General features: G+C 63.6%; 64 protein-coding genes (2 of these 64 running past the window's edge). 29 read left to right on the forward strand and 35 right to left on the reverse strand.

The features are described from left to right. Positions 1 to 406: the final stretch of a HupE/UreJ family protein gene (locus QPW08_RS13585; RefSeq protein WP_284126450.1), read on the forward strand. 566 nt of this gene lie to the left of the window's left edge; the window shows 406 of its 972 coding nt (coding positions 567–972); its start codon lies beyond the left edge, outside the window; it ends in the stop codon at positions 404 to 406. Here the strand turns inward: QPW08_RS13585 and QPW08_RS13590 are convergent. The 4 genes from QPW08_RS13590 to QPW08_RS13605 are packed head-to-tail and all read right to left on the reverse strand — an operon-like array spanning position 403 to position 4,716. Next, positions 403 to 1,812, reverse strand: a complete 1,410-nt coding sequence (locus QPW08_RS13590) for an efflux transporter outer membrane subunit (protein WP_284126451.1) — start codon at positions 1,810 to 1,812, stop codon at positions 403 to 405. The genes QPW08_RS13585 and QPW08_RS13590 overlap by 4 nt on opposite strands. Next, positions 1,809 to 2,804 (reverse strand): efflux RND transporter periplasmic adaptor subunit, encoded by a 996-nt coding sequence (locus tag QPW08_RS13595; RefSeq protein ID WP_284126452.1) that lies wholly within the window; start codon positions 2,802 to 2,804, stop codon positions 1,809 to 1,811. Before QPW08_RS13595 ends, QPW08_RS13590 begins: the two co-directional genes overlap by 4 nt. Positions 2,805 to 2,833: 29 nt before the next feature. After that, positions 2,834 to 3,577 (reverse strand): ABC transporter ATP-binding protein, encoded by a 744-nt coding sequence (locus tag QPW08_RS13600; RefSeq protein WP_284126453.1) that lies wholly within the window; start codon positions 3,575 to 3,577, stop codon positions 2,834 to 2,836. Continuing rightward, the gene (locus QPW08_RS13605) at positions 3,577 to 4,716 is read right to left on the reverse strand and encodes an ABC transporter permease (protein WP_284126454.1); all 1,140 of its coding nucleotides are present in this window, start codon (positions 4,714 to 4,716) and stop codon (positions 3,577 to 3,579) included. The genes QPW08_RS13600 and QPW08_RS13605 overlap by 1 nt, the downstream gene beginning before the upstream one ends. Positions 4,717 to 4,813: 97 nt before the next feature. Here QPW08_RS13605 and QPW08_RS13610 point away from each other — a divergent pair, with 97 nt between their 5' ends. After that, a complete protein-coding gene (locus QPW08_RS13610) occupies positions 4,814 to 5,467 on the forward strand; it encodes a TetR/AcrR family transcriptional regulator (RefSeq protein WP_284126455.1) in 654 nt (217 codons plus the stop codon). Between the two features lie 3 nt (positions 5,468 to 5,470). Here the strand turns inward: QPW08_RS13610 and QPW08_RS13615 are convergent, their stop codons facing one another. From QPW08_RS13615 to QPW08_RS13625, 3 genes are read right to left on the reverse strand one after another with little or no spacing between them, the layout of a single operon-like run. Then, a complete protein-coding gene (locus tag QPW08_RS13615) occupies positions 5,471 to 5,866 on the reverse strand; it encodes a DUF1761 domain-containing protein (RefSeq protein WP_284126456.1) in 396 nt (131 codons plus the stop codon). 20 nt (positions 5,867 to 5,886) lie between these two features. Next, the gene (locus QPW08_RS13620) at positions 5,887 to 6,453 is read right to left on the reverse strand and encodes an SRPBCC family protein (protein WP_284126457.1); all 567 of its coding nucleotides are present in this window, start codon (positions 6,451 to 6,453) and stop codon (positions 5,887 to 5,889) included. Then, positions 6,450 to 7,049: a TetR/AcrR family transcriptional regulator gene (locus QPW08_RS13625; protein WP_284126458.1), complete on the reverse strand. Its 600-nt coding sequence runs from the start codon at positions 7,047 to 7,049 to the stop codon at positions 6,450 to 6,452. The genes QPW08_RS13620 and QPW08_RS13625 overlap by 4 nt, the downstream gene beginning before the upstream one ends. Positions 7,050 to 7,237: 188 nt before the next feature. Here QPW08_RS13625 and ftsH point away from each other — a divergent pair, with 188 nt between their 5' ends. Next, positions 7,238 to 9,196 (forward strand): ATP-dependent zinc metalloprotease FtsH, encoded by a 1,959-nt coding sequence (gene ftsH / locus QPW08_RS13630; RefSeq protein ID WP_284126459.1) that lies wholly within the window; start codon positions 7,238 to 7,240, stop codon positions 9,194 to 9,196. A 162-nt stretch (positions 9,197 to 9,358) separates the two neighbouring features. Then, on the forward strand, positions 9,359 to 10,096 hold the full coding sequence (locus QPW08_RS13635) for a 2OG-Fe(II) oxygenase (protein ID WP_284126460.1): 738 nt from the start codon (positions 9,359 to 9,361) through the stop codon (positions 10,094 to 10,096). Here QPW08_RS13635 and QPW08_RS13640 read toward each other — a convergent pair. Next, positions 10,093 to 11,166, reverse strand: a complete 1,074-nt coding sequence (locus QPW08_RS13640; protein ID WP_284126461.1) for a DUF3667 domain-containing protein — start codon at positions 11,164 to 11,166, stop codon at positions 10,093 to 10,095. The genes QPW08_RS13635 and QPW08_RS13640 overlap by 4 nt on opposite strands. A 99-nt stretch (positions 11,167 to 11,265) precedes the next feature. On the opposite strand from QPW08_RS13640, the gene QPW08_RS13645 reads away from it, so the two are divergent. Continuing rightward, positions 11,266 to 12,075 (forward strand): sterol desaturase family protein, encoded by an 810-nt coding sequence (locus tag QPW08_RS13645; RefSeq protein WP_284126462.1) that lies wholly within the window; start codon positions 11,266 to 11,268, stop codon positions 12,073 to 12,075. A gap of 3 nt (positions 12,076 to 12,078) precedes the next feature. Here the strand turns inward: QPW08_RS13645 and QPW08_RS13650 are convergent, their stop codons facing one another. Both QPW08_RS13650 and rpoZ read right to left on the reverse strand, forming a co-directional pair. Then, positions 12,079 to 12,819: a ParA family protein gene (locus QPW08_RS13650; protein ID WP_284126463.1), complete on the reverse strand. Its 741-nt coding sequence runs from the start codon at positions 12,817 to 12,819 to the stop codon at positions 12,079 to 12,081. Positions 12,820 to 12,978: 159 nt separating this feature from the next. Next, complete coding sequence (gene rpoZ, locus QPW08_RS13655) at positions 12,979 to 13,323, reverse strand: DNA-directed RNA polymerase subunit omega (RefSeq protein ID WP_284126464.1); 345 nt, start codon at positions 13,321 to 13,323, stop codon at positions 12,979 to 12,981. A 111-nt stretch (positions 13,324 to 13,434) separates the two neighbouring features. Between rpoZ and QPW08_RS13660 the strand changes: the two genes are divergently transcribed. Continuing rightward, positions 13,435 to 14,628 (forward strand): phospholipase D-like domain-containing protein, encoded by a 1,194-nt coding sequence (locus tag QPW08_RS13660; RefSeq protein ID WP_284126465.1) that lies wholly within the window; start codon positions 13,435 to 13,437, stop codon positions 14,626 to 14,628. 8 nt (positions 14,629 to 14,636) lie between these two features. Here QPW08_RS13660 and QPW08_RS13665 read toward each other — a convergent pair whose 3' ends face one another. Then, a complete protein-coding gene (locus QPW08_RS13665; protein ID WP_284126466.1) occupies positions 14,637 to 16,160 on the reverse strand; it encodes a replicative DNA helicase in 1,524 nt (507 codons plus the stop codon). A 127-nt stretch (positions 16,161 to 16,287) separates the two neighbouring features. On the opposite strand from QPW08_RS13665, the gene QPW08_RS13670 reads away from it, so the two are divergent. Genes QPW08_RS13670 through QPW08_RS13680 form a run of 3 tightly spaced genes read left to right on the forward strand, consistent with a single transcriptional unit; the run spans position 16,288 to position 17,892 of the window. Then, on the forward strand, positions 16,288 to 16,770 hold the full coding sequence (locus QPW08_RS13670) for a UPF0262 family protein (protein ID WP_284126467.1): 483 nt from the start codon (positions 16,288 to 16,290) through the stop codon (positions 16,768 to 16,770). 7 nt (positions 16,771 to 16,777) lie between these two features. Then, positions 16,778 to 17,482: a glycoside hydrolase family 25 protein gene (locus QPW08_RS13675; protein WP_284126468.1), complete on the forward strand. Its 705-nt coding sequence runs from the start codon at positions 16,778 to 16,780 to the stop codon at positions 17,480 to 17,482. Then, positions 17,479 to 17,892, forward strand: coding sequence for a cytidine deaminase (locus QPW08_RS13680; RefSeq protein WP_284126469.1), 414 nt, complete (start codon positions 17,479 to 17,481; stop codon positions 17,890 to 17,892). Before QPW08_RS13675 ends, QPW08_RS13680 begins: the two co-directional genes overlap by 4 nt. On the opposite strand, the gene QPW08_RS13685 is transcribed toward QPW08_RS13680, so the two are convergent. From QPW08_RS13685 to QPW08_RS13695, 3 genes are read right to left on the reverse strand one after another with little or no spacing between them, the layout of a single operon-like run. Beyond that, a complete protein-coding gene (locus QPW08_RS13685; protein ID WP_284126470.1) occupies positions 17,889 to 18,731 on the reverse strand; it encodes an energy transducer TonB in 843 nt (280 codons plus the stop codon). The genes QPW08_RS13680 and QPW08_RS13685 overlap by 4 nt on opposite strands. Continuing rightward, positions 18,728 to 19,858, reverse strand: coding sequence for a M14 family metallopeptidase (locus tag QPW08_RS13690; RefSeq protein ID WP_284126471.1), 1,131 nt, complete (start codon positions 19,856 to 19,858; stop codon positions 18,728 to 18,730). Before QPW08_RS13690 ends, QPW08_RS13685 begins: the two co-directional genes overlap by 4 nt. Continuing rightward, the gene (locus tag QPW08_RS13695; protein ID WP_284126472.1) at positions 19,859 to 20,479 is read right to left on the reverse strand and encodes a DUF4136 domain-containing protein; all 621 of its coding nucleotides are present in this window, start codon (positions 20,477 to 20,479) and stop codon (positions 19,859 to 19,861) included. It lies immediately after the preceding gene. A gap of 133 nt (positions 20,480 to 20,612) precedes the next feature. On the opposite strand from QPW08_RS13695, the gene galE reads away from it, so the two are divergent. The 3 genes from galE (at position 20,613) to QPW08_RS13710 (ending at position 22,601) form a co-directional block, all read left to right on the forward strand. Beyond that, entirely contained in the window at positions 20,613 to 21,626 is a 1,014-nt protein-coding gene (gene galE, locus QPW08_RS13700; RefSeq protein WP_284126473.1) for a UDP-glucose 4-epimerase GalE, read from the forward strand. Between the two features lie 99 nt (positions 21,627 to 21,725). Then, on the forward strand, positions 21,726 to 21,851 hold the full coding sequence (gene ykgO, locus QPW08_RS13705; RefSeq protein WP_050599643.1) for a type B 50S ribosomal protein L36: 126 nt from the start codon (positions 21,726 to 21,728) through the stop codon (positions 21,849 to 21,851). Positions 21,852 to 21,953: 102 nt separating this feature from the next. Continuing rightward, positions 21,954 to 22,601: an HAD family hydrolase gene (locus QPW08_RS13710; RefSeq protein WP_284126474.1), complete on the forward strand. Its 648-nt coding sequence runs from the start codon at positions 21,954 to 21,956 to the stop codon at positions 22,599 to 22,601. A 96-nt stretch (positions 22,602 to 22,697) separates the two neighbouring features. Here the strand turns inward: QPW08_RS13710 and QPW08_RS13715 are convergent, their stop codons facing one another. After that, positions 22,698 to 23,042, reverse strand: a complete 345-nt coding sequence (locus QPW08_RS13715) for a CC_3452 family protein (protein ID WP_284126475.1) — start codon at positions 23,040 to 23,042, stop codon at positions 22,698 to 22,700. Between the two features lie 170 nt (positions 23,043 to 23,212). On the opposite strand from QPW08_RS13715, the gene QPW08_RS13720 reads away from it, so the two are divergent. Then, a complete protein-coding gene (locus QPW08_RS13720) occupies positions 23,213 to 23,767 on the forward strand; it encodes a winged helix-turn-helix transcriptional regulator (protein WP_284126476.1) in 555 nt (184 codons plus the stop codon). 11 nt (positions 23,768 to 23,778) lie between these two features. On the opposite strand, the gene QPW08_RS13725 is transcribed toward QPW08_RS13720, so the two are convergent. After that, entirely contained in the window at positions 23,779 to 24,624 is an 846-nt protein-coding gene (locus QPW08_RS13725) for a hypothetical protein (protein ID WP_284126477.1), read from the reverse strand. Positions 24,625 to 24,637: 13 nt separating this feature from the next. Then, positions 24,638 to 26,146 (reverse strand): YifB family Mg chelatase-like AAA ATPase, encoded by a 1,509-nt coding sequence (locus QPW08_RS13730; protein ID WP_284126478.1) that lies wholly within the window; start codon positions 26,144 to 26,146, stop codon positions 24,638 to 24,640. Between the two features lie 124 nt (positions 26,147 to 26,270). Between QPW08_RS13730 and QPW08_RS13735 the strand changes: the two genes are divergently transcribed. From QPW08_RS13735 to yihA, 6 genes are all read left to right on the forward strand, one after another. Next, a complete protein-coding gene (locus tag QPW08_RS13735) occupies positions 26,271 to 27,047 on the forward strand; it encodes an alpha/beta hydrolase (RefSeq protein ID WP_284126479.1) in 777 nt (258 codons plus the stop codon). Between the two features lie 89 nt (positions 27,048 to 27,136). Next, entirely contained in the window at positions 27,137 to 27,271 is a 135-nt protein-coding gene (gene rpmH, locus QPW08_RS13740) for a 50S ribosomal protein L34 (RefSeq protein WP_284126480.1), read from the forward strand. A 304-nt stretch (positions 27,272 to 27,575) separates the two neighbouring features. After that, the gene (rnpA, locus tag QPW08_RS13745) at positions 27,576 to 27,962 is read left to right on the forward strand and encodes a ribonuclease P protein component (RefSeq protein WP_284126481.1); all 387 of its coding nucleotides are present in this window, start codon (positions 27,576 to 27,578) and stop codon (positions 27,960 to 27,962) included. Continuing rightward, positions 27,959 to 28,168 carry a membrane protein insertion efficiency factor YidD gene (gene yidD / locus QPW08_RS13750; RefSeq protein ID WP_284126482.1) on the forward strand — a complete coding sequence of 70 codons (210 nt, stop codon included), beginning with the start codon at positions 27,959 to 27,961 and terminating at the stop codon, positions 28,166 to 28,168. The genes rnpA and yidD overlap by 4 nt, the downstream gene beginning before the upstream one ends. A 45-nt stretch (positions 28,169 to 28,213) precedes the next feature. Further along, positions 28,214 to 29,974 carry a membrane protein insertase YidC gene (gene yidC / locus QPW08_RS13755; RefSeq protein ID WP_284126483.1) on the forward strand — a complete coding sequence of 587 codons (1,761 nt, stop codon included), beginning with the start codon at positions 28,214 to 28,216 and terminating at the stop codon, positions 29,972 to 29,974. A 7-nt stretch (positions 29,975 to 29,981) separates the two neighbouring features. Then, positions 29,982 to 30,626 (forward strand): ribosome biogenesis GTP-binding protein YihA/YsxC, encoded by a 645-nt coding sequence (gene yihA, locus QPW08_RS13760; RefSeq protein WP_284126484.1) that lies wholly within the window; start codon positions 29,982 to 29,984, stop codon positions 30,624 to 30,626. A 6-nt stretch (positions 30,627 to 30,632) separates the two neighbouring features. On the opposite strand, the gene QPW08_RS13765 is transcribed toward yihA, so the two are convergent. Beyond that, positions 30,633 to 31,196: a hypothetical protein gene (locus QPW08_RS13765; RefSeq protein WP_284126485.1), complete on the reverse strand. Its 564-nt coding sequence runs from the start codon at positions 31,194 to 31,196 to the stop codon at positions 30,633 to 30,635. A 163-nt stretch (positions 31,197 to 31,359) separates the two neighbouring features. Next, positions 31,360 to 32,121, reverse strand: a complete 762-nt coding sequence (locus QPW08_RS13770) for a hypothetical protein (RefSeq protein ID WP_284126486.1) — start codon at positions 32,119 to 32,121, stop codon at positions 31,360 to 31,362. Positions 32,122 to 32,265: 144 nt separating this feature from the next. On the opposite strand from QPW08_RS13770, the gene QPW08_RS13775 reads away from it, so the two are divergent. Together QPW08_RS13775 and QPW08_RS13780 are read left to right on the forward strand one after the other, a co-directional pair. Then, positions 32,266 to 32,937 carry a glutathione S-transferase family protein gene (locus QPW08_RS13775; protein ID WP_284126487.1) on the forward strand — a complete coding sequence of 224 codons (672 nt, stop codon included), beginning with the start codon at positions 32,266 to 32,268 and terminating at the stop codon, positions 32,935 to 32,937. Further along, entirely contained in the window at positions 32,898 to 33,800 is a 903-nt protein-coding gene (locus QPW08_RS13780) for a S1/P1 nuclease (protein WP_284126488.1), read from the forward strand. Before QPW08_RS13775 ends, QPW08_RS13780 begins: the two co-directional genes overlap by 40 nt. A gap of 90 nt (positions 33,801 to 33,890) precedes the next feature. On the opposite strand, the gene QPW08_RS13785 is transcribed toward QPW08_RS13780, so the two are convergent. Then, entirely contained in the window at positions 33,891 to 34,358 is a 468-nt protein-coding gene (locus QPW08_RS13785; protein WP_284126489.1) for a cupin domain-containing protein, read from the reverse strand. 28 nt (positions 34,359 to 34,386) lie between these two features. Here QPW08_RS13785 and dapE point away from each other — a divergent pair, with 28 nt between their 5' ends. Together dapE and QPW08_RS13795 are read left to right on the forward strand one after the other, a co-directional pair. Then, positions 34,387 to 35,523, forward strand: coding sequence for a succinyl-diaminopimelate desuccinylase (gene dapE / locus QPW08_RS13790; protein WP_284126490.1), 1,137 nt, complete (start codon positions 34,387 to 34,389; stop codon positions 35,521 to 35,523). 117 nt (positions 35,524 to 35,640) lie between these two features. Continuing rightward, positions 35,641 to 36,888, forward strand: a complete 1,248-nt coding sequence (locus QPW08_RS13795; RefSeq protein ID WP_284126491.1) for a dicarboxylate/amino acid:cation symporter — start codon at positions 35,641 to 35,643, stop codon at positions 36,886 to 36,888. Positions 36,889 to 36,897: 9 nt separating this feature from the next. Here the strand turns inward: QPW08_RS13795 and QPW08_RS13800 are convergent, their stop codons facing one another. Genes QPW08_RS13800 through dapB form a run of 4 tightly spaced genes read right to left on the reverse strand, consistent with a single transcriptional unit; the run spans position 36,898 to position 39,251 of the window. Next, positions 36,898 to 37,293, reverse strand: a complete 396-nt coding sequence (locus QPW08_RS13800) for a hypothetical protein (RefSeq protein WP_284126492.1) — start codon at positions 37,291 to 37,293, stop codon at positions 36,898 to 36,900. A 48-nt stretch (positions 37,294 to 37,341) separates the two neighbouring features. Then, entirely contained in the window at positions 37,342 to 37,992 is a 651-nt protein-coding gene (gene nth / locus QPW08_RS13805; protein WP_284126493.1) for an endonuclease III, read from the reverse strand. Next, complete coding sequence (locus QPW08_RS13810; protein ID WP_284126494.1) at positions 37,989 to 38,519, reverse strand: hypothetical protein; 531 nt, start codon at positions 38,517 to 38,519, stop codon at positions 37,989 to 37,991. Before QPW08_RS13810 ends, nth begins: the two co-directional genes overlap by 4 nt. Before the next feature lie 3 nt (positions 38,520 to 38,522). Continuing rightward, on the reverse strand, positions 38,523 to 39,251 hold the full coding sequence (gene dapB, locus QPW08_RS13815; protein ID WP_284126495.1) for a 4-hydroxy-tetrahydrodipicolinate reductase: 729 nt from the start codon (positions 39,249 to 39,251) through the stop codon (positions 38,523 to 38,525). 120 nt (positions 39,252 to 39,371) lie between these two features. Here dapB and QPW08_RS13820 point away from each other — a divergent pair, with 120 nt between their 5' ends. Together QPW08_RS13820 and QPW08_RS13825 are read left to right on the forward strand one after the other, a co-directional pair. Beyond that, positions 39,372 to 40,070, forward strand: a complete 699-nt coding sequence (locus tag QPW08_RS13820; RefSeq protein ID WP_284126496.1) for an NAD-dependent deacylase — start codon at positions 39,372 to 39,374, stop codon at positions 40,068 to 40,070. Continuing rightward, positions 40,067 to 40,405: a GFA family protein gene (locus QPW08_RS13825; RefSeq protein WP_284126497.1), complete on the forward strand. Its 339-nt coding sequence runs from the start codon at positions 40,067 to 40,069 to the stop codon at positions 40,403 to 40,405. Before QPW08_RS13820 ends, QPW08_RS13825 begins: the two co-directional genes overlap by 4 nt. Here the strand turns inward: QPW08_RS13825 and QPW08_RS13830 are convergent. The 5 genes from QPW08_RS13830 to QPW08_RS13850 all read right to left on the reverse strand — a co-directional run bounded on the left by QPW08_RS13830 (position 40,402) and on the right by QPW08_RS13850 (position 44,810). Continuing rightward, entirely contained in the window at positions 40,402 to 41,169 is a 768-nt protein-coding gene (locus QPW08_RS13830) for a HesA/MoeB/ThiF family protein (RefSeq protein WP_284126498.1), read from the reverse strand. The genes QPW08_RS13825 and QPW08_RS13830 overlap by 4 nt on opposite strands. A gap of 304 nt (positions 41,170 to 41,473) precedes the next feature. Further along, the gene (gene dnaA, locus QPW08_RS13835; protein ID WP_284126499.1) at positions 41,474 to 42,883 is read right to left on the reverse strand and encodes a chromosomal replication initiator protein DnaA; all 1,410 of its coding nucleotides are present in this window, start codon (positions 42,881 to 42,883) and stop codon (positions 41,474 to 41,476) included. A gap of 482 nt (positions 42,884 to 43,365) precedes the next feature. Next, positions 43,366 to 43,626: a 30S ribosomal protein S20 gene (gene rpsT / locus QPW08_RS13840; protein WP_284126500.1), complete on the reverse strand. Its 261-nt coding sequence runs from the start codon at positions 43,624 to 43,626 to the stop codon at positions 43,366 to 43,368. 127 nt (positions 43,627 to 43,753) lie between these two features. Continuing rightward, positions 43,754 to 44,569: a bifunctional DNA-formamidopyrimidine glycosylase/DNA-(apurinic or apyrimidinic site) lyase gene (gene mutM / locus QPW08_RS13845; protein WP_284126501.1), complete on the reverse strand. Its 816-nt coding sequence runs from the start codon at positions 44,567 to 44,569 to the stop codon at positions 43,754 to 43,756. Between the two features lies 1 nt (position 44,570). Beyond that, positions 44,571 to 44,810, reverse strand: coding sequence for an HTH-like domain-containing protein (locus tag QPW08_RS13850; protein WP_284126502.1), 240 nt, complete (start codon positions 44,808 to 44,810; stop codon positions 44,571 to 44,573). 123 nt (positions 44,811 to 44,933) lie between these two features. Between QPW08_RS13850 and QPW08_RS13855 the strand changes: the two genes are divergently transcribed. Further along, positions 44,934 to 45,665: a class I SAM-dependent methyltransferase gene (locus tag QPW08_RS13855; protein ID WP_284126503.1), complete on the forward strand. Its 732-nt coding sequence runs from the start codon at positions 44,934 to 44,936 to the stop codon at positions 45,663 to 45,665. A gap of 10 nt (positions 45,666 to 45,675) precedes the next feature. Beyond that, positions 45,676 to 47,232 carry a 2-polyprenylphenol 6-hydroxylase gene (gene ubiB, locus QPW08_RS13860; RefSeq protein WP_284126504.1) on the forward strand — a complete coding sequence of 519 codons (1,557 nt, stop codon included), beginning with the start codon at positions 45,676 to 45,678 and terminating at the stop codon, positions 47,230 to 47,232. Here ubiB and QPW08_RS13865 read toward each other — a convergent pair. After that, the gene (locus QPW08_RS13865; RefSeq protein ID WP_284126505.1) at positions 47,229 to 47,627 is read right to left on the reverse strand and encodes a DUF4345 family protein; all 399 of its coding nucleotides are present in this window, start codon (positions 47,625 to 47,627) and stop codon (positions 47,229 to 47,231) included. The genes ubiB and QPW08_RS13865 overlap by 4 nt on opposite strands. Positions 47,628 to 47,787: 160 nt before the next feature. On the opposite strand from QPW08_RS13865, the gene QPW08_RS13870 reads away from it, so the two are divergent. After that, positions 47,788 to 49,518: a bifunctional phosphopantothenoylcysteine decarboxylase/phosphopantothenate synthase gene (locus QPW08_RS13870; protein WP_284126506.1), complete on the forward strand. Its 1,731-nt coding sequence runs from the start codon at positions 47,788 to 47,790 to the stop codon at positions 49,516 to 49,518. Further along, positions 49,511 to 50,011, forward strand: coding sequence for a dUTP diphosphatase (gene dut, locus QPW08_RS13875; RefSeq protein ID WP_284126507.1), 501 nt, complete (start codon positions 49,511 to 49,513; stop codon positions 50,009 to 50,011). The genes QPW08_RS13870 and dut overlap by 8 nt, the downstream gene beginning before the upstream one ends. A 6-nt stretch (positions 50,012 to 50,017) precedes the next feature. Here dut and QPW08_RS13880 read toward each other — a convergent pair whose 3' ends face one another. The 5 genes from QPW08_RS13880 to trpS all read right to left on the reverse strand — a co-directional run. Further along, positions 50,018 to 50,317, reverse strand: coding sequence for a hypothetical protein (locus tag QPW08_RS13880; RefSeq protein ID WP_284126508.1), 300 nt, complete (start codon positions 50,315 to 50,317; stop codon positions 50,018 to 50,020). Further along, a complete protein-coding gene (locus QPW08_RS13885; RefSeq protein WP_284126509.1) occupies positions 50,307 to 51,221 on the reverse strand; it encodes an energy transducer TonB in 915 nt (304 codons plus the stop codon). The genes QPW08_RS13880 and QPW08_RS13885 overlap by 11 nt, the downstream gene beginning before the upstream one ends. Positions 51,222 to 51,270: 49 nt before the next feature. Continuing rightward, entirely contained in the window at positions 51,271 to 51,780 is a 510-nt protein-coding gene (locus QPW08_RS13890; protein WP_284126510.1) for a hypothetical protein, read from the reverse strand. Positions 51,781 to 51,888: 108 nt separating this feature from the next. Beyond that, on the reverse strand, positions 51,889 to 52,554 hold the full coding sequence (locus QPW08_RS13895; RefSeq protein WP_284126511.1) for a DUF4136 domain-containing protein: 666 nt from the start codon (positions 52,552 to 52,554) through the stop codon (positions 51,889 to 51,891). A gap of 128 nt (positions 52,555 to 52,682) precedes the next feature. Beyond that, on the reverse strand, positions 52,683 to 53,118 hold the final stretch of the coding sequence (gene trpS, locus QPW08_RS13900) for a tryptophan--tRNA ligase (RefSeq protein ID WP_284126512.1). 620 nt of this gene lie beyond the right edge of the window; only the last 436 of its 1,056 coding nucleotides appear in the window; the start codon falls outside the window, past its right edge; it ends in the stop codon at positions 52,683 to 52,685.

Here is a 53,118-nt window from a genome sequence, read left to right on the forward strand (position 1 = left end):
GGCGGGTGTGTCGCTGGGGTTTCTCGGCTTGCCGGGAAGACCGGTGGAGGCGGTCATTGCGCTCAGTATCGTGCTGCTGGCGGTCGAAATCGCGCATGGCGAAAGAGAGACCTGGACCCGGCGCTGGCCCTGGCTGGTCGCGTTCCTGTTCGGGCTCGTCCACGGCTTCGGCTTTGCCGGGGCCCTGCGCGAAATCGGCCTGCCCGAAGGCGAAGTCCCGGCGGCGCTGATCTCGTTCAACCTCGGGGTCGAAGCTGGGCAACTGGCAGTGGTGCTGGGCGTGCTGCTGGCCGTCGAGGCGATCCGCCGGGCACGAACCGAGGCGGTTACGCCGGCTATCCGCGTAGCCAGCTATGCCATCGGTATCACCGGCTCGTTCTGGCTGATCGAGCGGCTGGTCGGCTAGTCTTCCGCAGCGTTGCCGCCCAGCGCCTGCCACAGGATCACCCGCGCCCGTTCGGCCTGCCCGCGCGCAATGGCGACCCGTTCGCCGCTGGCATCGGCGGCGCGGCGCGCCTCGAGCACGGTGAGGAAGTCCGACAGGCCGGCGCGATAGCGGGTATCGGCGAGTCTTGCCGAGCGGTTGGCGCTGGCGAACTCGCGTTCTGCTGCCGCAAGCTGGCTGTCGCTTGCCGCTACCAGCCCATAGCCCGCCTCGGCATCGCCCAGCGCGGTGAACACGGCGCTCCGATAATTGGCAAAGGCGAGCCGCTTGCCAGCGGCCGAAGCATCGATCTCGGCCTGGATGCGCCCGAAATCGAGCAGCGGGGCGAGCAGGCCTCCCCCGACTGAACCAACCACCGAGTCCCCGTCGAACAGGCTACCAAGGTCGAACGCCAACAGCCCCAGTGCGCCTGACAATGTCAGCTGCGGGAAGCGTCTGGCAGCGCTGGCCGCGAGGTCGGCATCGGCGGCGGCGAGATTGGCGGCGGCGGCGAGCACGTCGGGCCGGTTGGCGAGCAGCTGGCTGGGGAGCGAGGCCGGTGCGGCAGGCTGGGCGGGCAAGGGTGCGGGCTGGTCGAGCAGCTGGAGCACATCCTGCCCGCTCTGGCCGGTGAGGGTTACAAGCCGGCCAAGCAGCCGCGCCCGTTCGCTGGCCAGGGCAGCTATGCGGCTACGGCTGGCCTCGGCAGCGCTTTCTGCGCGGACCCGGTCGAACCCCGGCGCGATCCCGGCCCGCTCGCGCGATCCGGCCAGGCGCGCGAGTTCCTCTGCGGCATTGAGGTCGGCCTCCAGTGCCGTCTGCCGTGCTTCGAGTGTTCGCCAGTCGATCACGGAGCCGGCGATTTCGGCGAGCAGGGCATTGCGAACGGCGGTCGCTTCGACGGTCGCAGCATCGAGCCGTGCCAGCGCCGCGCGTTCCTGTGCGCGCAGCCTGCCGAACAGGTCGAGGTCCCAGCTCGCGCGCAAGTTTGCGCCGTACGAAACTCGCTCGGTGTCGAACGCAATCCCGGCAGGGAGGTTCGATCCGAACTGGTTGGGATTGGTGCGAGTGCCGGTTACCGACGCATCGGCACCGATCGCTGGCAGGCGGTTGGCCCCGGCGCTGTCGGCTCGTGCCCGCGCCTGCTCGATCCGCGCAGTGGCCTGTGCCAGTGTCGGTGCTTCGAACAGAGCCATGGCGGCGAGGTCCTGGAACGCCGGGTCGGAGATCGGCATCAGCGAAGCGACGGAGGCCTTTGTTCCGGCTTCGGGCGCAAAGGCGAATTCACTGGGTAGCGGCGGCGGGGCCGTTTCGATCACCGGCGGCGGCCCGGCGACACAGGCGCTCAGCACCACTGTTGCGACGAGAGGAAGGGTGCGGCGCATCATTCGCTGTCCCGGGCGGCTTGCTTGGCCGGGATGAAGGCATCAACCTGCAACCCGACCCGGAACAGCCCGTCATCGCGCTGGGGCAGCTCGTAGATGACTTGCAGGACGCGCACATCGACCCGCTCCTGCGCGCTGTTGGTGAGCGAACGCTTGGGCACCACCTGCGGTTCGGCGCGGACGAACTTTGCTTCGACCTGCTTGCCGGCCTCGCCGCGCGGCGAGACGAAGGCGTTGGCACCCATTTGCATCCGCGCGATCTCGGATTCGTCGATATCGATGCGGACATGAAGCGGGCGGGTCTGCCCCATCTCGATGAAGGGAGTCGAACCGCCGCCCCCCATGGTCGAGAGGTACTCGCCCGGGCGGATGTTCACGCTGAGGATCTCGCCCGCCATCGGCGCGCGGACGGTGGCGCGGCCGATCTCGGTTTGCGCGCTGTTGGCGGCGGCCTGCGCTGCCTCCAGTCGGGCGCGGGCCAGTTGCAAACGTGTCCCGGCGGCCTTGGCTTCGCCTTCGGCGCGGATCACTTCGGCTCGGCTCACGGCTGCGGGATCGTCGACATTGCGATAGAGCGCCAGCTGCTGGCTGGCGGTCGCCTGTGCCGCCTGCGCTTCGGCGATGGCGGCGCGGGCTTCGGCGATCTGCGCGCCGGCCTGTTGCAGCTGGGCGCGAATGGCGCGGGTGTCGACCGTGAACAGCGGCTGGCCCTGCTCGACATAGTCGCCCGGCTGGACGTTGAGCGTGGTCACCAGCCCTGACAGCGCAGTGCCGATCTGGATCACTTCGCTCGAGGGCTCGACCACGCCTGCACCCGCCACGCGCGGGGCATTGGCGAGCTTGCCGGTGGCGCGCGGCGGCTCCTGCGTGGGCTCGCTCAGGCTCCGGTCGGGTTGCGAGCGCCAGATCGCGACGGCGGCGACGACCAGTGCGACCAGCGCCAGCACAGGCAGGACCTGGCGCGAGAAGCTGAAGTTGCGGAGAGAGAGGGCCATGGCAGGAACTTTCTTTGAGTGTCAGGCGTCTAGTGACCGTCCGGCATCTCAGTGCCGTCATGGGTGATGCGCCCGTCTTCCAGCACGATGATGCGGTCGGCGAGGTCGAAGATGCGGTTGTCGTGGGTGACGATGATGCAGGCGCGGTCGGGCGACACCGCCACGTCGCGCAGCAAGTCCATCACCCGGCGGCCGGAATTGGCATCGAGCGCGGCGGTGGGCTCGTCGCAGACGACGAGGCGCGGCTCGTGCACCAGCGCGCGGGCAATGGCGACGCGTTGCTGCTGCCCGCCGGACAGCTGGTTGGGTAGCTTGTCGGCCTGGTCGGCAATGTTGAGCTTGTCCATCATCGCCTTGGCCCGCTCACGCGCTTCGTGCACCGGCATGCCGCGCGCGATCAGCGGCACGGCGGCATTGGCGGCGGCATCGATCGAAGGGATGAGGTTGTACTGCTGGAAAATGAAACCGATGTTGTCGAGCCGGAAGTTGACCAGCTCGGTATCGCTCAGGGCATAGATATCGGTGCCGAACACCCGCACATCGCCTTCGGTCGGCCACAGGATCCCGCACATGATCGAGATCAGCGTGGTCTTGCCCGAGCCGCTTTCGCCGACGATATAGGTCATCTCGCCCGAGCGGATATCGGTGTCGATCCCGTGCAGCACGCGGATGGTCTGTTGCCCGCTCTCGAAATCGCGCGAGACGCCGCGCGCGCAGATCGCCCAGCTGGGATCGCAGCCACCGATGGCGGAGGTGTCCATCATCGTCGTCATCAGCGGAACACCGCCGCCGGTTCGGTCGACAGCACGCTGCGCAAGGCGAAGAAGCCGGTGATGGCAAGGATCAGCATCACGGCCACGAGTGAGAACAACGGGATCCAGCCGGGCACGTAGAACCCTTTAAAGAACGGGTTGCTCCACTCGAAATAGGCGATGAACGCGGCGGTCCCGGCGACCCCCAGCGCATAACCGATCACCCCGACCATGCCCGCTTGGGCTCCGACCATGCGCACGATGGTGCCATTGGTGACCCCGATCGCCTTGAGCGCGCCGAACTGCCGGATGTTATCGCGGATGAACAGGCTGAAGGTCAGTCCGACGATCGCCACCCCGACAATGAAGCCGAGCGCCACGGTAATCCCGAAGTTGAACGGGATGCCGGTGTTCTCGATCACGAAATCGACGCCGTCCTGGGCAAAGTCATCGCGGGTTTCGGCCTTTAGCCCGGTCTGCCGAGTGATACGGGCCGCGAGCTCTCGCGGCGTCACGCCGTCAGCGGCACCGACCAGCACGAAGCTGAGCCGATTGCGGGTGCCGGGAACATAGCGCAGCGCCTGCGAATAACGGGTGTAGAGCACCACCGTGCTGGTGAAGCCGGGAATGGCGTCGGCAACGCCGCGAATGACAGCGCGCTGGTCGTTGAGTTCGAGCACTTCGCCGATCGGCGAGGCCTGGTCGGGGAACATGCGGGTGGTGCCGACATCGTCGATCAGCACGCTGTCGGGCCGGTGCAGCACATCGACCGAACCTTCCTTCAGGCGCGCGGGCAGGCCGATCAGCGTGGCATCGTCGACCCCGATAATGCCGACCTGCTCGAGATCGCCGTCAGCGGTGCGAACGGCAGCGGTTGCGCGCAGGTAGGGCGTCGCCCATTCGACACCGGGCACGCCGCGCACCCGATCGAGCGCAGTCGACGGCATGGCGTAGGAAACATCGGCGGTGCGACTGACCGGGTCCATCACCCACACTTCCGCCTCGCTGACATTATAGACGTTGGAGGCCCCGCGTTCGATCAGGTTCATGAAGATCGTCAGCTGCTGGGTGATCAGCAGGGTCGAAAAGGCAATCCCGAACAGCAGCCCGAAGAACTTCTGCTTGTCTCCGGTCAGCATGCGGATGGCGATCCAGAGCATGGGGCGGGGGAACCTTTGCGAGCCTGCGGGGGTTGCCTTGTCGGATGGCAGCCGCCATTATTGAACGGTAGCGTTTAAATGAACGGAGCCGTTCAGTTTGTCAACACAGACCGAAGATCGTGCCGAGGCCGAAGACCGTCCCGAAGCCCGCATCGGGCGTCCGGCCGACCAGGCCAAGCGCGATGCAATCGTGCGGGCGGCGGCGGATAGCTTTTTTGCTGTGGGTTATGCCGCGACCTCGATCGAGCAAGTGGCGGCGAGCGCGGGCGTGTCCAAGGTCACCATCTACAACCACTTCAAGGACAAGGGTGGCTTGTTCGCGTCAGCTGTCGAACATGAATGCGGAAAACTGCGTGGTACGTTCAGCCTCGACGGGCTTGCCGCCGGCTCATTGCGCGAGCGGCTGACTGCCATCGGCGAAGCCATGGTGGCTTTCCTCTCGCGCCCGGAAATGGTCCAGTTCGAACGCCGTATCGCGGCCGAGACCGAGAATGAGCCCGCCATCGGCGAGGCCTTCCTTGCCGCCGGGCCGCACCGGATGAAAGCGGCCTTCACCATGCTGCTGACAGCGATGGATACCGCTGGCGAGATCGCTGTCCCCGATCCCGAGCTGGCCGCCGAGCAGTTTGCTTCGATGTGCAAGGGGATAGGCGACCTCGAGCGGCGCTTCGGCCGCGCGAAGGACGACGAACGCGATCGACAGCGGATCGATGGCGCGGTCGACGTCTTCCTGAAAGCCTACGCGCCCTGACGCCTAGCCGAGCAGGCCGATCGCCACCCCGTAAAGCGTGAACTGAAAGGTCGCGTACCCGCCGTCGATCAGCCACAGGCCCAACGGGCGCTGCGCGAACAAATAGTTGATGCCGAAAGTCGCCGCGACCCAGCATAGTCCCGCAGCAAATCCCGCCGCTGCGGCGAACTCCAGCCCCGGCTTTGGGCCGAGGAACATCGCGAAGACGAAAGCCGCGATCAGCGACAGCACGAAGGCCCCGCCGAACACCTTGGCCATATTGGCGGACTTGGCCTGTTCCTCGGTGATGCCGTTATAGGCCATCCACTTTTGGCCGAAGAGTGGGCCGTACCAGATCCCGCCCAGCACGAAGGCCGAAATGGCGGCCACGATCACGGCTATCCAGCTTATTTCCATCATTCCCTCCCGTTGAAGATGACTTACTGCCCTGCGGCCTTTATGTTCTGTTCCAACATCTGCATCGAATAGGTGTTGCCGCCCTTGAAGAACTCCAACAGCTGGCTCGAATCCGGGTCGGACTTGTAGCCGATGCCGATGACGCGCAGCCGAGTCTGGCTATCCCCGACAGGCTCGAGCTCGTAGACGCTCCACATCCCGTCGAGCAGCCCTTCCTTGAACGCGCCCTCGGGCACTTTTGCGACCTGCAGCGCGATCATCTGTTCGGGGACATAGGCAAGAATGCGGTGGCGGATGTTCTGCGCATCGCCCGGCTTGGCCCCGGCGTTGTAGGAGGTCTCGATCGACCCACCCAGGCGGAAATCGAGCCAGGCTTCCTTCGGCCCCCACAGCTTCCAACCCTCGGGCGTCGCCAGCGCTGCCCACACCGCCGGCACCGGCGCATCGATCACGCCTTCGTGGACCAGCGTGCGGGTGCCATCGTTCTGCTCGATCACTTCGACAGAGACACCATCGGTTTCCGCTCCGGCCGGAGTAGTCACGGCGGCGAGCGCCAGCGCGAATGAAAGCGTGAGAGTGCGCAGGATCATGACGGCTCCTTGGCTTTTTCCATCAGCAGGTCGAGGTGCGAGCGCAGCACCGCGATGTTGCGGTCGAACACACCGATATCCTGCGCTGTGCGGGCCTGCATGATCGCGCCTTCCATGGTGGTGAGAATGAACTCGGCCAGCGCGTGGCGGTCGGTATCCGCCGGGAGCATCGCTCCAGCATCGTCGAGGCACCCCTCGACCGCGTCGATCCAGCCCTTGAAGTTGCGGTCGAGCAGGCCCCGGATCTTGGGATCGGGCTCGGAGATCTCCAGCGCCAGGTTGCCGATCGGGCAGCCATGTTCGAAATCGCTCACCATCAGCCCGGTGCGATAACCATTGAGCAGCGCGAAGATGCGTTCGATCGGGTCTTCCACCCCGTCCCAGGCCGGGGCCAGCAGCATGTCGCCGATGCCGTCGCGATAGAGCTCCAGCACCGCCACCAGCAGGTCCTGCTTGCCGGGGAAGAAGTGATAGAGGCTGCCCGAATTGGCCTGGCTGCGACTGAGGATGTCGCTGATCGACGTCGAGTTGAAGCCCTTCACATAGAACAGCTCCAGCGCGGTCATCACGATCCGCTGGCGGGTGGCGGAATTCATCCGAATCACTCCTTGATTGAACGATCAATCAAGCATGAGTTGAACGTTCAATCAAGTGGCGCGCAGCGAAAAGTTTCGAGTGCGGCGATTTCAGTGATGCAAAAATGCGCATCTCCCAGCCCTTGGGCTAACTTGCCATTCACCCGCGCGCGCCTACATTGTCTGTCAAGGAAAGGACGCCACGCGCCATGAATGACGACAACAATCCGCAGGGACCCGAACAGGGCGGCCCCAACCCGTGGATCAAGAGCCTGATGATGTGGGGTGGGATTTTCCTCGCCCTGCTCCTGCTCGTGTCGATGTTCGGCGGGTCCAGCCAGCCGGCCGGTGACGAGATCAGCTATTCCGAATTCCGCAACAAGGTCGCTGAAAAGTCGATCAAGTCGGTGGAAGTCGGGCCTGAAATCATCACCGGCGTCACCAATGATGGCGAACGCTTCAGCACGGTCCGCGTTGAAGGTGACAGCGGGCTGACCAAGCTGCTCGATGAAAATGGCGTCGAATATTCTGGCGAACCGGCCGAACAGCCCAATGTGCTGCTTTACATCCTGCTGCAATCGCTGCCGTTCATCCTGATCCTAGGCATTGCCTTTTTCGCGCTGCGCCAGGTGCAGAAGGGCGGCGGGGCCGGCGGGGCGATGGGCTTCGGCAAGTCCAAGGCCAAGATGCTGACCGAAAAGCAGGGCAAGGTGACATTCGAAGATGTCGCCGGGATCGATGAAGCGCGCGAGGAGCTGGAAGAGATCGTCGAGTTCCTCAAGGACCCGCAGCGCTTCTCCAAGCTCGGCGGACAAATTCCCAAGGGCGCGCTGCTGGTTGGCTCGCCCGGTACCGGCAAGACCCTGTTAGCTCGCGCCATAGCGGGTGAGGCAGGCGTGCCGTTCTTCACCATCTCAGGCTCGGACTTCGTCGAGATGTTCGTCGGCGTGGGTGCATCGCGCGTCCGTGACATGTTCGAACAGGCCAAGAAGAACGCCCCCTGCATCGTCTTCATCGACGAAATCGACGCGGTCGGCCGCAGCCGTGGCCATGGCCTCGGCAATTCCAACGACGAACGCGAGCAGACATTGAACCAGCTGCTGGTCGAGATGGACGGCTTCGAAGCCAACGAAGGCATCATCATCATCGCCGCCACCAACCGCCCCGACGTGCTCGATCCGGCGCTGCTGCGCCCGGGCCGCTTCGACCGCCAGGTGGTGGTCCCTGTCCCCGATATCGACGGGCGCGAGAAGATCCTTGCGGTGCACATGAAGAAGGTCCCGCTGGCGCCCGACGTCAACCCGCGCACCATCGCGCGTGGCACGCCGGGCTTCTCCGGTGCCGATCTTGCCAACCTCGTCAACGAAGCCGCGCTGCTGGCTGCGCGCCGCAACAAGCGGCTGGTGGCGATGCAGGAATTCGAGGACGCCAAGGACAAGGTCATGATGGGTGCCGAACGCCGCAGCATGGTCATGACCGAGGACGAGAAGAAGATGACCGCCTATCACGAGGCCGGCCACGCGCTGGTCTCGCTGAACGAGCCGGCATCGGACCCGATCCACAAGGCCACGATCATCCCGCGCGGCCGTGCGCTGGGCATGGTGATGCGCCTGCCCGAGCGCGACAATTACTCGTACCATCGCGACAAGATGCACGCGAACCTTGCCGTCGCCATGGGCGGCCGCGTGGCGGAAGAGATTATCTTCGGCCACGACAAGGTCTCGAGTGGGGCCTCGGGCGACATCCAGTATGCCACCGACCTCGCTCGCAACATGGTCACCAAATGGGGCATGAGCGACAAGCTCGGCCCGCTGCAGTACGAACAGCAGCAGGAAGGCTATCTCGGCATGGGCCAGTCGGCCCGCACCATGGGTGGGGCGGAAACCAACAAGCTGATCGATGCGGAGATCAAGTCGCTGGTCGAAGGCGGGCTCAAGCGGGCTACCGAAGTGCTGACCGAACAGGAGGACAAGCTCCACCTGCTGGCGCAGGCGCTGCTCGAATACGAGACGCTGACCGGTGACGAGATCGACCAGCTGCTGAAGGACGGCAAGCTCGATCGGCCCGACCATCCGCGCGGCCCCACCATCGCTGCACCTGCCGCCGGGGCGACAGTACCCAAGGCCGGCAAGAAGTTCGGCGGCGGGACGGCACCGCAGGGAGCCTGATCCGACATTGCAAGACGGGCGCTGCCCAGCCTCGACGGGGCTTCGGGCAGCGCTCGGCTGATCCTGTCATCCGTTGGTCGATCTCCCGGGTGGTGATGACTTGCCGACATCTCTTCCGGGCAATAGCAGCGACCCATTCCCCCATTTCGGATCCCCCTTCCGATGTTACCACGCTTTGCCCTCAACCCCGGCCACGATATCGCGTCGCTCAAGGGTGAATTCGCACGCTTCGGTATGCTTTCGATCGCCGATATCCTGAGTGTCGAGACCGCCGATTGGCTGTATGCCCTGTTGCGAGGGCGCGAGGACTGGAAGCAATCGATCGCCTCGGGCAATTCGCTGGTTGAGCTCGATCGCCCGACCCGCGCAGCCCTGAACGCGCAGCAAAGGGCCGAACTCGATAATGCTGTCTACGGCTCGGCGCGGCAGCAATTCCAGTTCCGCTACGAAACTCTCCGCGTGCCTGATGACGATGCCGGGCGCGCGAACAGCAGCGATCCGCTCGCAGCCTTTGCCCGCTGGTGGTCGCACGGCGAACCGCGCGATTTCCTGCGCGAGGTCATGAGCCTGCCCGGGATCGACTTTGCCGACTTGCAAGCCACTGCCTATTCCCCGGGGGACTTCCTCACCGGCCATACCGACGATGTCGACGGCAAGGGGCGGCTGGCAGCCTATGTCCTGGGCCTGACGCCGAAATGGGCGGTCGAATGGGGCGGGATGCTGGCTTTCCACGATGAAGTGGCCAATCGCGTGCTGGCGCTGCCACCGGCGTTCAACCGGCTCAACCTGTTCAAGGTCCCGCGCCTGCACAGCGTCACTGAAGTGACCCGCATCGCCCCCTATCGCCGCTATGCGCTGACGGGGTGGTTGCGGACAGGCACGCCCGGCATGGCGGCCTAGAATGCCCCCAGCAGCAACAGCAGCTGGAGGAACAGCAGGATCACGATCCAGATGAACAGCGACAGCGCGAACAGGCGCCACAGCGCGGAGAAGCGCGACAGGTCGTAAGTGTAGCGCAAGTGCTTGTACATGTGCACCGGTGGGATCACCGCAAGCCCCGCGAAGGCCCAATAGCCCAGGATCCCGCTCATCCCGAGGATCGACAGTGTTATGAACAGCAATGACATGAAAGCCAGCGAATAGGTCACGAAGATGGCGTGGTCATAGGCCTTGAACCGCCGCCGCCACAGGAACAGCAGCCACACGAAGGGAACCGACAGCGGGATCAGCAGCCAGCTGAACTTGTAGCTGTTGTTTTGCAGCTTGTAGAGCATCAGCTCGGGGTGCTCGCGCCACTTCTTGACCAGCCCGTCGTCGATCGATTCGATGCCGGTGAGTTTGAAAGTCATGCCGCCATTGTCGCTCTCGTTGAAGGCTTCGACCTGGCCCAGCCTTTCGAGATCCTGCTCGAGAGTCTCCAGTCGGGCGACGGCGCTCGCATATTGCGGGCTGTCGGGAGACATCTCGGCGACTCTCTGGCGTTGCTCGACAGTGCGCTTTTCGAGCTCTTCCTGCCCCTTTTCGAGGCTGGCTTGCAGGCTGGCAGCGTTGCCCAGGTCAGTCGGGGTGGTGATCCCCAGCGCCTGGAACACAGCAAACATCAGGAAGATGGAGAACAGGAACATCGCCATCGGGCTGACGAAGCGGGCGCGCTTGCCTTCGATATAGTCGCGGGTGAGCTTGCCCGGCTTGAACATCAGCAGCGGCAGCGTGCGCCACAGCTTGCCGTCGAGATGCAACACGCCATGGATGAGGTCATGCAGGATCGCGGAGATAGTCCGGTGGATATGCGCTTTCTGGCCGCATTCATGGCAGAAATTGCCGGTCAGCTCAGCGCCGCAATTGAGGCAGTTGCCGGACGCTTCATCCATTTCGGCGGGCACTCGGTTTCCGCCCCACTTGCGCCCGACCACCCGCGCGAACAGCCCACCTTCGCTGGCCGTGCCCAATGCTTCGCCGATCTCGCTCATTGGTCCTCCCTGCCTTGCACGCCAGTATAGGTTGCAGGGCGGAGCACGCAACGCGTCACACCTTGTAATCCTGCGATTCTGGGCCAAGGTAGAGGGGCAATGGACATTTTCGGCATCGATGCAGCGTTGCTCAGCTTCGTAATCATCGCAGCAGCATTCCTGCTGTTTGCAGGGCTGGAGCTTCTCGTGCCGTTTCGCCGGCTCTCGCAACCCAAACTGCAGCGCTGGCTGACCAACCTTGGCCTGTTCGCCATCGATACGCTGGCGGTGCGGCTGCTGGTGCCGGGGGCGATGATCGGCATGGCCGTGCTCGCCGGCGAGCGCGGCTGGGGACTGTTCAACCTAGTCGCGCTGCCTGCGTGGCTGGCGATCCTGCTCACGGTGCTGCTGCTCGACCTCGCGCTCTTCCTGCAGCACTGGGCAACCCATTTCGTGCCGGTGCTGTGGCGGATGCACCGGGTGCACCATGTCGACCGCGATTTCGACGTCACGACGGCGGCTCGGTTCCATCCGTTCGAGATCGTGCTGTCGATGCTCTATAAGGTTGCGGTGGTTGCAGCCTTGGGCGCACCGGTATGGGGCGTGTTCCTGTTCGAAGTGCTGTTCACTTGCGCCACACTGTTCAACCATTCGAACACGCACCTGCCCCGCTGGCTGGAGCGGCCGGTGCGCGCGGCGATCGTGACGCCCGACATGCACCGCATCCATCACTCGGTTCGCATGCCTGAGACCAACAGCAATTACGGCACGCTGCTGTCGCTGTGGGATCGGCTGTTCGGGACCTATGTCCCGCAGGCGCAGGACCAGCAGGATACCATGACCATCGGTCTCAATCAGTGGCAGGACGACAACCCGCGAAGGCTTGGCTGGAGCCTCTCGCTACCGTTCCTGCCCAACCGACCGGGCTAGGCGTTACTTCTTTTTCTTCTCAGCGAGCTTGCGCTCGATCGCGGTCCAGACTTTCTTGAAGGCCGTGGCTGCCGGGGCATTGGGGGCAAAGGCCCCGACCGGCATCTGCCGCACCGCGCATTGCTCGACCGCGCTCGATTGCGGGATCGCCGGCCAGCGCGGATTGGTCTCGCGCGCGGCGCGGTGCAAGGTACGCCGCATGTCGAGCATGGACAGCACCGGCAGGATCGGCGGATGCACCTTGGTATGCGCTTCGACCTCGGCGACGACCTGGTCGAAGGCGCGGGCCGAGAGCGGCGAGGGCGGCACCGGCACGATGATCAGGTCCGCCGCGCGCATCACTTGCGCACTGAGCTCGTTGATGACCGGCGAGCAGTCGAAGATGATGCGGTCGTAATCCTTCGCCAGCGCGGCGGTGAGTTTCGCCAGCCGCTTCTTCTTGCCGATGCTGGCCAGCTGGCTGTCGAGCGCGCGGATCGTCTCGTCGGCGGGCAGCAGGTCGAGCCGGTCGATCGCGGTCTTGCGGATCAGCTTGCACGGATCACGGCTGAGCGAGAACACGCTGTCGGCAGGCTTCTTCTTGCGGGCATCGATGCCGAGGAGGAACCCGGCCCCGCCCGAGGCATCGAGGTCCCACAGCAGCGTGCGGCGTTTGGAAATGCTGGCCGAGCACCACGCAAGGTTGGCCGACATGGTGGTTTTGCCGACCCCTCCCTTAACGCTGTATACTGCGACTACGGCCATGCTGCCTGTCCTGCCTGCTCCTCGAGACGGAATATTGCCGATATGTGGGGAATATTACACCGCCGGGTCAGCTAACCGGCACGCCCGGGGCGCACCAGAGCACAAAAAAAGCCGCCCCGAAGCGGGACGGCCCTTCCTGTTTCGTATTGCGCGACCGGATCAGTCGGCGAAATCGCTGCCGATCGAGGTCGAGCGGGTCGGTGCCGAGGCCGTAATGCGCAGCGCTTCGGCCGACTGGCTGAGCGAGCCGACTTCATCGAACTCGTCATCATCGTCGGGCAGGATCTTCTGCAGATTGGTCACGACCGCTTCCTGCAGGTCCTTGGGCTTGATCGTCTGTTCGGCGATCTCGCGCAGGGCGACGACCGGGTTCTTGTCCCGATCGCGATCGATGGTGAGTTCGGCACCGCCGGAAATCTCGCGGGCGCGCTCGGCAGCCAGCAGGACGAGATCGAAACGGTTAGGGACCTTGTCGACGCAATCTTCGACAGTAACGCGCGCCATAGGGGCACTCCGGAATAAAGTTGGATTTCGGGATTGGCCGCGAAATAGGCATGTGCCCCGTTTGAGTCAAGAATTTGCGCGTTGCCTGCGCCGGCACTAAGCATCGCTGCGATGCAGGATCATGCGCAGGCCAGCACAACGGTTGAAGGGGCACAGCCCTATTCCGATCCCCCGGCGTTCGAGATCGATGCTGCCGGGCACCATTTCTGTTTCTATCCGCACGGCGCGGACCGGATGGAAGCGCTGCTGGCGCATATCGCCGCTGCCGAGAACACGCTGCATGTGTTCTACTACATGTTCCAGCCCGACTATGCCGGTACCCGGGTCCGCGATGCCTTGACCCGGGCTGCCCGCCGCGGGGTCGAGGTCCACCTGATTGTCGATGCGTTCGGGACCGATGCGAGGCAGGCCTTCTTCGGACCGCTGGAGCGAGCGGGCGGGCGATTCGACCTGTTCAGCCCGACCTTCGGCAAGCGCTACCTCATCCGCAACCACCAGAAGATGGTGATCGCTGATGGGGAGCGAGTGATGACCGGCGGTTTCAATGTTTCGGATCACTACTTTGCCCCGCCGGAAGAGAACGGATGGTGCGACCTGGGCGCGATGATCGAAGGCCCCGTGGTGGCGCAGTTCGAAGCCTGGTTCGCCGAACTTCAGGCCTGGGTCGGCAGCGGCGATTCCGGCTTCCGCACGATCCGCCGCATGGTCGGCGAATGGGATCCGGGCGAAGGCAAGGTCCAGTTGGTGCTGGGCGGCCCGACCAATATCACCAGTGCATGGGCCCGGTCGATCAAGGCCGATCTCGCCTATGGCAGTCGGCTCGACCTGGTGATGGCCTATTTCTCGCCCCCGCGCAGCATGCGGCGGTTGATCCGGCGGCTGGCTGAACGCGGCAGCGCGCGGATCATCATGGCGGGGAAATCCGACAATACGACCACCATCGCCGCTTCGCGGGCGCTCTATGCCGCGATGCTGCGGGCGGGCGTTGCAATTGCCGAGTTCACCGCCTGCAAGCTGCACATGAAGCTCGTGGTGGTCGACGACGTCAGCTATTTCGGCAGCGGCAATTTCGACATGCGCTCGATCCGCTTGAACCTCGAGCTGATGGTGCGGGTCGAATCGCCGCGGCTGGCCGCGCGCCTGCGCGACATGATCGACCACCTCGAATCCGGCAGCACTGAGATCACCCGCGAAGTGCACCGGCGCCGCACCAACCCCTGGCGCTGGCTGCGCCGCCGGATGGGCTGGTTCATGGTCTCGGTGCTGGATTACACCGTCACGCGGCGGCTCAACCTGAGCGACTAGGTGCTTACCTAATCCCCCATGCCCCAGTCGGAATAATCCTTCATGTTGGGCGAAGTGAACTTGGTAATCTCGCTCTGGAAATGAAGCGGGACATTGCCCGTCGAGCCGTGGCGCTGCTTGGCGATGATCAGCGTCGCCTTGTTCTTGAGCTCGAGATAGCGATCCTCCCACGCGCGGTATTTTTCGGCATCGGCTTCGCTGGAATTGGCGCTGGGTGGATCTGGCCGGATCGCTTCGTGGTAATAGTCGCCGCGATAAATGAACCAGACCATGTCGGCGTCCTGCTCGATCGAGCCCGATTCGCGCAGGTCCGACAACATCGGCCGCTTGTCTTCGCGCTGTTCGACAGCACGGCTGAGCTGCGACAGCGCGATCACCGGCAGTTCCAGCTCTTTCGCCAGCGTCTTGAGGCCGCGGCTGATCTCGGAGATCTCGTTGACGCGGTTGTCATTGGCGCGGCCCGAGCCCTGCAGCAGCTGGAGGTAGTCGACCACGATCAGTCCGATCCCGTGCCGCCGCTTCAGCCGCCGGGCGCGGGCGCGCAGGCCAGCGATGGTCAGCGCCGGGGTATCGTCAATAAAGAGCGGCAGCTCTGCCAGCCGCTGGCTCGCCATCGCCAGCTGCTGGAAATCGTCGCGGCTCATCTTGCCGCTGCGCAGGCTTTCCGAAGAAATCTCAGCCTGTTCGGCAAGGATACGCGTGGCCAGCTGGTCGGCGCTCATTTCCAGGCTGAAGAAAGCCACCGGCGCGCCATAGTTGAATTCGCCGCCGTCGCGCTGCCAATTGAGGTGCTCTTCGGCGCAGTTGAAGGCGATGTTGGTGGCAAGCGAGGTTTTGCCCATGCCGGGGCGCCCGGCGAGGATGATGAGGTCGGAATCGTGCAGGCCCGAGGTCTTCTGGTCGATCACTTCGAGGCCGGAGGTCTTGCCCGAGAGGCCGCCGCCCGAATTCATCGCCGCTTCGACCATCTTGATCGCGGTCATCGCCGCGCCCTTGAAGTCCTTGGCCTCGTTGCCGCTGCTGGCCCCTTCGGCGACCTTGTAGAGCGCGCCTTCGGCCTGCTCGATCTGGCGCATCGGCTCGACTTCCTCGCTGGTGTCGAGCGCGCCTTCCACCAGCGTGCGGCCGACCGTCACCAGCTCGCGCAGCAAGGCGAGGTCATAGATCTGCTGCGCAAGGTCGCGCGCAGCGAGCAGGCCTTGCCCGTCGGCGGTGAGCTTGGCGAGATAAGTCGATCCGCCCAGCTCCTTGAGCTCGTCGTCACCGTCGAAATAGGGTTTGAGCGTGACCGGGCTGGCGGTTGCACTGCGATCGAGCAGAGTCAGGATGCGGTCGAAAATCCGCTGGTGGATCGACGCGAAAAAATGCTCCGGGCGCAGGGTTACAGGCAGGTCTTCGATCACCCGGTTGTCGATCAGCACCGCGCCCAGAAACGCTGCTTCGGCCTCGACATTGGCCGGCAAACTGCGGGCTTGCGGGCCCGCTTCGGCAGAATCGGCAGCGCTGCGGATAAGGAGGTCTTCGTCGGCCATCCGGGCTGTTTGTGCGTCATGGGCCGCGTGCGCAAGTGCCGCTTTGCATCGGTGGGGTGTGGATAGTGGGGAAGAGTGCGGAACCGCTTGCTTGCGTGCGTCCAAATCTGCGATGGACCGGCTTCCGATGGCCCAGCACCGCATCTCCCATATCGAGCTCGACGAGGACACGATCCTGTGGCGCAATGCCGATGTCGAGCAGGAACGGCGGGTCGCGATCTACGATCTCATCGAGGAAAACAGCTTCAAGCCGCTGCGTGCGGTCGAGGCGGGGCACAATGGCCCCTACCGGCTCAAGCTCTCCGTCCAGGACGGGCGGCTGGCGATGGATATCCGTAACGATGCGGACGAACCGCTCGAGCTGATCGTGCTGGGGCTGGCCCGCTTCCGCCGCCCGATCCGCGAATATTTCGCCATTTGCGACAGCTATTACCAGGCCATCCGCAAGGCAACGCCGGGCGAGATCGAGACCATCGACATGGCCCGGCGCGGGGTCCACAACCACGCGGCCGAACTGCTGGTCGAGCGGCTCGAAGGGAAGGTCGAAACCGATTTTCCCACCGCACGGCGGCTGTTCACGCTGATCTGCGTGCTTCACATCAAGGGGTAGCGCGAAAGTGGGGCGCAAGGGCAAATCCGGATCGCGCTGGCTGTGGCGGGTACTCGGCGTGCTCGCCCTCTTGCTAGCAGCGGGCGGCGCGTGGCTGTGGTGGGACGTTCAACACTGGCGCCCCTCGGAAGAGGCTTATCCCGACCAGGGTGTGTTGGTGGCACAGCACCACGGCACAGTGAATTTCCGCACCGTGGCCGCGATCGGCGGGCGCTTTGCCTATCTCGAAGCGAGCATCGGGGCCGAGGGCAAGGACGCAATGTTCGCGCAGAACCTCGCCCGCGCACGCGCTGCTGGCCTGCAGGTTGGCGCGGTGCATCTGTTCGACCCCTGCGTGCGGGCAGACGGGCAATCGGCCAATTTCGTCACCATGGTCCCGCGCACCCAGAACATGTTGCCGCCGGTAATCGCGCTGGGCCGTACAGCGGACGCCTGCGAGGAACGTGTCAGCGAAGCGGCGGTCGAAAGCGAGCTGATGACCTTCATCAACCAGGTCGAGAAACACACCGGCAAGCCAGCGATTCTCAAGGTAAAGCCACAGTTCGAGGTTGCCTATGGCGTCTCGTCCAAGCTGGAGCGGCAGCTGTGGGTCAACCGCACGCGGTTCGCGCCGACCTATACCGCGCGGCCATGGCTGCTATGGAGTGCCAATGAGGGCCTGCAGACGGAGGCTGCCGATGAACCGCTGGAATGGGTAGTGGTGCAACCATGAGCAATGACGAGCTGATTGCCGCCGCCCGCGCGGCTGCCGCACAATCCTATTCGCCCTATTCGGACTATGCCGTGGGCGCTGCGTTGCGCTTTGCCGATGGCAGCGTGGTGACCGGGACCAATATCGAGAACGCCAGCTATGGCCTGGCGCTGTGCGCGGAGACGGTCGCGGTGGCCAAGGCGATGGCAGATGGTGTGCGAGGCGGGCTGGTGGCGGTCGCGGTGGTCGGGCCGCAGGACAAAGGCAATGGCGCGCCGATCACGCCGTGCGGCAGGTGTCGGCAGGTGCTCAACGAACTGGCGCAGTTGGGCGGGACCGACCCGGAGATCCTGTGCGTCGGCAGTGAAGTGCGGGTGGTGCAGCTGAGCGCGCTCCTTCCGCATGCCTTTGGGCCAGAGGCTCTGGATTAGGGCAGCTCCCAGACAACGTCCTGGGCGATGGTCGCTTCGATCGCCTGGTCCTGCTCGTCACGGGCCGGGTAGAACCGGGCCCGCCGTTCGATGGCGCGGCAGGTTGCAGCATCGAGATGGACGTTACCTGCCGAAGCGATGATCAGGCAGTGAGTAACGTAGCCAAAGCGGTCAATCGTCGCCTGGTAGCGGGTGGTGCCCTGCGCCCCTTCGCGCAAGGCACGCGAGGGATAATCATTGGTACTGATCCACCGACCCGGGCTGGTGCGCGGGACGGGCCCGCGCGCGCCGCTGCCGGGCGCTTCGCCTTCGGGGCGTGCAGCCATCAGCAGTTCACCCGCGCGGGCGTAGCAATCGTCGAAGGTGATGCTCTGGGAAGGCGGCCCTTCGATGTTCCAGGTCAGGGTCGCCGCACCGGGCTGTTCAAGCGTCAAGATCCTCTCGGCCGACCAGCCACCCGCCAGCTGCGCCTGCGCCCCGCCGGTCAGGGTGATGAGAGCCTTTGCGGTGCCGTCGTCCAGATTGCGGGCATTGCCCGATCCAATGGGTTCCGGCTCGCCTTCCATCGACAGCGTGAGGTTCCAGACCTGCTCGCGTCCGACAAGTGCCGGCAATTCGAACTCCAGGCTCAGCGACGGCGTGCTGCCACCGCGATAGGTCCGCGTCTTGACCAGCGTTGCAGGGTGCTCGCCATCGATCCGAAAGCGGGCGCTGCACCCGCCGGTAAACTCGCGAATGGTCCAGCCGTCCGGCCCGGGTGCGTCCTCCTGTGCGAGGGCAGGAGCGGCAGCTCCGATCGTCAGCGCGAGCCCGGCAAGTGCAGCGCGCAGGGTGATCACTCTTCGAGCCACTCCAGCAATGCGCCCATGCAGTCCTTGCCCAGCTGCTTGCAGCGTTCGGGCGACCATTCCTGCTCCGGCTCGGGGCAGAACTTGTTGTCCTTGTACGGCATCTCCAGCGTCATCGCGGTGCAGCCAAAGCGCTGCGCCAGCTGGGTGGTGCACATGGTCATGTTGCCCTTGCCCGGGGCGGCCTTGGGATAGCCGAGTTCGGTCTGGAAATCGGGCGTGCGGCGGTCGAGGATCGCTTCGTAGCGGTTGAAGCGGCCGATATGCTCGTCGGTCAGTCCGGGGATACCTTCGTAGCCGGCGAGGAAAACGGCGGGAATCGCTTCGTCGCCATGGACGTCCATGGCGAAGTGGATGCCGGTTTGATCCATCTTGCCCCGGATCGCGAGGACTTCAGGCGATTTCTCGGCGCTGGGGCTTTCCCATTCGCGGTTGAGGTTGGAGCCGACGGCATTGGTGCGCAAATGTCCGCGGCGCGATCCGTCGGGGTTGCAGTTGGGCACGACGTGGAAAGTGCATTTCTGGCGCAGCGCACGGGCGACCGAATCCGATGGGTCGGTCATCATCTCCAGCATGCCTTCCATCCACCATTCGGCCTGGGTTTCGCCCGGGTGCTGGCGACCGGTCAGCCAGATCACTTTCTCGCCTTCGCCAAAAGTCAGGTAATCGATCGGTTGCCCGTCGAGTGTGGTGCCGAGCTTTTCGTAACGTACGCCTTCGCTGGCGGCAGCTTCGGCGATCAGGTCGTGATGGCGCTCCATTGAATAGGGCGCGAAATAGGCGAACCACGCAATGTCGCTGGCCGGGGTATAGCGGATCGTCAGCGTACCATTGTCTTCGAGCTGTTCGAAAGCGCTTGCCGCGCGGGTCCAGTACTCGCGGTCTTCCGACACGCAGGCGTTATAACCCGGCCAGCCGGCGGGATAGGCGCTGTCGTTGAGCCCGGTAATCTTGAGCACCAGCTCGCGGCCCGCCGCACCGGTGACCCGGAAATGGAACCACTGCGCAAATTCGGACATATGGTCGGCGTTGATGGCCAACGTGGCGCTGGCACCATCGATGCCAAGGACCTTGATGTTGCCGCTGTCGAATTCGGTATCGATGGTAATGTCGCTCATTCACTCACTCTTTTGAACTGCAGTCTGGACAGGGACCTCGACGGTCTCTCCATTGTTTCCGGGAAATGCTCGAAACAGTGCCTCGGCCATCACATTGGCGTTCTGCGCGCTATCTGCGAGGATCGACTGGGACGCAACATCGAACAGCGCGCGCCCTTCCCACAGGCTCTTGCCGGTTTGCGCATCGCGGATCATGACTTCAAGCCCGGTCGACAGCTGCTCGCTCGAGCCGCCTCCGCCGAGGTTGATGCCGATCCCAAGTCCTACGCCCGAGCCATAGCTGCCGGTCGACCCGCCGACGCCCACGCTCACCGGTCCGCGCTTTTGTGCTGCACCGATGACGTCTTGCGACATCCGCACATGCGCCACCTGGCCCGCCTCGGCGCGCGATGTTTCGCGATAGCCGAGCGCAACCAACTCACGCGCTACTGCTGCCTTGTAGGGAGCCAGCGCCCGCGCTTCAGTTTCGCTGCCGGGTGCGGTTTCGACAAAGATCGTTCCTGTGCCCAGCCGATCCTGCATGCTGGCTTCGACAAAGCGGGTAACTTGCACCGGCCCGGTCTGGACTGCGCATCCCGCCAGGCCGAGCGCGCAAGCGAAGGCAAAAGCGATATGTCGCATGAACTCTCTCCTCTTTCGCCCTTGAATGCTAGCGGGAACGGCCCGGAACGACCAGCGCGAGCTGCGCTCTAAGGTGGTGATAGTGTCGAAGTTGTTAACCACTCACGCGGGAGGTGCTGCTATGGGCGCGGACATGACTGATCCCAACCAAATACCTGTCCTCGTCACCGGCGGTGCCGGCTATATCGGAAGCCATGCTGTGCTCGCGTTGAAGGACGCCGGGCGCAAGGTGGCAGTGATCGACAACCTTTCGACCGGGTTCCGCTTTGCTGTTCCGGACGATGTCCCGCTCTACCAAGGCGATATCGCAGACCAGGACCTGCTGGCGCGGATCTTTGCCGAGCAGGGCATTGGCGCGATCATGCATTTCGCCGGGTCCATCATCGTGCCGGAATCGGTTGAACAGCCGCTGGCATATTATCACAACAACACGGTGAAGAGCCGCGCCTTGCTGGAGGCTGCGGTCGAAGGCGGGGTCAAGCATTTCATCTTCAGTTCGACTGCGGCGACATATGGCGTGCCCGAGGTTTCGCCGGTCACAGAGGACACACCCAAACAGCCGATCAACCCCTATGGCTGGTCCAAGCTGATGACCGAGCAGATGCTGGCAGACACCAGCTCTGCCTATCCGGTCAACCATTGCGCGCTGCGCTATTTCAACGTTGCCGGGGCGGATCCGCAGGGGCGCACCGGGCAATCGACCGCAGGCGCCACGCATCTCATCAAGGTCGCGGTCGAGGCTGCACTAGGCAAGCGCGAGAGCGTGGCGGTGTTCGGGACCGATTTCGACACGCCCGACGGGACCGGGGTGCGCGATTATATCCATGTCAGCGATCTCGCCGCCGCGCATGTGCTGGCGCTCGATGCGCTGATCGAGCAGCCCAAGCGCTCGCTGACGATGAACTGCGGCTATGGCCGCGGCTTCTCCGTGCTCGAAGTGCTCGATGCGGTCGACCGGGTGACCAACCAGAAGATCGAGCGCGTGATGTCGCCGCGCCGCGCGGGTGACCCGGCCTCGCTGATCTCCGACCCCTCGCGCATTCGCGCTACCTTGCCGTGGCAGCCGCAACATGCCGATCTCGACACCATCATTGCGCACGCGCTGCAATGGGAGCGCAAGCTGACCGAGCTGCGCGGCGAGGGTTGACGATACGGTTGACGAATCCCGATTCTGCCCGTAAGCGCGCCCCCTGTATTCCGGCATCGGGGGCGAACTCCGGTGCTTTTTATTTTCAGGACGTAACCCATGAAGATTCGCAACAGCCTCAAGTCGCTGAAGGGCCGCCACCGCGATTGCCGCGTTATTCGCCGCCGTGGCCGCACCTATGTGATCAACAAGACCAACCGCCGCTTCAAGGCGCGCCAGGGCTAATTCGATCGCTAAACGGGATTGACGATGTCGGTCCCGCAGCACCATCATCGGCCCGCTCTCCTTCACGGGAGGGCGGGCCGGAGCCGTTTCTGGAGGGGGCAGGTGAGCGAACCGACCAGCGTTGAAGAGCAAGAGGGCGAAGCGCCAGCGGTGAAAGCTGTCGTGTTCGATGTCGGGCGCGTGATCGTCCAGTGGCAGCTGCGCCATCTCGTCGCCAAGGTGGTCGAGACCGAGGACGAGGTCGACTGGGTCTGCAGCCATGTCATCACCGAGCACTGGCATTTCCAGCACGATGCGGGGCGCCCGCTCAGCGAAATGATCCCCGAGCGCAAGGCGCTGTTCCCATCCTATGCCGAGGTGATCGATCACTATGCGGCGAACTTCACCGATTCGATTCCCGGCCCGGTGCCCGGCACCGGCACACTGATCGAGCGGCTGGCGGCAAAGGATGTGCCGCTGTTCGCGATCACCAATTTCGGGGCCGATTTCTGGCAGCAGTTCCTGCCCACCGAGCCGCTGCTCGCCCATATGCGCGATATCGTGGTGTCAGGGGTGGAGCGAGTGGCCAAGCCCGATCCGCGCATCTTCCGGCTGGCGGAAAAGCGCTTCGGCTTCGCGCCCGAATCGATGCTGTTCATCGACGACAACGCCGCCAATGTCGCGGGGGCGCAGGCGCTGGGGTGGCGCACGCACCACTTCACCGCAGCAGAGGCGCTCGAAGCCGAACTGGCTGCGCACGGTCTGATCTAAGCGCAAAAAAAGGCCTCCAGCGGGGGAGCTGGAGGCCTGGGGAAGTTCCGACCGGACGGAGTATTCGGTCGGGGGAGTGTTGCGTGATGCGAGAGCTCAGTCGTCGCCCTGGCACTTGGCCAGCTTGTCTTCAGCGAGGTCTTCGCCTTCGACGGTGAAACTGGTCACGTCGCCGAATTCACCGGCGGCGCGCTGGCACACGATGACCGGGCGCGAGTTCGACTTGGGCGCGACGCAGACATTGCCGGCGCAGGTCCACGGCGTGCCGCGGACGATTTCAGTACCCGCTTCGACCGGCTGAGCGAACTCGGCGCGGTAATACGGGCCTTCACCGGCGAGTGCCGGGGCGGGGGTGACAGCAGCGCCGAAGGTCAGCGCGGTGTAGAAGACTGCGAGGGCACCAACGGTGGCGTTGCGAGTGTTCTTGGCAAGAGAAGTCATGGAGAGGGTCCTTCTTCGAGGGGGGTCTTTATCTGTCCAACCGAGCGCCGAAACGATCAGTTGCGAATCACCACCTAATGGATTAGGTATCAAGTTGCAACCTAAAACTGATATTAAATTTGAGGCTGCGGAATTTGGCGCTAGATAGGTTGCACAGAAAGGACTGATCTATGGGCGGGGAAGTAAGAGAGCCATTGCGCGAGCTGCAGGAATGCGGCCTGCCGGAAGCGCTGGAAGTGATGGGCGAACGCTGGAGCTTCATGATCCTGCGCGCCAGCTTCAACGGGCTGCATCACTTTGAGGAATTCCTCACCGAACTCGGCATCGCCCGCAATATCCTCTCCAACCGCCTCAGCCGGCTGGTCGAACACGGCATCCTCGATCGCGAACCGCATCCGGAGGATCGCCGCCGCATCGAATATCGCCTTACCTCCAAGGGTTTCGACCTGCTGCCCGCCATGCTCGCCCTGCGCCAGTGGGGCCAGAAATACGGTGAGGATTTCGTGACGACCGACCCCGTCCTGGTCGACGAACGCGACCGCCTGCCGATCGGCCCGGTCGCCATCCTTTCGCACGACGGCCGCCTGCTCGGCCCCAAGGACCTCAACCTGATCGCCCGCAAGGACATGCCCGAAGACAAACGCGACTGGCAGGAAGGCATCCTGCGCAGCAATGGCGATGCATGGGTGGACGATGAGGGCGGCGCTGCGGTGGCGGCGGAGTAGGTCGGTCGGGTTCAATCCGCTTCGATCAGCGTCCGGGTTAGCTCCTCCCGCGACGTAGAAGTCCCGACTTCGCCGTCCTCTTTCATGGTTTTGACGTCGGTGGTGACGACCCGCTTCCAGACATGCCCATCACCATCGATACTCAGCCTAATCTGCAGTGTCCCTTCGATCTGCTCTTTTGTCCGGTCTTTTGCGGTTCTCCGCGCGGCTTCCTCGCCAACAATCTGCGCCACAATCTTGTCGGTCTCGATGCGGGATTGCCTGACTGCTTCGGGATCGAGGTTGTAGGTCGCACAAAAGGTGATCTGTCCAGAATCCTCGGTACAGTCGCGGAGCGTGGCCGCACCCAGTGTGTCCGGATATGGTAGTTCGAGACCCTCCTCCAATGGGCCGAAACGGAGGTTATATCTATCCACTATGGCCAGCACGGATTGAGGATCACACTCGATCTTGAAGGCGTTCCAGGTGAAATAGTACGAACCGCAGGCGCTCTCCTCGATGCCGGCCAATTCGCGCCACGCGGCGTTCCGTTCAGCGAGATCGTCAGCATTCAGGAGCCTGGCCTCGCCTTTGGCGTCAATCAGGAAGCGTGCAGGAAACTGCCAATTTAGAGGCTTCCGTTCTTCGCCGGGTTCCAGTGGCAGATCGTATTCCACGATCCGGCCATCATCGGTAATCTCGATGATCTTTTCGACCAGGTCATCGCGTCCGCGTGTCGAGCCGCCACTACCTTTGGAATCCCGGCTCTCCTCCTCATGCGAGAGCTTCAGAAAATACGTCTCGCCAGCCTCTTCGGCACCAGCAGCTGTGCACGTGAAACCAATCAAATGGCAGAGAAGTCCAATTCTCAGATACATAGTCTTCTGCCTTTCAAGCCCTCGGTGCCTGCCGCCGATAGCTCAGCGCTTCGGCAACATGTATCCGCCCAACCTGCTCCACTCCCGCCATATCCGCAATCGTGCGCGCGACCCGCAGCATGCGTGTGTAGGCGCGGGCGGAGAGGCGCATCGCTTCGGCGGCTTGCATCAGGAGTTTGCGGCCCGCCTCGTCGGGAGTGGCGAAGCGCTCTAATCCATCACCATCCAGCTCGGCATTGGTGCGCGCGCCGGTCTCGGCAAAGCGCGCGGTCTGGCGGGCGCGGGCTTGGGCTACTCTCGCAGCGACTTGCGCGGAGCCTTCGGCGGGCGGGGGAAGGGCGAGGTCAGCGGCGCTTACCGGATCGACTTCGACATGCAGGTCGATGCGGTCGAGCATCGGTCCGCTGATCTTCGCCTGGTAGTCGATGGCGCACTTCGGCGCGCGGCTGCAGGCGAGCGACGCATCGCCCAGGTGCCCGCAGCGGCAGGGGTTCATCGCCGCCACCAGCTGCACCCTTGCCGGGAAGGTCACATGGGCGTTGGCGCGGGCGACATCGACCTGGCCGGTCTCGATCGGCTGGCGCAGGCTGTCGAGCACCGCGCGCTGGAATTCGGGCAATTCGTCGAGGAACAGCACGCCAAGATGCGCGAGGGAGACTTCGCCGGGCTTCACCTTGAGCCCGCCGCCGGTCAGCGCCGCCATGCTGGCCGAATGATGCGGCGCGCGGAACGGGCGCTGGCGGCTGATCCGCCCGCCCTCGAGCGTCCCCGCCACCGATTGCACCATGCTCACCTCCAGCGCTTCGCTGGCCGAGAGCGGCGGCAATATCCCCGGCAGGCACGAGGCGAGCAGCGACTTGCCCGCACCGGGCGGCCCGTTCATCAGCAAATTGTGCCCACCCGCCGCGGCGATCTCCAGCGCGCGCTTGGCGGTTTCCTGACCCTTGACCTGTTTCAGGTCCGGCCCGTGGTCGGGCTCGTCGACTTCGCCCTTGGGCGGGTCGGGCAGGCGGCTGGTGCCTTTCAGATGGTTGAGCAGGCCGATGAGGTCGGGCGCGGCCACCACCGGCACTTCGCTCGCCCATTTCGCTTCGCTCCCCTGCGCGGCGGGGCAGATCAGCCCGCATTCCTGCTCGCTGGCATGCAGTGCCGCCAGCAGCACGCCCGGCGAGGGCACCACCCGGCCATCCAGCGCCAGCTCGCCCACCGCGATGAAGTCTGCCAGCTGCTCGGCATCGGTCACGCCCATCGCCGCCAGCAGCGCCAGCGCCACGGGCAAGTCGTAATGGCTGCCTTCCTTGGGCAGGTCAGCGGGCGAAAGGTTGATGGTGATCCGCTTGGGCGGCAGCGCGAGGCCCATCGAGCTGAGCGAGGCGCGCACCCGCTCCTTGCTCTCGCCCACCGCCTTGTCCGCGAGGCCCACGATATTGAAGTTTGGCAGTCCCGGCGCGATCGAGCACTGCACCTCCACCGCGCGCGCTTCCAGGCCCAGATATGCCACGGTGCGAACCAGAGCGACCACACACTTCCCCCATAGTATGTGTCCTCTTGTCCCTGTGTGGCGGCTCGCGCGCGCAAAGTCGATAACCTTCTGGAAACCTTCTCCCTTGCCGAATGTGTAATCCCGCGCGCGCAGACAGGTGAGCATGCGCGGTCTGTTCGCCCTCATCCTCTGTTGTGCAGCCATGCTCGGCGCCCCCGTCTCGGCGCAGGGTTATGTGGTGCAATACACGGTGACCGAGGAATGGGTCGAGGTTCCGCCAGCCCCGGAATCCGCAGACCGCGCTATTGCCTTTCGCCGGGCTCGCACGCCCACCTCCATCGCCGCCTATGGCCCGTTCCGCGTCCTCGACGCCAGGCGGGCCGTCCTGGTGGGAGTGACGGGCCCGGCGACTCCTTCGGAGTTCAAGGCAATGCTGCGCGATTATCCCCAAATCGCGCAGCTCGACTTCCTCGAGGCACCCGGCACCGATGATGACCGGGCCAACCTCGCCACCGGCCGGCTGATTCGCGCCGCCGGGATCGCCACCCATGTCCCTGCCGATGGTTCGGTCCGCTCCGGCGCGGTCGAACTGTTCCTGGCCGGGGCGAAGCGCACCATCGACGACGGGGCGGAGTTCGCGGTCCACAGCTGGCTCGACGACAGCGGGCGGCAGGCCGATGACTACGCGGCCGATTCGCCCGAGCATGCCTATTACCTGCGCTATTACCGCGAGATGGGAATGAGCGCGGAAGCTGCGCGCGCCTTTTATGACATGACCAATTCCGTCCCGCACGAGACCGCGCTGTGGCTCGGCGCGCAGGACATGCGCCAATGGTTGGGCGACTCGCCGGTGGACGGCGTCGTGACATCCAAACCCAAGTCCGCCCCTGAAAGCCAGCCGCGCATCAGCTATCTTGACTTGGGGACGACAAACTTCTAGTCGCGCGCTCGATATGGCGGTCGCCTGTGACGGGCGGCCCTTTTTATTCGCGCATTGGGCGCACACACTTTTAGACCAAGGACGATCCGATGAAGCGGACTTTCCAGCCCTCGAACCTGGTGCGCAAGCGTCGCCACGGTTTCTTCGCCCGCAAAGCTACCGTCGGTGGCCGCAAGGTCTTGCGCGCCCGCCGTGCGCGTGGCCGCAAGAAACTTTCTGCGTAATTTGTTTTAGCCTCAAGCGCCGGCGCTCGCGTCCGCTCGCTTAGGCTATCCTCCGCGCAAAGCGCTCCGGGCGGGCAGTCGCCCTCTGTGGGCTCCCTGATCGGGAGCCCATTTGCATTCCTGCCCGCCATCCCTGCTACAAGGCTTGGTCGCGGAGCACGGTCGGCGACCAGCCGACCGCAAGGCCGACTGGCCGCCCGCAGCGATTGGGCCGCCAGGCCCCTTGAGCGAGGAAATCGCGCGCCCGGACGGGCGTGCGGAAAACAAAAAGACTCTCTCTCCGCTTGGCGCTAAGCCCCCTACCGTGACCGATAAACCCGCCGTCATCCGCAAACGGGCCGATTTCCTCGCCGCGAATCGCGGGCTGCGCGTTGCGCGCCCCGGCTTCGTGCTGCTCGCCCACCCCAATGGCGGCAAGGGCATGCGTTATGGCATCACCGTGACCAAGAAGATCGGCAACGCCGTGGCCCGCAACCGCATGAAGCGGCGCTTTCGCGAATTGCTTTGGGAAGCGCTGCCGCTTGCCGGCCTTCCCGACCATGACCATATCCTGATCGGCCGCGAAGGCGGGATCGAGCGCGATTTTGCGCTGCTGCGGGAAGAACTCGCAATTGCCCTGCAGCGCGCGGCCGAAGGCAAGGGCGATCCGCGCCGCAGGCCCAGTCGCGGCCCGAAGGGAGCAGGGCGTTGAAGACTATCCTCATCTGGATCGCCCGCGGCTGGCAGCTCGGCCCTTCGCGCGTGTTGCCGCCGACCTGCCGCTACCAGCCCAGCTGCTCGCAATATGCCATCGAAGCAGTGGGCAAATACGGGGCAATCAAGGGTGGATGGATGGCGCTGAAACGTATAGGGCGCTGCCATCCTTGGGGCGGGCATGGCTTTGATCCTGTGCCGTAGTACCTATATAATACACCTGACTGACGAAATTCGGGATCTTCTACCTTGGAAAACCAGCGCAATCTGATCCTCGCCGTGGTGCTGTGCGGCCTGCTGATCATCGGTTACGACTTCGCCATGAACCGCTTCTACCCGCAGCCGGAAGAACCGGTCGCAGCGGCTACGGCGGATCCGGTAGCAACCGCCGGCGGGACCACGGCCGAGCCTGCGAAGCATACCCGCACCGGCGGGCTGGTTGATCCGGCCGAACTGGCGCAGGAGAAGGCCGATCTCAAGGTTGCGCTCAAGTCGCCTGACCGGGTGAAGATCGATTCCCCGCGCGTGTCGGGCTCGATCAACCTCGTCGGCGCGCAGGTCGATGACCTCGTGCTCAAGGATTACCGCGAAACGGTCGACAAGGATTCGGGCCCTGTCCGGCTGTTCTCGCCCGCCGGCACCCCGGCGCAGCATTTCGCCGAATTCGGCTTTATCGCCAACGGCCAGCGCCTGCCCGCCAACGCCAAGTGGACCGCCGATGGCGAGGTGCTGAGCCCGGGCCAGCCGGTGACGCTGAGCTATGCCGGCGCCGGTGGCATCACCTATACCGTGAAGCTGTCGATCGACGACCAGTACATGATCACCGCCGAACAGAGCGCCACCAATGCCGGCACGGGTGCCGCCGTGGTCCAGCCCTATTCGCTGATCAACCGGACCAGCCGCACCGCCAGTCTCGACCAGTGGATCGCGCATTCTGGGCCGATGGGCGTCTTCGGCGAAGCAGCCGATTACGACACCGATTATGAAGACGTCGCTGAAGCGGGCAAGGTGACGCCCGAGGGCAAGGCGGCCTGGACCGGTTTCACCGACATCTACTGGCTGAGCGCGCTGGTGCCGCAGAAGGATGTCGCCACCAGCACCGATTTCCGCTCGCTCGGCAACGAGCTGTTCCGGGCTGACATGATCTACGATCCGGTCACGCTCGGCACCGACCAGTCGGAAACCCGCACCACGCAGCTTTTCGCCGGTGCCAAGGAGAGCGTCGTGCTCGACCAGTACGAGGAAGCAGGGATCGAGAAGTTCGGCCTGTCGATCGACTGGGGCTGGTTTCGCTGGTTCGAAAAGCCGATGCTGTGGCTGCTGCGCGAGCTGTTCAACCTTGTCGGCAATTTCGGTGTCGCCATCATCTGCCTCACCATCATCATCCGCGGGCTGATGTTCCCGATCGCGCAGAAACAGTTCGCCAGCATGGCCCAGATGAAGGCCGTGCAGCCGAAAATGAAAGCGATCCAGGAGAAGTACAAGGACGACAAGCAGACCCAGCAGCAGAAAATCATGGAGCTGTACAAGGAGGAGAAGGTCAACCCGCTGGCCGGCTGCCTGCCCTTGCTGATCCAGATCCCGATCTTCTTCGCGCTCTACAAGGTGCTCGTGCTGGCGATCGAGATGCGCCACCAGCCTTTCTACGGCTGGCTCAAGGACCTCTCCGCGCCCGACCCGGCGCATATCTTCAACCTGTTCGGCCTGCTGCCGTTCGACGTGCCGACGATGATCGCCATCGGTCCGCTGGCGGTTGGTCTCGGCATCACCATGTGGCTGACCTTCAAGCTCAATCCCAGCGCGATGGACCCGGTCCAGCAGCAGATCTTCAACATCATGCCGTGGGTGCTGATGTTCATCATGGCGCCGTTTGCGGCCGGCCTGCTGCTTTACTGGAACACTTCGAACATCCTCACCCTGGCGCAGCAGAAATATCTCTATTCCAAGCACCCGCAATTGCGCGCGGCGGCGGAAGCGGAGAAGGCCGAGAAGGCCAAGGCGCAAGGGTAGCCAGCCAGTGATCGGGACGCCCGAAACGCAGGAAGAGAAAGACGCGGCGCGGCTGTTTTCAGGCCGCGTCGAGTTCTTGCTGTCTGCCCCCCAGCTCAAGTTCCTGCCTGAACCGACAGTGCCGGAGATCGCCTTTTGCGGACGCAGCAATGTCGGCAAGAGCTCGCTGCTGAATGCCCTGACCGGGCGTAAGGCGATCGCCCGTGCGTCGGTAACGCCGGGGCGCACGCAGGAACTCAATTTCTTCGAAGTCGGCGACCCCACCCGGTTCCGGCTGGTCGACATGCCGGGCTACGGCTTTGCCAAGGCCCCGGTCAAAGTGGTCGAGAAGTGGAAGCAGTTGGTGCGGACCTATCTCAAGGGCCGCCAGGTGCTGGCCCGCACGCTGGTGCTGGTCGATAGCCGCCACGGACTGAAAGACGTCGATCGCGAGATGATGAAGATGCTCGACGAGACCGCCGTCAGCTACCGGGTCGTGCTGACGAAGGCCGACAAGATCAAGGCCAGCGAACTGGAAGCGACCGCTACCAAAGTGGCGGAGGAAGCGCGCAAGCATCCCGCCGCATTCCCCGAACTCCACATCACCAGCGCCGAAAAAGGCCTGGGTATTGCCGCCCTGCGTGCCGCCGTGGTGTCAGACGCGGGCGGCTGATTCACCCTAGTTAGTACCTTCGCCCCAGCCGTCGTCGTCGGAACCATAGCCGCCGTTGTCGATATCGGCTTCCATCTGTTCGAACTGGCGCTGGGTTTCGAGCGCCTGCTGCTGCATCTTGGGCATGTTCTTCAGCACCGCACCTGCATTGGCGGCCTTGACCATGTCTTCGTTGAACGCCCGCCCTTCGAGCGTCGAAGCGACGAATTCGCGGAATGCAATTTCGGTCAGCTCGAGCGTGGTTCCGGCGATGGCGTTGCTGGTCTGGGAGGCGCCGCAAGAGGATTCGGCATAGACTTGGCCTTCACCCGCTTCCTCGAACACCACCACACAGCGGTGGCCGGCGTGCGAGCTCTGGCTTTCAAACACCAGCGTGCGCTCGTCGGTTTTGCGGGTCGCGACATCCATCGAGTAGAATGGAGCCTTGCCATAGCGACGGTCGGCAGCACCGACCTTGGCGATCGCCTGCTGGGCAGTCATGGCATAGACCTTGTGTCCGGCACCAGGTGAGAGATAGACTGCCCCACCAACTCCGGCGACCATTGCTGCACCGAACAAGATCTCACGCATTTTACAAGCCCCTCTTTAGATATCAACGAAGGGGCGTAATGTACTAAACTCATTTATATTTAGTTGAACTCCAAAGAAGTATTCAATTGGTGTCAGCCAATATTGATGAAATGCCCCTGCGCCTACGCAGGCGTAACGCGCAGGGGGCACCCCCACCAAGCGCCTAGCGCGTCCGGACGATCTTGATCGACTGGATAGTGGACGGGAAAATCCGATCGAGCCAATCGGCGAAGCCGCGCCCGCCAAACCCGATGCGTCCGGGACGGGGCGGCTTGGGTGGGATGATCTTGCCGCCGCTGCGGATGGTCATGCTGGTGCCGGTGAAATTCTTGCCGGTGTAGAGGATCGCGCTGTAGCCTTTGCTGAGCTCGAGATATTTGAACCAGCCCTTGGCATCGAACTGCGGTAGCGAAACGTCAGGATACTCGCCGCCCGGGAAGCAACGGGCGTAGCTGCGGCGATAGAGATCGTACCAGCCTTTTTCCTTGTAGAGGCAGGCCTTGGCTTCCGAATTGATGCGCCCGGTCGCGGCGGTGAAGACGCTGACCTTGGCGAGGTCCCTCCGGCCCGCGTTGAGCTGGAAGGTGCCCTTGCGCATGACATGGTCGAGCTTGCCGTGGCCCCCGGTCCGGAAGCTGAGCACGACGAAGTGACCGGGCGCAACGGTGACATATTCGGCGTAGCGGCTCTCCATACTGTTATAGAAGGCGTGGTGGGTGTCTTCGTGGACGCCCACAGTGAAGCAGGTGCCACGGTTCATGTCCCTCTGCTCGGCGGCGAGCTTGCTTTCGAACACGCAGACCGGTGCATTAGCGGACGCGCGGTCCCTGCTCTCCGGTGCACTGGCCTGGGCCGGAGCGGCGAGAGCTGCGATACCCACCATGGCAGTAGCAAGGGTGCGAAGCGTCGTGGCGGAGTGTATCATGGGTCATTCCCTGTTCGTTATCTGATGTCGCCATCCTACCGATCGGCTGGCTCCCCGCACTGGGGTGGATCCCCCATCCGTTCAGCCTCGACAGCGGCAGGATGAACGCCTAGGGCTTGCCGCAAAGGCCAGGTGGAGCCCGCTATGAAACTGATTATCGGCAACAAGAACTATTCGAGCTGGTCGCTGCGCGGCTGGCTGGCGGCCAAGCAATCGGGGCTGCATTTCGAAGAGATCATGGTGCCGATGTTCGGCGAGGAATGGCAGCAGAAGAAGCTCGACGGCGAAGGCGGGCTGATGCCGTCCAGCGGCAAGGTGCCGATCCTGTGGGATGGCGAGACCGTGGTGTGGGACAGCCTCGCGATCATGGAGTACCTCGCCGACAAGGTCGGGCGCGACCGCTTCTGGCCCAAGGACGAGACCGCGCGGGGCATGGCGCGCAGCATGGTGGCGGAAATGCACAGCTCCTATGCCTCGCTGCGGCAGGAATGCCCGATGAATGTGCGCCAGCGCTTCAGCGGTGCCAAGATCAGCGATGCCACACGGCAAGACGTGGTCCGAATCCTCGGCCTGTGGGCAGAAGCGCGGGCACGCTTTGGCGGGGGCGGACCGTTCCTGTTCGGAACCTTTGGCGCGGCCGATATCTATTATGCCCCGGTGGTGTCACGATTCCTGACCTATGGTTTCGGCGTGCCGGGCTTTGCCGAAGCCTATATGCAGGCGATGTGGGAACATGAATGGTTGCAGGCATGGGTCGCCGCAGCAGAGGACGAAGAATGGGTACTCGAACAATACGAAGGCGCAGCCACGGCCTGATCGCGGCACTGCTGGCCTTTCTCGCCCTGCTCGCCCCCACGGGCGCGCAGGCATGGGGCTTTTATGCGCATGGCGTGACTGCCGAGATCGCGCTCGCCAATATCCGCCCCGAAACGCGGGCGAAGATGCACCGGCTGTTCAAGGCCGAGAGACTGCTCGGGGTGCCCGACTGCAAGTTGAAGAGCCTGGTCGACGCATCGACCTGGCCCGATTGCCTGCGCAAGGACTACTGGCGCTGGGGCTACACTTTCGCCTGGCACTATCGCACCGCGCCGATCGACGAGGCGTACAACCCGCGCAGCAATTGCAGCGGTGGCAACTGCATCCTGGCCCAGATCGAGCGCAACCAGCGCATCCTTGCCGATGAGAGCCTGCCCGACAATGTGCGGCTCGAAGCACTCGCCTTCATGGTCCATTTCGCCGGCGACGTGCACATGCCGCTGCATTCAGGCGATCATGACGATCGCGGCGGCAACGACCGGGTGACCGCTTATGGCATCGTCCCGGGGCTCAACCTGCACTGGATCTGGGACGGGCCGCTGGCCGAACGTGCGATTACCTCGGCCAATCCCTCGTTGGTGCGCCGTTATAGCGCGGCAGAGAAGGCCGAGCTGGCCGGTGGCACGCCGGCTGACTGGGGCCGCGAGAGCTGGGTGACCAGCCGCGATTTTGTCTATCCCGAGGCCTTCGATTGCACGGACTGCTCGGGCGAGCTGCCCGGCGAAACCGCGCTGACGCAGGAGGATATCGAGCGCGCTATCCCCATCAGCCAGCGCCGGGTGACGCAGGCGGGCCTCAGGATCGCGCGACTGCTCGACGAGGCCTTTGCGCCGGGGCCACTGGTGGTGGACGAGGCGTCCTGACGGAATGAGCTCCAGCGAAGGCTGGGGCCTTCGTCCATCTGGCACCTCGCCGAGGGAGGTCCCAGCCTGCGCTCGGACTCGCGCTAATGCCTACGGAATCCGATCCGTCTCATACCGCGTCCCGTCCTTGCGGGCATAGCCATCGGGGTCGAACACCATGTCGATATCGGGGTACTCCCCGCCATCGGCGTCATAATCTCCCGCGCTGGCGACCACGAAGACGCAGTCGCTGTCGGAGCGGTTCTGCAGATGGTGGCCGTTCTCGACCCCCGCCGGCCACGCGATCACATCTCCCGGGCGGATCGCCTGCTCGCCGGCGTCATCGACCAGCACGGCCTCGCCGGAAACCATCACCAACAGCTCGTCGATCAACCTGTGCCAGTGCCGCTGGCTCGACCACGCGCCGGGCTTCAGCACAACATGGCTGGCGCGCAGGTGGGTCATCCCGGTGGCGGGCGCGAGACGGCGATACATCCGGCCTTGCACGGGTTCGTTATAGGGCGGCGGATAGCCGGTCAGGTTGGTCTGGGGGATGGCATCGAGATCGAGCTTGGGCATCGCGCGCACTCCTGTTAGCTGGGGCATCATGAGCCAGGCCCTTGCATACGCCAAGCAATTGATTGCCGCCCCCAGCGTCACCCCCGCCACCGGCGCGGTGTTCGATGCGATGCAGGCGATGCTGGAGCCGCTGGGTTTCAGCATCCACCGCTTCACTCGCGGCGAAGGCGAGGAAGGCAGCGACGAGGAAGCGGTCGAAAACCTCTTCGCCATCCGCCATGGGCCGGAAGGCAGCAAGCACTTCGCCTTTGCCGGGCACCTGGACGTCGTGCCGCCGGGAGAAGGCTGGACCAGCGCGCCGTTCGAACCCGAAGAGCGCGGAGAGCTGCTGCATGGGCGCGGTGCGGTCGACATGAAGGGCGCGATCGCCTGCATGGTCGATGCGGTAGCGAATGTCCCGGCGGATGCTGGCACCATCAGCTTCATCATCACTGGCGACGAGGAAGGCCCGGCGCTGCACGGCACGCGCGCGCTGATCGACTATATGCGCGGCGAGGGCATCCAGCCCGATCTGTGCCTCGTCGGCGAACCCACCAGCGTCAACCGGCTAGGCGACATGATGAAGATCGGGCGGCGCGGCTCGGTCAACATCTGGCTGGAAGTGCAGGGCACGCAGGGCCATGTCGCCTATCCGCACCTGGCGGACAATCCGCTGCCCGCGATGGTTGAAATCCTGCGCGAGCTCAACAATCTCCATCTCGACGAAGGCACCGACTGGTTCCAGCCGTCGAACCTCGAGATCACCGAGATCGACGTGCCCAACCGCGCGCACAATGTCATCCCGGCGACCGCCAAGGCGCGCATCTCGATCCGCTTCAACGATCGCCATTCGGGTGCTTCGCTGTCGAAGCAGGTCATTGAAATTGCCGAGAAGCATGGCGGCAGCGCGCGGCCGGTGATCTCGGGCGAACCGTTCCTGACCGAGCCGGGCGCATTCAGCGACATGATCGCCGCTGCGGTAAAGGCCGAGACCGGCATCGACCCCGAACCTTCGACCACCGGCGGCACGTCGGATGCCCGCTTCCTGCGCAGCGTTTGCCCGGTGATCGAATTCGGCCTCTGCAACGCCACCATGCACAAGCGCGATGAGGCGGTGGCCATGGCGGACCTGGATACGCTAAGCCGCATCTACACACGCATCGCCACGGCAGCGCTGAAGGCTTGACCAATCCATCCGTCATTGCGAGCGTAGCGAAGCAATCCAGAGCGGAGTGCGCGACAACTCTGGATTGCCGCGTCGCTTCGCTCCTCGCATTGACGATCGTATCTGGGGAGTAGAGACTTGCTGAGAACCTGGTTCGAAATTCCGCTGTGGCAGCGGGTTATCACCGCGCTGATCCTTGGCGTGCTGACCGGCTGGGCCTGGGGGCCGGAGGCGGAAAACATCAAGTGGATCGGCGACTTCTTCATCAAGTCGATCAAGATGCTGGTGGTGCCGCTGATCTTCTTCAGCCTTGTCGCGGGCGTTGCGGCCATCGGTGATCTGCGCAAGCTGGGTGCGGTCGGCGGGCGGGCGTTGCTGCTGTTCGTCGTGACCGGGCAGATCGCGGTCTGGCTCGGCCTGGCGCTGGGCACGCTGGCGACGAATTTACAGCTGTTCCCGACCAAGGAGACGCTCGGCACGCCCTCGGTCCCGACGCCCGAACCCAACCCCACCACTGCGGTCGACATGATCCTCTCGATCGTGCCGGAAAGCCCGGTGCAGGTGATGGCCGATGTCGCGGTGCTGCCGCTGATCGTCTTCTCGCTGCTGGTCGGCATCGGTATCTTGATGGCCAAGGAAGAGGGCGAGCCGGTCCAGAAGATCTTCGATAGCGGCGCGGTGGTGATGCAGAAGGTCACCATGATCGTGATGGAGATCACCCCCTTCGGCGTCTTCGCACTGATGGCCTGGGTGGCCGGAACCATGGGGATCGAAGCGCTGAAGGCGCTCGGCTGGCTGGTGTTCTTCAACTATGCCGGCTGCCTGCTGATCATCTTCGGCATGTACTCCGCCATGATCAAGCTGCTGGCGAAGCTGCCAGTGAAGGATTTCTTCCGCGGCATCATCGACGCCATGGCGGTGAGCTATTCCACGGCCAGCTCCAACGCGACGCTGCCCGTCACGCTGCGTTGCGCCGAGCGGAACCTCGGCGTGTCGAACTCGGTCGCGGCCTTCGTCATCTCGCTGGGCGCGACGGTCAATATGAACGGCACAGCGATGTACCTTGGCCTCGCGACGCTGTTCGGGGCGCAGATCTTCGGCGTCGACCTGACCATGGGCCAGTATTTCCTGATCTCGATCCTCGCGACGCTCGGCGCGGTCGGCGCGGCGGGCATTCCGGGCGCAGGCCTGATCATGATGGCGCTGGTGTTCGGCGCGGTCGGCGTGCCGCTCGAAACCATCGCCTTCGTCGCCGGGGTGGACCGGATCATGGACATGATGCGCACGACCACGAACGTCAGCGGCGATGCCGCAGTGGCGACCACGGTGGCGGTGATGACGGGCGAGATCGACCGGGCCGAGATGGTTTCAGCAGATGATGTATAGAGTGCGCGGCTAGAGCAGGCGGGACTTCCACAGGAAAGCGCCGACAACGGAGCCCATGCCCATGAGCAGGATACCGATGAACATCAGCCCGTAGTCCAGCCATTGGCCGGTCAGGGAAAACCCCACTGCGGCGATGACGCCTCCCAAAATGGCTGGGGCAAAGGCAGGCAGGAAATACGAGAAGCGGTCTCCGGCATGCATGTCCGGCCATGGCAAATTGGGGCCAAGGTGCTCCTGATCAAAGTCATTATTCGTGTCATCGGACGGTTTGAAGAGCCATCCAGCGAGAAACAGTCCGAATCCAATGAACCATTGTTCGCCAAGGAAATGGTAAGAAACGGCCAATCCGATGCCCAGCGACGTGGCGTAGTTGAGATACCGGATATAGCGCAGAGTGCCTTGCATAGGTCTCATGCTATTTGAGCAATCCATGTTCGGCAACCAAATTTGGACTTAACGCCCCTTGGGCTTTTCCAGCACCTTCTTCCGAAAGCTGCACAAATCGACCACCGGGCACCGCCAGCATTCCGGTGTCCGCGCCTTGCACACATATCGCCCATGCAGGATCAGCCAGTGATGCGCATGCAGGCGGAACGGCTGCGGCACGCGCTTCTCCAGCTTGGCTTCAACCTGCTCCGGCGTCTTGCCCTTGGCGAGGCCGGTGCGGTTGCCGACGCGCAGGATATGGGTATCGACCGCGAAGGTCTCCTGCTTGAACCAACAGTTCAAAACGACATTGGCGGTCTTGCGACCGACTCCGGGTAGCCGCACCAGGTCCTCGCGTGTGTCCGGCACCTCGCCGCCATATTCGTCGATCAGCAGCTGGCTCAGCGCGATCACGTTTTTGGCCTTGGAATTGAACAGGCCGATAGTCTTGATGTGCTCGATCAGCCCCTCAAGACCAAGATCGAGCATTTGCTGCGGCGTTTTCACCTTGGCAAACAGCGTCCTGGTGGCCTTGTTGACCCCCACATCGGTCGCCTGCGCCGAAAGCGCCACGGCCACCACCAGCTGATAGGCATTGCCATATTCCAGCTCGGTCTCCGGCTCGGGATTGTCCTCCGCCAGCCGCCGGAAGAATTCGAAGATCTGGTCCTTGGTCATAATCTTGCATCGTTCTCGCTGCGGAGCCACTTGGCCATGGCAGGGTAGGGTGTGAGGTCGATGTCGCGCCGGTGCGGCTCGGCTGTCATGCCCCACCAGGCCAGCATTGCGACACCGGGCGGCGAGGCTTTCTCGCAGGCAACGCGCAATGCGTCCGCTTCCCCCTTGTAACCCGCGTCGTGGAAGACAACCCCAAGATCGACCCCGCTCGCCCGCGCGGCGGCGGCCGACCATGCAATGGCGGCCATCTCCTCCCCCGGATCATCGCTGACTTCGGCGCAGTGCGCGCGCTCGCTGGGATCTTGCGCTGCGATATGCCCCGCCTCGTGCAGCACATCGCCGGGATAGAGCGCCGTGGCAGGATCGAGGCAGATGGTGCCCCGGCGCACGGTCATGCCCGGCAGCACGCTGTCGCTCACCGGCTCGATCCGCACGGGGATGCCGATGTTGCCGAGGAACTCCACGATCCGTTGGGCGGCAGCGAGCCCGCCTGGCTCAAGCCATTGGCACTGCTCAATGCCGGTCATGCGTTACAGCCCCAGCACATCCTGCATGCGATAGCGACCGGCCGGCTTCCCGATCAGCCATTCCGCCGCCTTCACTGCACCGCGAGCGAAGATCAGGCGGCTTTCGGCACTGTGCGAAAGGGTCAGCCGCTCTTGCTCGCCCGCCAGGATCACGCTGTGTTCGCCCGCCACGGTACCCCCGCGCAGGGCGGCAAAGCCGATCGCGCCCTCGGCCCTCGCGCCGGTGTGGCCATCGCGCCCACTCTCGGTATTGGCGGTGAGTTCGATCCCTCGTCCCTCGGCCGCCGCTTCGCCTAGCAACAGCGCCGTGCCGCTCGGCGCGTCGACCTTGTACCTGTGATGCATCTCGACAATCTCGATATCCCACTCAGGCCCTAGCTTGGAGGCGGCTTCCTTCACCAGATGCGCCAGCAGGGTGACGCCGAGCGAGGTGTTGCCGGTCTGCAGGATCGGCACGGCCCGGGCAGCGTTGTCGATCGCTGTGTGGTGTGCCTCGCTGAGCCCGGTGGTGCCAATCACCAGCGGGATTCCGGCCCCGATCGCGGCGTGGAGGTTGCCCTCGAGCGCCTTGGGGGCGGAAAAATCGACCAGCACTTCGCTGACTTCGGCGAGGTTGGCGACATTCTCCCCGGCATCGACGCCGCCCGCCAGCGTGTTAGCGCTGCCCTGGAGCACCTCGGCGATCGCCTGCCCCATGCGCCCTGCGCTGCCGATGATGCCGATCCGTGCCACTTTGATCCCCCAACTAGTCATGCTGAACTTGTTTCAGCATCCATCTCTCCTCTAGGCGAGACCTGAGCAAGTTCTGAGATGGACCCTGAAACAAGTTCAGGGTGACGACAAGGGAAAGCCATGTCCGATATCCGCAACATCGTCATCCTCACAGGTGCCGGGATTTCCGCAGAGAGCGGGATCGATACTTTCCGTTCGGCGGGTGGGCTGTGGGAGCAGCACAATGTCGAGGATGTCGCTACGCCCGAGGGTTTTGCCCGTGATCCGGCGCTTGTGCTCAATTTTTACGATATGCGGCGCGAGGCGCTATGCAAGGTCGCGCCCAACCCGGCGCATGATGCTTTGGCGCGGCTCGATGCGGAGTTCAGCGGAGAGCTGTTGATCGTCACCCAGAATGTCGACGATCTGCACGAACGGGCGGGCGCAAGCCGCGTGCTGCACATGCATGGCGAACTCAAGAGCGCGCTCTGCACCTCATGCGAAATGCGCAGCCCATGGAACGCGACGCTCAGTGACCGCCCTCCATGCCCGGTCTGCCAGGCCCCGACCCTGCGCCCCGATGTCGTGTGGTTCGGCGAAATGCCCTACCAGATGGAGCGCATCTATCGCGCTATCCGCGAGGCCGACCTGTTCGTCAGCATCGGCACCTCGGGCGCGGTCTATCCGGCAGCGGGTTTCGTGCGTGATGCGCGCGATCTGGGTGTGCAAACGCTGGAACTGAATTTGGAACGCAGCGAAGGCTCGCACTGGTTCCACGAGAGCCGGCAGGGCCGGGCGGGGGAGCTTGTGCCGGCTTGGGTGGAGGAATTGTTGAGATGAAGGTGCACAAGGGCTCGTGCCATTGCGGCGCGGTCAAGCTGGAACTGCGCGAGGACCCGCTAGACGTATCGGAGTGCAATTGCTCGATTTGTCGCCGGATTGCCGGGCTTTGGTATTACTGCCATCCCGAGGCCGCTACGATCACGGGCGAGGGCGTTGCCTATATCCACGGCGATCGCATGCTCACGACGTGGCACTGTGGCACCTGCGGCTGCACGACGCACTGGACTGCCATCGATCCTGCCTATGACAAGATGGGCCTCAACCTGCGGATGTTCGATCCCGAGCTTTGGCGAGACTTGCCGCGCAAGTTTGTCGACGGGGCCAGTTTCTAGCGACCACACCCCCTGCAATCCGCGTCCTTCGTAATCGCAATCGCTCGCATCCCCGGCTTGAGTCCGTCCATCAACTGCAGCTTGCCCCATTGCGGGTCGCCGAATGAGCTTACCCCATCGAGCAGCACGCGCACCGCCTGCATAGCGGCAAAGGTCCCGACCCAGCCGACCATCGCGCCGAGCACGCCGTCTTCGGCGCAAGTGTCGCAATCGTCGGTGTCGAAAGCATCGCCGACGAAGCAGCGGTAACAGGGTTGATCGGGCAGGTGCCCGGCAAAGGCCGCGACCTGGCCCTGGAACCGACCGACAGCGGCGGAGAGTAGCGGGACGCCTGCCGCGACACAGGCATCGGATACCGCCAGCCGCGTGGCGAAATTGTCGGTGCCATCAAGCACGAGTTCTGCGCTCGCCATCAGTTCGTGCGCATTCTCGGCAGTGATGCGCCGGTCGCTGATCGTCACCCGCAGCGAGCGGTCGAAATTCTGCACCCAGCGCCGCGCGGCAACGGCCTTGCCATGTCCGATATCACGCTCTGAAAACAGCGTCTGGCGCTGGAGGTTGCTGGCATCGACCGTGTCGCTGTCGACCAGCGTCAGCCGCCCGATCCCTGCGCCCGCAAGATATTGCAGGGCGGGCGAGCCGATCCCGCCCAGACCCACCAGCACGACATGGCTATCGGCCAACCGCACCTGCCCCGCGCCGCCGATCTCGGGCAGCACGATATGGCGCGCAAAACGGTCCAGGCGCTCTGGTGACAAGCTCATGGAAAAGCTGTTGGCAGCAAGTGCACAGCCTGTCGATTGTTTGTTTTGGCCTCAAGCGCCGGCGTTCGCGTCCGCTCACTTGGCTATCCTTCGGGGGCCCGACCCCTGCGGGGTCACCCCTCCGGGCGCGCGGTCGCGCTTGCGGGCTGCTAGTCGCAGCCCGAACCATTCCAGGCCGCGTGGCTTGGTCGCGGAGCACGGTCGCGCCAGCGACCGCGAGGCCGACTGGCCGCCCGCAGCGATTGGGCCGTCAGGCCCCTTGAGCGAGGATTTCGCGCGCCGGATGGCGTGCGGAAAACAAACCCTAACTCTCAAGCTGCCGCAAAAGGCTGCGCACATCGCCGTCCATATCGGCATCGCGCTGGCGCAGGTCCTCGATCAGCCGCACGGCGTGGATAACCGTCGAATGGTCGCGGCCGCCGAACTTGCGGCCGATTTCCGGGTAGCTGCGCGGCGTGAGCACCTTGGACAGGTACATCGCCACCTGACGCGGGCGCACGACGGCACGGGCGCGGCGCTTGGACGACATCTCGCTGCGGTCGATGCGATAGAACTGGCACACCGTGCGCTGGATCTCGTCGATCGTGATGCGGCGACGGTTGGCCGAGAGGATATCGGTCAGCTGTTCTTCGGCCAGCTGCAGCGAGACCACCTGTCCGGTCAGCTGGGCATAGGCGATCAGCTTGTTCAAACCGCCGACCAGCTCGCGCACATTGCGCGTGATTGTGCGGGCGAGGAACTCGATGACGTCCTCGGGCACGTCGAGCGGCGCGAAGCGGGTGAGCTTCGATTCGAGGATCTTCTTGCGGAGCTCGATATCGGCAGCGGTAATGTCCGCCACAAGGCCCATCGACAGGCGCGAGAGCAGGCGCGGTTCGACCCCGTCCAATGCTTGTGGTGCGCGGTCGGCCGCGAACACCAGGCGCTTGCCTTCGGCCAGCAGGTGATCGATCGTATAGAGCAGCTCCTCCTGCGCGCTGGCCTTGCCGATGATGAACTGGATATCGTCCACCAGCAGCAGGTCGAAACTGCGCAACCGCGCCTTGAACTCGATCATCTGTCCGGCTTTGAGCGCTTGCACGAATTCGATCATGAAGCGTTCGGCGCTGCAGTAGAAGATGCGCGCGCGCGGATGCGCCGACAGGTACTGGTGCCCGATGGCGTGCAGCAGGTGGGTCTTGCCCTGGCCCGTCGCCGCCTTGATGTAGAGCGGAGAGAACTGCGGCTGCTCGGTCGCTGCCATGCGCTGCGCGGCATTGCAGGCAAGGATATTGGTCTCGCCAGTCACGAAAGCGGCAAAGGTCAGCGAAGCATCAAGCCCGACCGAAGAGGTGAAACCCGCGTCGTTGATGATGCCGGCACCCGACACCATGATTCCCATATTGCCACCATCATTGGCCGGGCGACGCCCATCGCCAAGAGCGATGTCTGGCACCTTGCGGCGGCCCGGATGCACCTGGATGTTGACGTTGCGGATATTGCCGCGGGCGATCTTCCACGCCAGCGACAGCCTGTCGGCAAAGCGATCCTTCACCCAGTTGGCCGAGAATTCGGTCGGCAGGAAAAGATCGAGTGTCCCGGTCTCTTCGTCGAAGCCACCCAGCTGGATCGGCTTGATCCACTGGCTGTGCAACTGGTGCCCCAGATCCTTGCGCAGGCCCTGGCTAATGTCGGCCCAATCCGCGGCCAGGTTCACGGCTTCGATGTCTTCCATCAGATCTTCTTTTTTTCTGCGTTTTGCTGCGCCTGCGCGCGGCCCGTCCTGTCCCATGTATTCCCGCCCTGCTTGCCGGCCCCCAGTACCGGTCTTGCTTCCCCGTTCTTGACTCGACAAGGCTTCGCCGTTGCCCGGACTCCATGTGCCCGCAGCGCCCCCCAATCGGTTCAGTTTGTATGTGCTCGGCCTGTCCCGTGCCGCAGCAAGGCGAACACTAAAAGCGTGCCAGGCGATTCTGTTCAAGGGGCAGCAGCGAAATATTTTTGAAATATTTCGTTTGACAGGGCTGTAACCCGCAGGCTTGCGTTTAACCTGTTGTTTAGCTTGATGATCCGGCCCGGATAACGCGCGACTCGCGGGAATTCCTACACTTAGCGGTGGCCGCGTGCGTCAGTTTGCTGACACAGCAAAAACGGGGCGCCACAAAAAGTGACGCCCCGCTGCAATCAGGTTTGTAAAATCGCCTGTCGGCGCTGGCTTCAGAGAGCCGCGACTCGCTTGGTCAGGCGCGAGAACTTGCGCGAAGCGGTGTTCTTGTGCAGCACGCCACGAGCAACGCCGCGCGCCATTTCCGGCTGGGCTTCCTTCAGCGCAGCAGCGGCAGCTTCCTTGTCGCCTTCAGCACAAGCGGTCTCGACCTTCTTCACGAAAGAGCGGATGCGGCTCATGCGCGCACCATTGACTTCGGCACGGCGGTTGTTGCGACGGATGCGCTTCTTGGCTTGCGGCGTATTGGCCATGTTCGTCCTTGTTTCTCAGTCGCCCGATGCGACCGGATCCTTGTCTGTGTTTGATCTCGGAAACGGCGGGTATGCCGCCGGAAAGCGGCGCACATAGGTCCCAAGTCCCGAATCGTCAAGCGAAACCCTACCGCTGGCACCTCGGGCAATACCACGTGCTGCGCCCGCCCTGCGCAAAGCGGCGGATGATGCCTCCATCGTCGCGCAGGCAGGGTTGGTCTTCGCGTCCATAGACCTGGAAGCGGGTGGCGAAATAGCCCAGCTCGCCATCGGGCCTTGCGTAGTCGCGCAGCGAAGAACCACCGTCGAGGATGGACTGCTCCAACACCTGCTGGACCGCCGGGACCAGCCGCTCCAGTGCCTTGACCGACACGCGCCCACCAGCCTTGCGTGGATGGATACCGGCGATGTGGAGCGCCTCGCAAACATAGATATTGCCCAGCCCGGCAACGATCTGCTGGTCGAGCAGGCACAGCTTTATGGCCTGCTTGCGCCCAGCGAGCGCCGTGCGGAGGTGCTTCACAGTGAGGTCTGCGCCTAGCGGCTCGGGCCCCATCACCGCGAAGGCCGGCCATTGCTCTACGCGGTCAGTGTCGACCAGGTCCACCCAGCCGAACCGGCGCGGATCGTTGAGCGCGAAGCGGTGGCTGGCGGTCTCGATCACGAAATGATCGTGCTTGTCGTCGGCCTCAGGGTCGATCCGCCAGCGCCCGCTCATGCCGAGATGGAAGATCAGTGTCTGCGCGCGGTCGGTGTGGATCAGGCCATATTTCGCGCGCCGACCGAGGCCGGAAACAGTCGCGCCGGTCAGCGCCTGCCCCAGTCCGGCGGGGAAAGGGAAGCGCATGTCGGGCCGGTTGAGGATGGCGCGGGTGATCCGCTCGCCCTCGAGAAAGCGGGCAAGGCCGCGCACGGTCGTTTCGACTTCAGGAAGCTCGGGCATACTATATTTTCGATACGTCGAGACCAGCTTCAATCAAGCGTGGGGCAATCTTTCGCATCTTTACGAATTCTGTTCCCCAAGCTGGTTTGAGGCCCACACCCTCGCAAAATTCTCGACCTGAGACTCCATCAAGTTGGTGGGCATATTTTAGCACCTGTACGTGCAGTTCTGCGACATAGGCATTCCTTGGTGCCTTCTCGATGGCGCGAGAGATTCGCTCGAAGATTTCGCTTTGACGCATGGTCATTCTCCTTGACGGCACTCTCCGATAGCGTGATTTTTGCTAAATGCAATATGCATAAAGCATAATGCTGAAAATTCTTGTTTGTCCTGCTATTGTTGGTGGACTAGGGCCTCGGTCACAATGAACGACACAGTATCCTTCGGTTACGAGGACGTAGCCCCCGAGGAAAAGACCGAGCGCGTCGGCGCGGTCTTCTCCAGCGTTGCGGCCAAGTATGACATCATGAACGATGCCATGTCGGGCGGTATGCACCGCCTGTGGAAGGACCGCTTCGTGCGCCGGGTGAAGCCGCAACCGGGCGAAGCGATCCTCGACATGGCCGGCGGTACCGGAGACATCGCCTTCCGGATGGCTGGTCGCGGTGCTGAAGTAACAATTGCCGATATCAACCAGGATATGCTCGATGTCGGGGTCGAGCGTGCGATGGAGCGCGGTATCACCGGGCTCGTCTGGTCTTGCCAGAACGCCGAGCAACTCGACTATCTCGACCGCCAGTTCGATGCCTACACCATCGTCTTCGGAATCAGGAACGTCACCCATATCGACAAGGCCCTGCGCGAGGCGCACCGTGTGCTGAAGCATGGCGGGCGGTTTTATTGCATGGAGTTCAGCACCACCGAGTGGCCAGGCTTCAAGGAAATCTACGACCTCTATTCGCACGAGCTGATGCCCAGGATCGGCAAGGTCATCGCCAATGACGAGGACAGCTATCGCTACCTCGCCGAATCGATCCGCCGCTTTCCCAAGCCGACCGAGTTCGAAGCGATGATCCGCGCGGCGGGATTCGAAAACACCCGGGTCGAGAAGATCCTCGGCGGGGCGGTCAACATCCATTCGGGCTGGAAGATTTGATCCTGCACGCATGACCCGGCCTGCGACTCATATCTGGCGGCTCCTCAAGTGGGGTCGGACTGCTGCCCGCCATGGCGCGCTGCGTGGCATCGAGCGCGATCCCAACACGCCTGCTCCGGTCAAGCGGCTGGCGCGGCTGGCGCGGCTGGGTGCGCGCGTACCCAAGGTGCCTGACTATGCTGGAGCCTTTCGCGAGATCGGCCCGGCGGCGATCAAGCTGGGCCAGTCCTTGGCAACCCGGCCCGATCTAGTAGGCACCGACGCAGCGGAGAACCTGCTGACTCTGCAGGACAGCCTGCCGCCGGTCGATTTTGCCGAGATCGAGGCGTCGGTCGCGGCGACTTTCGAGCAGCCACTCGATGCGCTGTTCTCGCATATCGACCCCGAGCCGGTCGGTGCGGCTTCCATCGCCCAGGTGCACCAGGCGGTGACCAGCGACGGGCGCACGGTCGCCTTGAAGGTCCTGCGTCCGGGCATCCGCGAGAAGTTCGCCCGCGATATCGAGACCTATGAATGGGCCGCGGCGCATGTCGAAGCGATGGGCGGTGAAGCGGCGCGGCTGCGCCCGCGGCTGACCATCGCCAACTTCAAGCGCTGGACCAATACCGAGCTCGACCTCAGGCGCGAGGCAGCTTCGGCCAGCGAACTGGCCGACGCCTGTCGCGGCATTGAGGGCTATCGGATCCCTGCGATCGACTGGGACCGGACCAATGGGCGGGTCATGACGGTCGAATGGATCGACGGGATCAAGATATCCAAGCGCGAGGAACTGATTGCCGCCGGGCACGACTTGCCGGCGCTGGCCGAGCGGCTCGTGCTGGCGTTCCTGCACCAGGCCATCAGCGGCGGTTTCTTCCATGCCGACATGCACCAGGGAAACCTGTTCGTGGAGCCCGACGGGACGATCGTGGCGATCGACTTCGGGATCATGGGCAGGATCGACCGGCGCGCGCGGCAATGGCTGGCCGAGATTCTCTATGGTCTGACGACCGGCAATTACCAGCGCGTCGCTGAGATCCATTTCGAGGCGCAATATGTTCCGAGCCACCACTCGGTCGGCGAGTTTGCCACGGCCCTGCGTGCGGTGGGCGAGCCGATGCGCGGCAAGCCGGTGAAGGAACTGTCGGTTGGGCAGATGCTCGACGGACTGTTTGCCATCACCCGCGATTTCGACATGCAGACCCAGCCGCATCTGCTGCTGCTGCAGAAAACCATGGTAATGGTCGAGGGCATTGCCACGCAGCTCGATCCCGACATCAATATGTGGGACGTCTCAGCTCCCTATGTCCGCAACTGGATTCGCGACGAGCTGGGGCCGGAGGCAGCCCTGGCCGATGCAGTAAAGCAGAACATGGCAACGTTGCTGCGTTTGCCGGACCTCGTCCGCCGCGTGGAAGACAAGTTCCCGCCCAAGGGCGGTGCCCCGGTGCCGCCGCCACTCCCCGACATCGAATTGATGTGGGAGAAGCGCGAGCGACCGGGTCGGGATTGGTTGGGCTACGGTCTTAGCGCTGCCTTGGGTGCGGGCGCTGTCGTAGCGGCCATGGCGCTGGGCTGGATCGGTTAGTCCAGCTCTTCCGTCAGATCGTGGTGCGGCAACAGCTTCCACCCGGCCAGGCACAGCACCATTGTCAGGGCCTCCACGGTCATCGGCAGGAACCACCCTTCATAGGTGCCGTCCATCGCCAATGAGACACAGCGGCCGAAGAACACCGTGCCCATGATCGCCGCGGCGGCGATCAACGGGTCGCCATTGCGTTTCCATCCACCCCAGATCATGCATCCGCCAGCGACGAAGAACACGGCCGTGAGGTCGCCCCGGATACTGGAAAGGCCCTGCACGCCCTTCGCAGTAAGGCCGAAATCGCCGCCTGATACCGCAGGGTCCAGCAGGAAGCCCGCCCCCATGAACAGGAAAAACAGTCCGCCAACAAAAAGCAGCGCGGTAATGGCAAGTCTCATGTGTGTCTCCTCCCCCACAGATACCCTTAGCCTAATCACGGTAACCACGCTTCGCTAGGCAAATCGTAACCATTAGAGGCCCTAGGATTGTTGGGACTTTCGCCGAAATGCGCGTCGGTCTAGGCTGGCGGGCAAGGCAAGGGGCCAGAAGGGGAATCGTATGGCAGGCGGCAAGGGGCCGAAGATCCTGCTCATTATCGGCGGTGGTATCGCGGCATACAAGTCGTGCGAACTGGTGCGCCTGGTGCGCAAGCAGGGCGGTTCGGTCACATGCGTGCTGACCGATGGCGGGGCGAAGTTCGTGACCCCCATGGCACTGGCGGCGCTGAGCGAAAACCCGGTCCACACCACGCTATGGGACCTGCGCAACGAAGTCGAGATGGGGCATATCCAGCTCAGCCGCGAGGCTGATCTGGTGGTGGTGTGCCCGGCGACCGCCAACATGCTGGCGAAGATGGCTGCGGGCATCGCCGACGATCTGGCCACGACCCTGCTGCTGGCGACCGACAAGCCGGTGATGGTGGCCCCGGCCATGAACGTGAAGATGTGGGAACATGATGCGACCCAGATGAACGTGGCCCGCCTGCGTGAAGCTGGCGTGACGGTGATCGACCCCGATGAAGGGGCGATGGCTTGCGGTGAATACGGCCCGGGGCGACTGCGCGAGCCGGAAGAGATCTGGAACGCGATCGCCGATCTGCTGGGCGCGGAGCAGGTTGCCCCGCGCGAAGAAGTCGATCTCGTGCCCGCTCCTGCCATCGCCAAGACCGCCCCTGCTCCAGCTATCGAAGTCGAAGCGCTCGAGCCCGAACCCGAAGTCGAAAGCAAGGGCATGCTGGGTGGGCTGCTGGCTTCCATCATCCCGCGCAAGACGCCCCAGCGTTCGGTGGAGGAAATCGAAGCTCAATGGGATGTACCGGAAAGTGAAGAGCCGGATGAAGCTGACTGGGGCGACGAGGACGATACGATTGCCGACGGCGAAGAGGCGGAAGCACGGACGGCAACAGCGCCTGATGCCGGTCCGATCCTTGCCAGCAAGGGCAAGGCTATCTCGGCCCCGCCGACCGATGCCGATGCGATCAACCATACAGTCGCAACGGGCACTGGCGACCAGATGCCAGAGCCCATCGCAGGAGATTCGTCGACGGGCCTCGCGAGGGCACCGGTCGTGGAAGAGGAAATTGATAACAATCCGCTGATCGGCCAACCCGCTTTCGATACCGATCCGGAACATCGGCCGCTTTACGGCAAGCATGTGCTGATCACTGCCGGGCCAACCCACGAGCCAATCGATCCGGTGCGCTACATCGCCAACCGTTCAAGCGGGAAACAGGGCTTTGCGATTGCGGCTGCTGCTGCCGCTGCCGGGGCGCGTGTGACGCTTGTCGCCGGCCCGGTTCATCTGAAGACACCGCCGGGCGTGGACCGGATCGATGTCGAAAGCGCACAGGAAATGGCGGCTGAAGTCCGCAAGGCGCTGCCTGCGGACATTGCCGTGATGGTGGCCGCAGTTGCCGACTGGCGCACGCGCGATGTTGCCGGTGAAAAGATGAAAAAGCGCGGCTCGGCCCCGCCGGCTCTGATCCTGGAGGAAAACCCCGATATCCTCACCAATCTTTCAGTGGGTGACAAGCGCCCGCACCTGGTGATTGGATTTGCAGCCGAGACCAACGATGTGGTTGCCAATGCCAAGGCGAAGCGCAAGCGCAAGCAAGCCGACTGGATTGTTGCCAACGATGTGTCAGGCGATGTCATGGGCGGCAGCCACAACACCGTGCATATCGTGACCGGTAGCGGAGTCGAGCATCTCGAGGAGATGCCCAAGGAAGAGGTGGCGATGGCGCTGGTGGAGCGCATGGCAGAAGGCTTGAAGGACGTAGTGGATGGCTGATTCGGTAACTCAAGCAACCACGGTCGGCCATGCAAAGCCTCCCGTGCCGGTGAAACTGAAGCGGCTCAACAATGGCTACGGCCTGCCGTTGCCTGAATATGCAACCGATGGTGCAGCCGGTATGGATGTCGTCTCGGCAGAAGACGTGACGATCAAACCGGGCGAACGGCACGCGGTCGCGACGGGGCTGAGCATGGCGATCCCGCAGGGTTACGAGATCCAGGTCCGGCCGCGGAGCGGGCTTGCGCTAAAGCATGGCATCACTGTGCCCAACACGCCGGGCACGATCGACAGCGACTATCGCGGTGAGCTCAAGGCGATCCTCATCAATCACGGCGACGAGCCTTTTGTCATCCATCGCGGTGACCGGGTGGCACAGCTGGTGCTGGCCCCGGTAACAAGAGCGGTGTGGGAGGAAGCCGATCAGCTCGATGAAACGCAGCGCGGTGAAGGCGGCTTCGGCTCGACCGGAGGTCACGCCAAGCTGGTGTAGACCGCGTTAGTCGAACAGCCCCACCGCGAGCTCCGCCCACACCAGCAGGAACACTAGCACCGCGCCGAACATCAGCATCGTACGACCCAGTGTGGTCTTCGCTATCCGCGCCGCACCTTCGAGCATCACGCCAAGCCCGGCGAACAGGATGGCTGCGGCAACAACATCGCCGATGGTCCAGTCGACTTCGCCAGTGAAGTGCATCGCACCCCATACTGTCGCCAGCAGCAGTGCTGCAAAGATGGCATAGGTCCAACGCCAGCGGACAGCGCTCGCGCTTTGGGTGGGGGCTCGGTTACTTTCCATCGGGCGGCGGTGCGATCACCGTTCCATTGTCGATCGGAGTCGGAATCGACGATTGGGGGATCTGCCAGTTGATGCTTTGAGTCCAGCTGCCCTCAATGGGCTGCCCCTCGGTATCGGTCGGCGGATCGAACCGGGCGTGGCGGGTGAGGATGACGCACGTACGTTCGTCGAGGAGGTTGCTGCCGCTGGAACGGATGATCGTACATCCCGTCGCGCGCCCACTGGTACTGACCTCCATGCGCACCGTCACCACGCCTTCCAGTTCTTCGCGCAAGGCTCGGGCAGGGTAATCGTAAGTCTGAACCCAGCGTTCGGGCTGGATCGCGGCAATCGCACGGTTGGCGGGCAGCGGCGCGGCGAGGTCGGGCGCACGGGCGCGAAGGGGGGGCGGCGCGACCGGCGGGACGACGGGCCCCTTGTATATCGCGTCTTTACAGCTGGCGAATGCCGCATATGCCTTGGCACTTCCCGTCAGCGAAAAGCTCTCCAGCGTCTCCCCGTCCACACGAAATTCCAGCGCCTTCCCGCGTTTGAAAGCCTCAGCGAAGACCGGGGGAATATCGAGCGTAGAAAACGTATCGTAGGCAAAGCTCCACTGCCCTGCCACCGGCCTGCCATCGAACCACAGGTTGGCGGAAAAATCGGGGTGCGGCCTGGATGCGCCGCGTGGCCGTGCGACCGAAAGGGCTTCCACTTCGCCAATGGCCATCACGCCAAAGACATAGCCGTCTGAGGTTTCCTGGCTGACCAGCCCGCACTCATACTTGCTGGTGACGGCTTTCCAATTGCCGAAAGTCTCGAAAGTCCGTCCACTGCTGCCAGCTTCCTGCGCCAATGCGCTGGCGGGAACAGCTATGCCAGCAAGGGCGGTGGCGACGGCAGGAATTCTGAGAAGCGGACCCATGGCGCAAGACTAGCCTGCGCCTCAGCAAATGACGAGCCTTCTTGTCGAATCAGCGCAACCGCCCGGCGAGCCCCGTCAGCTTGAGCAGTTCATCGTGGATCCCGGCCAGTTCTTCCTCGTACCAGCGGTCTATCAGGAAGCCGAGTTCGCCGAGGAAGGTCGGGATCTCTTCCAGCACATAGAAGCTGGCAATCGCGGTCGAGCCGTTCTCGCCATTGCGGTTAGGCAAGTTGGCACGGATGCCGTAGCCGGAGACATAGGCCACCAGCTCGTCGATATTCTGCTGCATAGCTGCCATGCGGTGTTCGTTATTGGCCGAGCGGGCGTGGCCAAGCTCTTCCTTGGCGCGCGAGATGAGTTGCTGGAGATAGGCGTATTTCCGCTCCAGGTTTCCGCGCGGGAGCTCCGTGACTGCCATGATATATTCGCGCTGGATCCGGTGCCGTGCGGTATCGGGATGTTCGCTGGTGGCGAAATCCTGGCTCCACGGAACGGGGGTGCGACCGGCACCGGTTGTGTCGGCAGGCGTCGCGGCTTCAATCTTGCTCTGTTCGGTCATATGCGGAGCTGTCCCTTGGAAAGCTCCGCAATCGCAGACACCGGTAAATGAGCGATTAACCCGGATTGTTCACTGCGCTGTCCATCCAGACTGCCCCGTCGCTTTGCCCTAGCCTTCCGGCCGCACCGAAATCCGCACGGTCTCGCCGGAATTGCCGGGGAAGTCGGTAAACATCGCTTCGACGAGGTTCGGCACCAGGTATTGCAGCCGGTTGCTGGTCGACAGGGCTTCGGCCTTGCCTTCGAACAGGCGCTCGCCGGTTGCGGTGTCGTTGATCTTCAGGTCGATACCGCTGGTGTAGACAGTATAGCTGCGCACTGAAGGCTCGCCGAACCATGGGTCATAGAAACCGAATCCCCAAGCGCCGCGGAAACGGTTGCTGCGGTAGAACCGGCTGCGGCCATAATAGCCGAACCAAGGGTCGAAGAAGGGGTCGCGCAACCCATTCGAACGCACCCTTTCACGACCCTTGTCGACGCCATAGTCGAACCTGACCAGCAAGCTCGCCGTTTCGGGCGGGGCGGGAGTATACCCCAGCCGCGCCATTTCGGCGGAAACCAGCTCGGCGTATTGCGAGAATTCCAACCCGCCTTCGAGTGCAGGGTCGTCGGCAACGACAGCGAAGGATTGGCCCTGTGGTGCTGGAAGCTTGGACGAGAAGCGCGTCACGTCGGTCTTGAACCCGGGCGTAGCGCAAGCGCTTAGAGACAGCAGTGCGAAAGGCACGACGATAGCCCGGATCAGGCGGCGGGTGAGTGAAGTCGGTGTGGTCATAAGCGGCCCCTGCATGCACATTGCCGGTCACGCAAGCTACCCACTCCAGCTTGCGCCCCGAGTCTTATCATCACCATCGCACAATTGCCATGAACCCGGTTTGAATGCGCTGGATAGGCGATGTTACGTCAATGTCGCAGCAGGCCCAGGGCCTCATAGGTGCGGTGCAAGGTCGGCAGGCCACGTTCGCGGGCCTTTGCCGCGCCCTTGGCGAGCACCGCGTCGATCGCTTCGCGGTCTTCCAGCAGCTGGTTGAAGCGGGTCGAGATGGGGCTGAGCGTTTCCGCCAGGAGCTCGCCCAACGCGGGCTTGAACTTGCCGAACCCTTCGCCGCCGAAATCGCCCAAAACGGCGTCGACGCTCTTGTCCGTAAGCGCGGCGTAGATCGTCACGAGGTTGAGCGCCTCGGGTCGCCCTTCGAGCCCGGCTTCCTCGCTCGGCAGCGGTTCGGGATCGGTCTTGGCCTTCCTGACCTTCTTCATGATGGTATCGGCATCGTCGGTAAGGTTGATTCGGCTCATGTCCGATGGATCGGACTTCGACATCTTGGCCGAGCCGTCGCGC

This window comes from Parerythrobacter aestuarii (genome assembly GCF_030140925.1).
In the GTDB taxonomy this organism is placed as follows: Bacteria; Pseudomonadota; Alphaproteobacteria; order Sphingomonadales; family Sphingomonadaceae; genus Parerythrobacter; species Parerythrobacter aestuarii.

Bases quoted from the DNA above. Each gene is read 5' to 3' on its own strand.
- QPW08_RS13590 (WP_284126451.1), bottom strand. From the start codon at position 1,812: ATGATGCGCCGCACCCTTCCTCTCGTCGCAACAGTGGTGCTGAGCGCC.
- QPW08_RS13595 (WP_284126452.1), bottom strand. From the start codon at position 2,804: ATGGCCCTCTCTCTCCGCAACTTCAGCTTCTCGCGCCAGGTCCTGCCT.
- QPW08_RS13600 (WP_284126453.1), bottom strand. From the start codon at position 3,577: ATGACGACGATGATGGACACCTCCGCCATCGGTGGCTGCGATCCCAGC.
- QPW08_RS13605 (WP_284126454.1), bottom strand. From the start codon at position 4,716: ATGCTCTGGATCGCCATCCGCATGCTGACCGGAGACAAGCAGAAGTTC.
- QPW08_RS13615 (WP_284126456.1), bottom strand. From the start codon at position 5,866: ATGATGGAAATAAGCTGGATAGCCGTGATCGTGGCCGCCATTTCGGCC.
- QPW08_RS13620 (WP_284126457.1), bottom strand. From the start codon at position 6,453: ATGATCCTGCGCACTCTCACGCTTTCATTCGCGCTGGCGCTCGCCGCC.
- QPW08_RS13625 (WP_284126458.1), bottom strand. From the start codon at position 7,049: ATGAATTCCGCCACCCGCCAGCGGATCGTGATGACCGCGCTGGAGCTG.
- ftsH (WP_284126459.1), top strand. From the start codon at position 7,238: ATGAATGACGACAACAATCCGCAGGGACCCGAACAGGGCGGCCCCAAC.
- QPW08_RS13635 (WP_284126460.1), top strand. From the start codon at position 9,359: ATGTTACCACGCTTTGCCCTCAACCCCGGCCACGATATCGCGTCGCTC.
- QPW08_RS13640 (WP_284126461.1), bottom strand. From the start codon at position 11,166: ATGAGCGAGATCGGCGAAGCATTGGGCACGGCCAGCGAAGGTGGGCTG.
- QPW08_RS13645 (WP_284126462.1), top strand. From the start codon at position 11,266: ATGGACATTTTCGGCATCGATGCAGCGTTGCTCAGCTTCGTAATCATC.
- QPW08_RS13650 (WP_284126463.1), bottom strand. From the start codon at position 12,819: ATGGCCGTAGTCGCAGTATACAGCGTTAAGGGAGGGGTCGGCAAAACC.
- rpoZ (WP_284126464.1), bottom strand. From the start codon at position 13,323: ATGGCGCGCGTTACTGTCGAAGATTGCGTCGACAAGGTCCCTAACCGT.
- QPW08_RS13660 (WP_284126465.1), top strand. From the start codon at position 13,435: ATGCAGGATCATGCGCAGGCCAGCACAACGGTTGAAGGGGCACAGCCC.
- QPW08_RS13665 (WP_284126466.1), bottom strand. From the start codon at position 16,160: ATGGCCGACGAAGACCTCCTTATCCGCAGCGCTGCCGATTCTGCCGAA.
- QPW08_RS13670 (WP_284126467.1), top strand. From the start codon at position 16,288: ATGGCCCAGCACCGCATCTCCCATATCGAGCTCGACGAGGACACGATC.
- QPW08_RS13680 (WP_284126469.1), top strand. From the start codon at position 17,479: ATGAGCAATGACGAGCTGATTGCCGCCGCCCGCGCGGCTGCCGCACAA.
- QPW08_RS13690 (WP_284126471.1), bottom strand. From the start codon at position 19,858: ATGAGCGACATTACCATCGATACCGAATTCGACAGCGGCAACATCAAG.
- QPW08_RS13695 (WP_284126472.1), bottom strand. From the start codon at position 20,479: ATGCGACATATCGCTTTTGCCTTCGCTTGCGCGCTCGGCCTGGCGGGA.
- galE (WP_284126473.1), top strand. From the start codon at position 20,613: ATGACTGATCCCAACCAAATACCTGTCCTCGTCACCGGCGGTGCCGGC.
- ykgO (WP_050599643.1), top strand. From the start codon at position 21,726: ATGAAGATTCGCAACAGCCTCAAGTCGCTGAAGGGCCGCCACCGCGAT.
- QPW08_RS13715 (WP_284126475.1), bottom strand. From the start codon at position 23,042: ATGACTTCTCTTGCCAAGAACACTCGCAACGCCACCGTTGGTGCCCTC.
- QPW08_RS13720 (WP_284126476.1), top strand. From the start codon at position 23,213: ATGGGCGGGGAAGTAAGAGAGCCATTGCGCGAGCTGCAGGAATGCGGC.
- QPW08_RS13725 (WP_284126477.1), bottom strand. From the start codon at position 24,624: ATGTATCTGAGAATTGGACTTCTCTGCCATTTGATTGGTTTCACGTGC.
- QPW08_RS13735 (WP_284126479.1), top strand. From the start codon at position 26,271: ATGCGCGGTCTGTTCGCCCTCATCCTCTGTTGTGCAGCCATGCTCGGC.
- rpmH (WP_284126480.1), top strand. From the start codon at position 27,137: ATGAAGCGGACTTTCCAGCCCTCGAACCTGGTGCGCAAGCGTCGCCAC.
- QPW08_RS13765 (WP_284126485.1), bottom strand. From the start codon at position 31,196: ATGCGTGAGATCTTGTTCGGTGCAGCAATGGTCGCCGGAGTTGGTGGG.
- QPW08_RS13770 (WP_284126486.1), bottom strand. From the start codon at position 32,121: ATGATACACTCCGCCACGACGCTTCGCACCCTTGCTACTGCCATGGTG.
- QPW08_RS13775 (WP_284126487.1), top strand. From the start codon at position 32,266: ATGAAACTGATTATCGGCAACAAGAACTATTCGAGCTGGTCGCTGCGC.
- QPW08_RS13780 (WP_284126488.1), top strand. From the start codon at position 32,898: ATGGGTACTCGAACAATACGAAGGCGCAGCCACGGCCTGATCGCGGCA.
- QPW08_RS13785 (WP_284126489.1), bottom strand. From the start codon at position 34,358: ATGCCCAAGCTCGATCTCGATGCCATCCCCCAGACCAACCTGACCGGC.
- dapE (WP_284126490.1), top strand. From the start codon at position 34,387: ATGAGCCAGGCCCTTGCATACGCCAAGCAATTGATTGCCGCCCCCAGC.
- QPW08_RS13800 (WP_284126492.1), bottom strand. From the start codon at position 37,293: ATGCAAGGCACTCTGCGCTATATCCGGTATCTCAACTACGCCACGTCG.
- nth (WP_284126493.1), bottom strand. From the start codon at position 37,992: ATGACCAAGGACCAGATCTTCGAATTCTTCCGGCGGCTGGCGGAGGAC.
- QPW08_RS13810 (WP_284126494.1), bottom strand. From the start codon at position 38,519: ATGACCGGCATTGAGCAGTGCCAATGGCTTGAGCCAGGCGGGCTCGCT.
- QPW08_RS13820 (WP_284126496.1), top strand. From the start codon at position 39,372: ATGTCCGATATCCGCAACATCGTCATCCTCACAGGTGCCGGGATTTCC.
- QPW08_RS13825 (WP_284126497.1), top strand. From the start codon at position 40,067: ATGAAGGTGCACAAGGGCTCGTGCCATTGCGGCGCGGTCAAGCTGGAA.
- QPW08_RS13830 (WP_284126498.1), bottom strand. From the start codon at position 41,169: ATGAGCTTGTCACCAGAGCGCCTGGACCGTTTTGCGCGCCATATCGTG.
- dnaA (WP_284126499.1), bottom strand. From the start codon at position 42,883: ATGGAAGACATCGAAGCCGTGAACCTGGCCGCGGATTGGGCCGACATT.
- rpsT (WP_284126500.1), bottom strand. From the start codon at position 43,626: ATGGCCAATACGCCGCAAGCCAAGAAGCGCATCCGTCGCAACAACCGC.
- mutM (WP_284126501.1), bottom strand. From the start codon at position 44,569: ATGCCCGAGCTTCCTGAAGTCGAAACGACCGTGCGCGGCCTTGCCCGC.
- QPW08_RS13850 (WP_284126502.1), bottom strand. From the start codon at position 44,810: ATGCGTCAAAGCGAAATCTTCGAGCGAATCTCTCGCGCCATCGAGAAG.
- QPW08_RS13855 (WP_284126503.1), top strand. From the start codon at position 44,934: ATGAACGACACAGTATCCTTCGGTTACGAGGACGTAGCCCCCGAGGAA.
- ubiB (WP_284126504.1), top strand. From the start codon at position 45,676: ATGACCCGGCCTGCGACTCATATCTGGCGGCTCCTCAAGTGGGGTCGG.
- QPW08_RS13865 (WP_284126505.1), bottom strand. From the start codon at position 47,627: ATGAGACTTGCCATTACCGCGCTGCTTTTTGTTGGCGGACTGTTTTTC.
- QPW08_RS13870 (WP_284126506.1), top strand. From the start codon at position 47,788: ATGGCAGGCGGCAAGGGGCCGAAGATCCTGCTCATTATCGGCGGTGGT.
- dut (WP_284126507.1), top strand. From the start codon at position 49,511: ATGGCTGATTCGGTAACTCAAGCAACCACGGTCGGCCATGCAAAGCCT.
- QPW08_RS13880 (WP_284126508.1), bottom strand. From the start codon at position 50,317: ATGGAAAGTAACCGAGCCCCCACCCAAAGCGCGAGCGCTGTCCGCTGG.
- QPW08_RS13885 (WP_284126509.1), bottom strand. From the start codon at position 51,221: ATGGGTCCGCTTCTCAGAATTCCTGCCGTCGCCACCGCCCTTGCTGGC.
- QPW08_RS13890 (WP_284126510.1), bottom strand. From the start codon at position 51,780: ATGACCGAACAGAGCAAGATTGAAGCCGCGACGCCTGCCGACACAACC.
- QPW08_RS13895 (WP_284126511.1), bottom strand. From the start codon at position 52,554: ATGACCACACCGACTTCACTCACCCGCCGCCTGATCCGGGCTATCGTC.